57 protein-coding genes, 1 tRNA gene, 1 pseudogene and 1 riboswitch (1 of these 60 cut by a window edge) are annotated in these 54,303 nt (G+C 71.1%); of the genes and pseudogenes, 37 read left to right on the top strand and 22 right to left on the bottom strand.

The genetic code is table 11. The features are described 5' to 3' along the window. Positions 1–465, top strand: partial view of a putative Ig domain-containing protein gene (locus ABZ845_RS14195; protein ID WP_360978008.1) — the 3' end only. It extends 1,614 nt beyond the left edge of the window; the window shows 465 of its 2,079 coding nt (coding positions 1,615–2,079); its start codon lies off the left edge, out of view; its stop codon occupies positions 463–465. 258 nt (positions 466–723) lie between these two features. Next, positions 724–1,602 carry a DUF1963 domain-containing protein gene (locus ABZ845_RS14190; RefSeq protein WP_360978005.1) on the top strand — a complete coding sequence of 293 codons (879 nt, stop codon included), beginning with the start codon at positions 724–726 and terminating at the stop codon, positions 1,600–1,602. Positions 1,603–1,732: 130 nt separating this feature from the next. Here ABZ845_RS14190 and ABZ845_RS14185 read toward each other — a convergent pair whose 3' ends face one another. Continuing rightward, positions 1,733–2,584, bottom strand: coding sequence for a pirin family protein (locus ABZ845_RS14185; RefSeq protein WP_360978164.1), 852 nt, complete (start codon positions 2,582–2,584; stop codon positions 1,733–1,735). 207 nt (positions 2,585–2,791) lie between these two features. On the opposite strand from ABZ845_RS14185, the gene ABZ845_RS14180 reads away from it, so the two are divergent. Continuing rightward, positions 2,792–3,280 (top strand): carboxymuconolactone decarboxylase family protein, encoded by a 489-nt coding sequence (locus ABZ845_RS14180; protein WP_360978002.1) that lies wholly within the window; start codon positions 2,792–2,794, stop codon positions 3,278–3,280. Positions 3,281–3,498: 218 nt separating this feature from the next. Here ABZ845_RS14180 and ABZ845_RS14175 read toward each other — a convergent pair whose 3' ends face one another. Further along, on the bottom strand, positions 3,499–4,410 hold the full coding sequence (locus ABZ845_RS14175; RefSeq protein ID WP_360977999.1) for an SGNH/GDSL hydrolase family protein: 912 nt from the start codon (positions 4,408–4,410) through the stop codon (positions 3,499–3,501). Positions 4,411–4,733: 323 nt separating this feature from the next. Here ABZ845_RS14175 and ABZ845_RS14170 point away from each other — a divergent pair, with 323 nt between their 5' ends. Continuing rightward, on the top strand, positions 4,734–5,270 hold the full coding sequence (locus ABZ845_RS14170; RefSeq protein ID WP_360977996.1) for an NUDIX hydrolase family protein: 537 nt from the start codon (positions 4,734–4,736) through the stop codon (positions 5,268–5,270). Between the two features lie 351 nt (positions 5,271–5,621). Then, positions 5,622–6,233 carry a helix-turn-helix domain-containing protein gene (locus ABZ845_RS14165; protein WP_360977993.1) on the top strand — a complete coding sequence of 204 codons (612 nt, stop codon included), beginning with the start codon at positions 5,622–5,624 and terminating at the stop codon, positions 6,231–6,233. Between the two features lie 145 nt (positions 6,234–6,378). Here the strand turns inward: ABZ845_RS14165 and ABZ845_RS14160 are convergent. Continuing rightward, positions 6,379–6,452, bottom strand: a tRNA-Pro gene (locus tag ABZ845_RS14160). 218 nt (positions 6,453–6,670) lie between these two features. On the opposite strand from ABZ845_RS14160, the gene ABZ845_RS14155 reads away from it, so the two are divergent. The 3 genes from ABZ845_RS14155 to ABZ845_RS14145 all read left to right on the top strand — a co-directional run bounded on the left by ABZ845_RS14155 (position 6,671) and on the right by ABZ845_RS14145 (position 8,881). Then, complete coding sequence (locus ABZ845_RS14155) at positions 6,671–7,099, top strand: hypothetical protein (RefSeq protein WP_360977990.1); 429 nt, start codon at positions 6,671–6,673, stop codon at positions 7,097–7,099. Positions 7,100–7,216: 117 nt separating this feature from the next. After that, on the top strand, positions 7,217–8,596 hold the full coding sequence (locus tag ABZ845_RS14150) for a hypothetical protein (RefSeq protein WP_360977988.1): 1,380 nt from the start codon (positions 7,217–7,219) through the stop codon (positions 8,594–8,596). 87 nt (positions 8,597–8,683) lie between these two features. Next, positions 8,684–8,881, top strand: coding sequence for a hypothetical protein (locus ABZ845_RS14145; RefSeq protein WP_360977985.1), 198 nt, complete (start codon positions 8,684–8,686; stop codon positions 8,879–8,881). A 37-nt stretch (positions 8,882–8,918) separates the two neighbouring features. Here ABZ845_RS14145 and ABZ845_RS14140 read toward each other — a convergent pair whose 3' ends face one another. Beyond that, positions 8,919–11,612 (bottom strand): LuxR C-terminal-related transcriptional regulator, encoded by a 2,694-nt coding sequence (locus tag ABZ845_RS14140; RefSeq protein WP_360977982.1) that lies wholly within the window; start codon positions 11,610–11,612, stop codon positions 8,919–8,921. Positions 11,613–11,748: 136 nt separating this feature from the next. On the opposite strand from ABZ845_RS14140, the gene ABZ845_RS14135 reads away from it, so the two are divergent. Both ABZ845_RS14135 and ABZ845_RS14130 read left to right on the top strand, forming a co-directional pair. Then, positions 11,749–12,105 carry a DUF779 domain-containing protein gene (locus tag ABZ845_RS14135; protein ID WP_360977979.1) on the top strand — a complete coding sequence of 119 codons (357 nt, stop codon included), beginning with the start codon at positions 11,749–11,751 and terminating at the stop codon, positions 12,103–12,105. Between the two features lie 123 nt (positions 12,106–12,228). Beyond that, on the top strand, positions 12,229–13,410 hold the full coding sequence (locus ABZ845_RS14130; protein WP_360977976.1) for a phosphodiester glycosidase family protein: 1,182 nt from the start codon (positions 12,229–12,231) through the stop codon (positions 13,408–13,410). 6 nt (positions 13,411–13,416) lie between these two features. Here ABZ845_RS14130 and ABZ845_RS14125 read toward each other — a convergent pair whose 3' ends face one another. The 6 genes from ABZ845_RS14125 to ABZ845_RS14100 form a co-directional block, all read right to left on the bottom strand. Then, a complete protein-coding gene (locus ABZ845_RS14125) occupies positions 13,417–13,611 on the bottom strand; it encodes a hypothetical protein (RefSeq protein ID WP_360977974.1) in 195 nt (64 codons plus the stop codon). Positions 13,612–13,799: 188 nt separating this feature from the next. Further along, positions 13,800–14,900: an acyl-CoA dehydrogenase family protein gene (locus tag ABZ845_RS14120; RefSeq protein WP_360977971.1), complete on the bottom strand. Its 1,101-nt coding sequence runs from the start codon at positions 14,898–14,900 to the stop codon at positions 13,800–13,802. Continuing rightward, positions 14,897–16,081, bottom strand: coding sequence for an acyl-CoA dehydrogenase family protein (locus ABZ845_RS14115; RefSeq protein WP_360977968.1), 1,185 nt, complete (start codon positions 16,079–16,081; stop codon positions 14,897–14,899). Before ABZ845_RS14115 ends, ABZ845_RS14120 begins: the two co-directional genes overlap by 4 nt. Positions 16,082–16,083: 2 nt before the next feature. Continuing rightward, positions 16,084–17,049, bottom strand: a complete 966-nt coding sequence (locus ABZ845_RS14110) for an NADPH:quinone oxidoreductase family protein (RefSeq protein ID WP_360977965.1) — start codon at positions 17,047–17,049, stop codon at positions 16,084–16,086. Positions 17,050–17,209: 160 nt separating this feature from the next. Next, the gene (locus tag ABZ845_RS14105) at positions 17,210–17,824 is read right to left on the bottom strand and encodes an XRE family transcriptional regulator (protein ID WP_360977962.1); all 615 of its coding nucleotides are present in this window, start codon (positions 17,822–17,824) and stop codon (positions 17,210–17,212) included. A 109-nt stretch (positions 17,825–17,933) separates the two neighbouring features. After that, positions 17,934–18,395, bottom strand: a complete 462-nt coding sequence (locus ABZ845_RS14100) for a hypothetical protein (protein ID WP_360977959.1) — start codon at positions 18,393–18,395, stop codon at positions 17,934–17,936. A gap of 473 nt (positions 18,396–18,868) precedes the next feature. Between ABZ845_RS14100 and ABZ845_RS14095 the strand changes: the two genes are divergently transcribed. The 7 genes and pseudogenes from ABZ845_RS14095 to ABZ845_RS14065 all read left to right on the top strand — a co-directional run bounded on the left by ABZ845_RS14095 (position 18,869) and on the right by ABZ845_RS14065 (position 25,440). Then, positions 18,869–20,407 carry an ATP-dependent DNA ligase gene (locus tag ABZ845_RS14095; protein ID WP_360977956.1) on the top strand — a complete coding sequence of 513 codons (1,539 nt, stop codon included), beginning with the start codon at positions 18,869–18,871 and terminating at the stop codon, positions 20,405–20,407. Then, positions 20,404–20,892, top strand: coding sequence for an NUDIX domain-containing protein (locus ABZ845_RS14090; RefSeq protein ID WP_360977953.1), 489 nt, complete (start codon positions 20,404–20,406; stop codon positions 20,890–20,892). Before ABZ845_RS14095 ends, ABZ845_RS14090 begins: the two co-directional genes overlap by 4 nt. A 124-nt stretch (positions 20,893–21,016) precedes the next feature. Then, a complete protein-coding gene (locus ABZ845_RS14085) occupies positions 21,017–22,402 on the top strand; it encodes an NADP-dependent succinic semialdehyde dehydrogenase (RefSeq protein WP_360977951.1) in 1,386 nt (461 codons plus the stop codon). Between the two features lie 26 nt (positions 22,403–22,428). After that, the gene (locus ABZ845_RS14080) at positions 22,429–22,659 is read left to right on the top strand and encodes a DUF6213 family protein (protein WP_360977948.1); all 231 of its coding nucleotides are present in this window, start codon (positions 22,429–22,431) and stop codon (positions 22,657–22,659) included. Positions 22,660–22,936: 277 nt separating this feature from the next. After that, positions 22,937–24,010 (top strand): annotated as a pseudogene (locus ABZ845_RS14075) (type III polyketide synthase); the annotation flags it as partial. 1 nt (position 24,011) lies between these two features. Continuing rightward, complete coding sequence (locus tag ABZ845_RS14070) at positions 24,012–24,875, top strand: cytochrome P450 (protein WP_360977945.1); 864 nt, start codon at positions 24,012–24,014, stop codon at positions 24,873–24,875. Between the two features lie 7 nt (positions 24,876–24,882). Next, positions 24,883–25,440, top strand: a complete 558-nt coding sequence (locus ABZ845_RS14065; protein ID WP_360977942.1) for a cupin domain-containing protein — start codon at positions 24,883–24,885, stop codon at positions 25,438–25,440. 22 nt (positions 25,441–25,462) lie between these two features. Here the strand turns inward: ABZ845_RS14065 and ABZ845_RS14060 are convergent, their stop codons facing one another. After that, positions 25,463–26,689, bottom strand: a complete 1,227-nt coding sequence (locus ABZ845_RS14060; RefSeq protein ID WP_360977939.1) for an acyl-CoA dehydrogenase family protein — start codon at positions 26,687–26,689, stop codon at positions 25,463–25,465. A gap of 207 nt (positions 26,690–26,896) precedes the next feature. Here ABZ845_RS14060 and ABZ845_RS14055 point away from each other — a divergent pair, with 207 nt between their 5' ends. Then, complete coding sequence (locus ABZ845_RS14055) at positions 26,897–27,541, top strand: TetR family transcriptional regulator (RefSeq protein WP_360977936.1); 645 nt, start codon at positions 26,897–26,899, stop codon at positions 27,539–27,541. Between the two features lie 117 nt (positions 27,542–27,658). Here the strand turns inward: ABZ845_RS14055 and def are convergent, their stop codons facing one another. Further along, positions 27,659–28,198 carry a peptide deformylase gene (def, locus tag ABZ845_RS14050; RefSeq protein WP_360977933.1) on the bottom strand — a complete coding sequence of 180 codons (540 nt, stop codon included), beginning with the start codon at positions 28,196–28,198 and terminating at the stop codon, positions 27,659–27,661. 155 nt (positions 28,199–28,353) lie between these two features. Here def and ABZ845_RS14045 point away from each other — a divergent pair, with 155 nt between their 5' ends. From ABZ845_RS14045 to ABZ845_RS13990, 12 genes are all read left to right on the top strand, one after another. Further along, the gene (locus ABZ845_RS14045) at positions 28,354–29,592 is read left to right on the top strand and encodes a MurT ligase domain-containing protein (RefSeq protein ID WP_360977930.1); all 1,239 of its coding nucleotides are present in this window, start codon (positions 28,354–28,356) and stop codon (positions 29,590–29,592) included. A 26-nt stretch (positions 29,593–29,618) separates the two neighbouring features. Next, positions 29,619–30,347, top strand: coding sequence for a glutamine amidotransferase (locus tag ABZ845_RS14040; protein WP_360977927.1), 729 nt, complete (start codon positions 29,619–29,621; stop codon positions 30,345–30,347). Positions 30,348–30,773: 426 nt separating this feature from the next. Continuing rightward, positions 30,774–31,799, top strand: a complete 1,026-nt coding sequence (locus tag ABZ845_RS14035) for a 6-phosphofructokinase (RefSeq protein ID WP_360977924.1) — start codon at positions 30,774–30,776, stop codon at positions 31,797–31,799. Positions 31,800–31,917: 118 nt separating this feature from the next. Continuing rightward, positions 31,918–32,868, top strand: a complete 951-nt coding sequence (locus ABZ845_RS14030; RefSeq protein WP_360977921.1) for a cytochrome c oxidase assembly protein — start codon at positions 31,918–31,920, stop codon at positions 32,866–32,868. 136 nt (positions 32,869–33,004) lie between these two features. Then, the gene (locus tag ABZ845_RS14025; protein ID WP_360977918.1) at positions 33,005–34,522 is read left to right on the top strand and encodes a DUF6777 domain-containing protein; all 1,518 of its coding nucleotides are present in this window, start codon (positions 33,005–33,007) and stop codon (positions 34,520–34,522) included. Between the two features lie 4 nt (positions 34,523–34,526). Beyond that, positions 34,527–36,398 carry a protein kinase gene (locus tag ABZ845_RS14020; RefSeq protein WP_360977915.1) on the top strand — a complete coding sequence of 624 codons (1,872 nt, stop codon included), beginning with the start codon at positions 34,527–34,529 and terminating at the stop codon, positions 36,396–36,398. Between the two features lie 13 nt (positions 36,399–36,411). Next, complete coding sequence (locus ABZ845_RS14015; RefSeq protein WP_360977912.1) at positions 36,412–36,570, top strand: hypothetical protein; 159 nt, start codon at positions 36,412–36,414, stop codon at positions 36,568–36,570. 32 nt (positions 36,571–36,602) lie between these two features. Then, positions 36,603–37,106, top strand: a complete 504-nt coding sequence (locus tag ABZ845_RS14010; RefSeq protein ID WP_360977909.1) for an Lrp/AsnC family transcriptional regulator — start codon at positions 36,603–36,605, stop codon at positions 37,104–37,106. Between the two features lie 123 nt (positions 37,107–37,229). Continuing rightward, positions 37,230–38,042: a dimethylargininase gene (gene ddaH / locus ABZ845_RS14005; protein ID WP_360977906.1), complete on the top strand. Its 813-nt coding sequence runs from the start codon at positions 37,230–37,232 to the stop codon at positions 38,040–38,042. Next, positions 38,039–39,259: an ornithine--oxo-acid transaminase gene (gene rocD / locus ABZ845_RS14000; protein WP_360977904.1), complete on the top strand. Its 1,221-nt coding sequence runs from the start codon at positions 38,039–38,041 to the stop codon at positions 39,257–39,259. Before ddaH ends, rocD begins: the two co-directional genes overlap by 4 nt. A 220-nt stretch (positions 39,260–39,479) precedes the next feature. Then, positions 39,480–39,680 (top strand): hypothetical protein, encoded by a 201-nt coding sequence (locus ABZ845_RS13995; RefSeq protein WP_360977902.1) that lies wholly within the window; start codon positions 39,480–39,482, stop codon positions 39,678–39,680. Positions 39,681–39,917: 237 nt separating this feature from the next. Beyond that, positions 39,918–40,640 (top strand): lysophospholipid acyltransferase family protein, encoded by a 723-nt coding sequence (locus ABZ845_RS13990; RefSeq protein WP_360977900.1) that lies wholly within the window; start codon positions 39,918–39,920, stop codon positions 40,638–40,640. Between the two features lie 73 nt (positions 40,641–40,713). Here the strand turns inward: ABZ845_RS13990 and ABZ845_RS13985 are convergent, their stop codons facing one another. The 8 genes from ABZ845_RS13985 to ABZ845_RS13950 all read right to left on the bottom strand — a co-directional run bounded on the left by ABZ845_RS13985 (position 40,714) and on the right by ABZ845_RS13950 (position 47,735). Next, positions 40,714–42,315: an alpha/beta hydrolase gene (locus tag ABZ845_RS13985; protein ID WP_360977897.1), complete on the bottom strand. Its 1,602-nt coding sequence runs from the start codon at positions 42,313–42,315 to the stop codon at positions 40,714–40,716. A 135-nt stretch (positions 42,316–42,450) separates the two neighbouring features. Continuing rightward, positions 42,451–43,215 carry an urease accessory protein UreD gene (locus ABZ845_RS13980; protein ID WP_360977894.1) on the bottom strand — a complete coding sequence of 255 codons (765 nt, stop codon included), beginning with the start codon at positions 43,213–43,215 and terminating at the stop codon, positions 42,451–42,453. Further along, entirely contained in the window at positions 43,203–43,892 is a 690-nt protein-coding gene (gene ureG / locus ABZ845_RS13975; protein ID WP_360977891.1) for an urease accessory protein UreG, read from the bottom strand. The genes ABZ845_RS13980 and ureG overlap by 13 nt, the downstream gene beginning before the upstream one ends. Positions 43,893–43,955: 63 nt before the next feature. After that, positions 43,956–44,630 (bottom strand): urease accessory UreF family protein, encoded by a 675-nt coding sequence (locus ABZ845_RS13970; protein WP_360977888.1) that lies wholly within the window; start codon positions 44,628–44,630, stop codon positions 43,956–43,958. Then, on the bottom strand, positions 44,630–46,351 hold the full coding sequence (locus ABZ845_RS13965) for an urease subunit alpha (RefSeq protein WP_360977885.1): 1,722 nt from the start codon (positions 46,349–46,351) through the stop codon (positions 44,630–44,632). The genes ABZ845_RS13970 and ABZ845_RS13965 overlap by 1 nt, the downstream gene beginning before the upstream one ends. Next, positions 46,344–46,655, bottom strand: coding sequence for an urease subunit beta (locus ABZ845_RS13960; RefSeq protein ID WP_360977882.1), 312 nt, complete (start codon positions 46,653–46,655; stop codon positions 46,344–46,346). Before ABZ845_RS13960 ends, ABZ845_RS13965 begins: the two co-directional genes overlap by 8 nt. Before the next feature lie 15 nt (positions 46,656–46,670). Beyond that, a complete protein-coding gene (locus tag ABZ845_RS13955; RefSeq protein WP_360977879.1) occupies positions 46,671–46,973 on the bottom strand; it encodes an urease subunit gamma in 303 nt (100 codons plus the stop codon). A gap of 141 nt (positions 46,974–47,114) precedes the next feature. Then, positions 47,115–47,735: a TetR/AcrR family transcriptional regulator gene (locus tag ABZ845_RS13950; protein WP_360977876.1), complete on the bottom strand. Its 621-nt coding sequence runs from the start codon at positions 47,733–47,735 to the stop codon at positions 47,115–47,117. Between the two features lie 146 nt (positions 47,736–47,881). Here ABZ845_RS13950 and ABZ845_RS13945 point away from each other — a divergent pair, with 146 nt between their 5' ends. Beyond that, on the top strand, positions 47,882–48,922 hold the full coding sequence (locus tag ABZ845_RS13945) for an ABC transporter permease (RefSeq protein WP_360977873.1): 1,041 nt from the start codon (positions 47,882–47,884) through the stop codon (positions 48,920–48,922). Positions 48,923–49,034: 112 nt separating this feature from the next. Here the strand turns inward: ABZ845_RS13945 and ABZ845_RS13940 are convergent, their stop codons facing one another. Next, a complete protein-coding gene (locus ABZ845_RS13940) occupies positions 49,035–49,310 on the bottom strand; it encodes a type II toxin-antitoxin system Phd/YefM family antitoxin (RefSeq protein WP_360977870.1) in 276 nt (91 codons plus the stop codon). Between the two features lie 181 nt (positions 49,311–49,491). Here ABZ845_RS13940 and ABZ845_RS13935 point away from each other — a divergent pair, with 181 nt between their 5' ends. The 4 genes from ABZ845_RS13935 to ABZ845_RS13920 all read left to right on the top strand — a co-directional run bounded on the left by ABZ845_RS13935 (position 49,492) and on the right by ABZ845_RS13920 (position 52,091). Beyond that, entirely contained in the window at positions 49,492–50,127 is a 636-nt protein-coding gene (locus tag ABZ845_RS13935) for an ATP-dependent Clp protease proteolytic subunit (RefSeq protein ID WP_360977867.1), read from the top strand. Between the two features lie 7 nt (positions 50,128–50,134). After that, a complete protein-coding gene (locus tag ABZ845_RS13930) occupies positions 50,135–50,440 on the top strand; it encodes a hypothetical protein (protein WP_360977864.1) in 306 nt (101 codons plus the stop codon). 340 nt (positions 50,441–50,780) lie between these two features. Continuing rightward, positions 50,781–50,976: riboswitch (cyclic di-AMP (ydaO/yuaA leader) on the top strand. Between the two features lie 3 nt (positions 50,977–50,979). Beyond that, the gene (locus ABZ845_RS13925; protein ID WP_360977861.1) at positions 50,980–51,453 is read left to right on the top strand and encodes a C40 family peptidase; all 474 of its coding nucleotides are present in this window, start codon (positions 50,980–50,982) and stop codon (positions 51,451–51,453) included. Between the two features lie 101 nt (positions 51,454–51,554). Then, a complete protein-coding gene (locus ABZ845_RS13920; RefSeq protein WP_360977858.1) occupies positions 51,555–52,091 on the top strand; it encodes a DUF6328 family protein in 537 nt (178 codons plus the stop codon). Between the two features lie 399 nt (positions 52,092–52,490). Here the strand turns inward: ABZ845_RS13920 and ABZ845_RS13915 are convergent, their stop codons facing one another. Continuing rightward, positions 52,491–52,949: an ATP-binding protein gene (locus ABZ845_RS13915; protein WP_360977855.1), complete on the bottom strand. Its 459-nt coding sequence runs from the start codon at positions 52,947–52,949 to the stop codon at positions 52,491–52,493. A gap of 245 nt (positions 52,950–53,194) precedes the next feature. Here ABZ845_RS13915 and ABZ845_RS13910 point away from each other — a divergent pair, with 245 nt between their 5' ends. Together ABZ845_RS13910 and ABZ845_RS13905 are read left to right on the top strand one after the other, a co-directional pair. Next, positions 53,195–54,055: a helix-turn-helix transcriptional regulator gene (locus ABZ845_RS13910; RefSeq protein ID WP_360977852.1), complete on the top strand. Its 861-nt coding sequence runs from the start codon at positions 53,195–53,197 to the stop codon at positions 54,053–54,055. Positions 54,056–54,064: 9 nt separating this feature from the next. Next, the gene (locus ABZ845_RS13905; protein WP_360977849.1) at positions 54,065–54,289 is read left to right on the top strand and encodes a DUF397 domain-containing protein; all 225 of its coding nucleotides are present in this window, start codon (positions 54,065–54,067) and stop codon (positions 54,287–54,289) included. Positions 54,290–54,303: the final 14 nt, after the last annotated feature.

The raw sequence follows: 54,303 nt of genomic DNA, 5'->3' as shown, positions 1-54,303 counted from the left end.
GGTGGCGGCGGCTGCACGTCGTCCCAGCTCCTGGCCAACCCGGGCTTCGAGTCGGGCAGCACCGGCTGGACCGCGACCAGCGGTGTCATCACCAACGACAGCGGTGAGGCGGCGCACAGCGGCTCCTACTACGCCTGGCTCGACGGCTACGGCTCCTCGCACACCGACACGCTGTCCCAGTCGGTGACGATCCCGTCCGGCTGCAAGGCCACGCTCACCTTCTACCTGCACATCGACACGTCGGAGACCACCACGAGCACTCAGTACGACAAGCTCACGGTCACCGCCGGTTCGAAGACCCTGGCCACCTACTCGAACCTCAACAAGGCTTCCGGGTACAGCCAGAAGACCTTCGACCTGTCCTCGCTGGCGGGCCAGACGGTCACCCTGAAGTTCAACGGCGTGGAGGACTCCTCGCTGCAGACCAGCTTCGTCGTGGACGACACCGCCCTGACCACAAGCTGATCCGTACGACGTGAACACGTGTCCCGCACGCGGAAGCCGTCCGCGTGCGGGACACGCGCGTCCTGGACCGCGGATGAGAGCTGGCTCCACCGGCGTCGGGCGCCCTTCAGCGGTAGGTCCGCTGCCGCGCCGGCGACTCTGTTCACGGGACGTCAGGTCGCCTTGCAGACACAGGCAGACGCACCCGGCTCCCTGGCGTTCATGCCCATACAGCCGGGCCGATCCCGGGTTGTCAGACCTCGGGCCTACGTTGGTCCCATGACTCCTGAACTCCTCCGTCGTCTGGCGCCGTTCCGTGCGGAAGCGCTGAAGCGCGGCATTCCACCCGAGGACGTCGATCGGTGGATCGCCATCGCCCGCCCGTCAGGGACACTCGTCACGAGCGGGGACGGTCGGGTCGTCGGCCGGTTCGGCGGTCCGCTGATGCTGCCCGTCGACGCCCACGACCCGCGCTTTCCCCTGCTCGCCACCCTCGACTGCGCGTCCCTGCCCGCGGAGGTGACGGGCCTCCCGCTGCCGCCCGATGGCCATCTGCTGCTCTTCGGCTTCCCCGATCTGATGGACCCCGACAGCGCCGACAGCGCTGGTGAGGTCGTGTACATACCGGCAGGGACGCCCGTCGAGGAGCGAAAGACGAGGAACGCTGTCGTCCATGGCAAGGAGATCGACGAGGACGACGAATACCTGGCCCTCTACGAGCAGTTTCCCGACGACGAGCTGCGGCTGTCGGCCGATGTCTCCCTGCCGTACCACTACTTGAGCACGTCCCCGGAGGTTCCCCGCAGCGCTCAGCTCCCCGGGCACCCCCATTGGGAGGAACTGGCCGATGCGTGGAACGACATTTCCTACAGCATCGTCATCGACGGTCCGCTGAGGATCGGCGGCTACGCCTCCCACGAGTGCACGGAATCGGACCCTGTCACAGACGCCGCGAAGGACGCGGTGCGGGCGGTGAGGGCACAGGACCCGGGCGCCGCCGCGAAGCTGCCCGCCCCCGAGGAATGGGTACTGCTCGCCCAGTGGGACATCGATCTCGACGAACGGGAGGGGTCGACCCTGCACTGGGTGATCCCGCGACAGGACCTGGCCGAGCGGCGCTTCGACAGGGTGCACGTCTCGTTCTTCTGGAACCCGTGAATCGATTCGTCCCCGCCGTGCCGGTGCCGAGGCACCGGAAGGGCGAGTGCGAGCCGTCGAGCTCGGAGACCGTCGTCGGCGTGGCCGGCACAGCCTCAGCGGCGAAGGCGGCCGGTTCGTACGGCCGAGGTCAGCGGCTGCTCCCTCGTGGCTTCAACGGCACGTTCGGCAGCTCCGGTGCGGGCAGGGGGGCGCCGTCGTAGCCGTGGACCACGCCGAAGCGGGTGCCTTCCATCCAGTCCTTGCGGGCCTGTGCGATCTCCTCGCCGGTCCGGGCGATGAAGTTCCACCACATGACGATCTCCTCCTCGAAGGGCGTGCCGCCGAGAAGGACCGTCCTGGCCGTGTCCTGCGATTCGTTCGCCAGGGTCAATGTGCCGGTGCCCGTGGGTGAGTAGCCCAGCTCCGCCGGGCGCAGCGGAGTGCCGGCGAGGCGGACGTCACCGTGGTCGACGAGCAGACCGTGTTCGAAGGCCGGGTCGACTGCGAGGGTGAGCGATGCTCCCGGTTCGAGGAGGATCTCGGCGCCGAGCAGGGGCGTGAAGGTGCGCACCGGGGAGTCGCTTCCGGCCAGGGAGCCCAGGAAGACCCGCATCACGGCCCCGTCGGTACGCACGGGCTCGGGTACGTAGTGCTGGAAGTCCCGTGCGGTGTCGCGGTGTTCGCCGGGGAGGGCCACCCAGAGCTGGACCCCGTGCAGGACCGTGGTCCGCTCGGTCGAGACCTCGGAGTGGCTGATGCCGTACCCGCCCGTCATGAGGTTCAGCTCGCCGGGCCGCACGAAGGCATGGCTGCTCAGGCTGTCCCGGTGCTCGATCTCCCCGCTGAACAGCCAGCTCACCGTCTGCAGACCCATGTGCGGGTGCGGGGCGACCACCATGCCGCCGGTCTCTGCGACGTCGTCGGGACCGTAGTGGTCCGCGAAGCACCAGGCCCCGATCAGTGTCCGTGCCCGCTGCGGCAGGGTGCGGCGCACGGTCATCGCCCGGGGACCGCCCAGCGGAACATCGCGCGGGGAGAAGACCTCGATCTCCGACACCTTCACCTCCATAGTAGTTTTACATTCAACCACTATACAGTGATCCCGGGACGCCGATCGGGGCCCTGCCCGGCAGCGAGGCCGGGCCCGGGAATCACGCACGGCGGCACCACGTTGTGACCAGCGCCGAACCCCTTGAAGGAGCCCAGGTTGAGCACCAGCACGACGCAGTCCGCAGCCCAGCGGATCTTCATCGACAAGCAGAGCCCCAAGGCATATCACGCGCTGCTCCAGACGTCCGAGGCCGTGCGGACGGTCGCCGCCGAGGCGGACCTCGAGCGCACCCTGGTCGAACTGGTCAACCTCCGGGTGTCGCAGCTCAACGGCTGCGCATACTGTCTCGACGTCCATACCAGGGCCGCGCTGCGCGCTGGCGAGACCACGCAGCGACTGGGTGTTCTGGCGGCCTGGCGGGACACCGAGGTGTTCACACCCGCGGAACGCGCGGCCCTCGCCCTGGCGGAGGCGGTCACCGAGCCGTCCGACGCCGCCGCGCAGGAGTCCGCCTACGACGCGGCCCGCGCCGTGTTCTCCGACGACCAGATCTCCGCGGTGATCTGGGTCGCCCTCACGATCAACGCGTTCAACCGGGTCTCGATCATGAGCAAGCACCCGGTACGGGCGGCCGGACGGCCCTGACACGTCGCGCGGCACGGGGTGGGGCGCGGTCGGCGTTCTCGGCGCGGCCCTGCCCGCCCAGGCGTTTGCCTACTGGATCACCGAGCGCCGGAGGGCCACGGACCGCCCCTCAGGCGCCGTCGCACGCGGGCTGCCCGCCCCCGGGTGACGGCGGGCGGGCAGCCGTTCGAGCGGCGGCCCGGCTCAGGGCGCCGTCGGCGCCGTGCCGGGTGTTTCCGTCACCGGCGCGGCGGCCTGTGGCAGGCCAGGGCGCGCTCGACGGCCCTGGCCATGGCCTGCTCACCAAGTGCGTTGGGGTGGAACGGTGCGGCCGGCATGCTCGGGGCGAGCGACTCCATCCAGCGCGTGCCGGGGGCCTGGCAGAGGTCGTGCCCGACGGTCGGTCCATAGGTGTCGACGAAACGGGCGCCTCCCCGGTACGCCACCCGCGCCATCATCGCGTTGAGTTCCTTCTCGGTGTCCCGCAGATACGCGAAGTCCCCCGCGGCGAACGGCACCGAACTGCTCGTGCAGCCGACCCCGCTGTCCGGGAGCAGGTCCGGGTAGCCGACCACCAGGACCCGGGCGTGCGGGGAGCGCTGGTGGACACCGCGAACCACCCGGGCGACCTTCGCGGCCGTCTGCTCGATCGTGTCCTTGAGCCGGTCGTGGCCACCGCTGGTGAAGTACGCGCGGCACGGGGCCCCGGCCGGGTCGGAGGAGGTCAGCCGGGCACAGGTGCCGAGGACCGAGCTGAACCCGGCGTCGTTGCCGCCGATGCTGAGGGTGACCAGGTCGGTTCTCCGGCTCAGGGCGTCGAACTGGGCGGGGGCGGTGCCCTGAGGGGCGGTCATCTCGGCGGTGGTCGCTCCGGAGCAGGTGACGTCCGTCAGCCGCGCCCGCTGGTGGGCGGCCACCAGCGAGGGGTAGTTGTGATCGGACCTGCTGCAGTTGGCGTCCACCTGGTCGGGGACCCCCGGCGCGGATGCGTAGGAGTCGCCCAGGGCGACGTAGTCCAGGTGCCGTGCGCCGCCCGGGGAGGCGCTCGCCGGCACCGCGGCGGCGCCCGTCAGCGCGACCACCCCGCCGACCGCCGCGGCCCCCAGCGCCAGAACATGTCTCGCTCCGGTGCGTCGTATTCTCCTTGGCACAGTGGATCCTTCCTTTCGGAACGGTTCAACGACCTGTGCGGGGACGGCTGCAAGAGACTGAAGAGCCTTCAGAGATGCAGGAGGCTCTGGAGACTCTGGAGACCGAGGATTCCCCACCCAGCACATGAGTGTGCGATCTTCACGGCCCGAACGCTCCCCTCCGTTCGGGAAAATCCGCGTCGCGCGACGGAAAGCGCCCACACATGGCTGAATCCCCTCCGTCGCACCCTCCCGCGCGCACGGCCGGGCTGCCATCCGTGTGACTTGCGTCTGACCTGGAGTGACACGCGGACAACGCGAGGTGTTGACCGTACGATCAGGCAATGCCTGACACGACCGAAACCACGCCCGGCTGGCTGACTTCCGACGAACTGGAGATGGCGCGCGCCCGCATGCCGATCCTGTACGTGGAGGCCGTGCCCGTCCGAGTCGACGACAGCGGTGAAGTCACCAGCGTCGGACTGCTGTTGCGGATCGGGCCCGACGGGACCGTCAGCCGTACTCTCGTCGCCGGGCGGGTCCTGCACCACGAACGGGTCCGGGACGCCCTGCTGCGCCATCTGGAGAAGGACCTCGGGCCCGTGGCACTCCCCCGCGTCCCGCCCTCCCTCCAGCCCTTCACCGTCGCCGAGTACTTCCCGACGCAGGGGATCACACCGTTCCACGATCCCCGCCAGCATGCCGTCGCCCTCGCCTACATCGTTCCCGTCGCCGGTGACTGCCGTCCCCGTCAGGACGCTCTGGACCTGGTGTGGTTCAGCCCGCAGGAGGCCGCCTCCGAGGTGGTCCAGAGCGAGATGCCGGGCGGCCAGGGTGTGCTGCTCAAGCAGGCCCTGGCGCACGTCGGCTGCCTGTCCTGAACGTCATGCCCGGCCCGGCGCCTCGCTTCGGGGGCGTCGGGGCGGGCTGATGACGTCGACAACGCGGGCGAACTGCGCAACTGCGCCTACTGGAGCCGCCTTTGGGCGCCGAGGAGCGCGCGTCAGGCCCCCGGCAGGGTGCCGCTGCGACGGTCCGCGCCCTGACCCCGTCGGCCGCTCGGGCGGCCCGTCCGGTTGCCCGCCAGGCGAGCATGCGTACGGCGGTGGGCGGCGGGGCCCGGTCGAGGGCACCGTCACGGAAGCGGACCGACGGCGGCGTCGCGCATAATTGAGGTTATAGTTGACCTATTGAATAGCCAACCACGTGATCACGTTCATCAGGATGGCCTTATGCCCTCCCCACGCCCCTATGTCTCCCCCCTGCGCGAACGGGCAGCGGCCCGTACCCGCGCCCTGATCCTGCGGCGGGCCACGGAACTGTTCGCCGAGCGCGGGTACGCCCGGGTGACCGTCGCGGACATCGCGTCGTCGGCCGGTGTCGCCTCGAAGACCGTGTTCGCGAGCGTCGGGAGCAAGGGCGACATCCTGGACCGGATCGTGGAACAGGGCGAGGCCGACTCGGACTACGAGCGGTCCCTCGCCGAGCTGCTCACCCTGCACACTCCGCAGTCGGTGCTACGGCAGCTGGCCCGCGGCACCCGCTCCGGCAACGAGGGCCGGTTCACGGTCCACGAGGCGATCCACAAGGCGCTGCCCGTCCACGACAACGGCGAGGCACTGTGGGAGCGGTACACCGCCGCGTACCGTGACGCGCTCCTCACGGCCGCCCGCCACCTGCACGCCCTGACCCCGTCGCCCTCGTACACGGTCGAGCAGACGGCGGGCCTGCTGTGGTTCTGGTTCAGCCCTTCGGGCTGGCGCACACTCGTGGTCGAGAACGGCTTCACATGGGACGACGCGGAGGACCTCCTGTACCGCACTGCGGTCGCCACGTTGTGCTGAGGCTGAGTGCGGGGCCGGGCGCCGGGCGAGTGCGTGGCGCCCGCGGAACGGCACAGGCCGACCGTGCCGCGGGCACGGCCGCCACATGCAGCGAGGGTCCATGCCGGATGTTCCGGCATGGACCCTCGACCTGCGTCTTCACACGTCGGGACGACAGGATTTGAACCTGCGACCCCTTGACCCCCAGTCAAGTGCGCTACCAAGCTGCGCCACGTCCCGGTGCGCGTCCTGCGGCGTTCCGCCCGATCACGCAGGTCAACCCTACCGCACACCCCCGAGGGCACTCACCCGGGCATCACCCCGGAGGTAACAGTCGATCAGGCGTACGAGCGTCGCGTCCTCACCCGTCCCGGGTGAGGAACACCGCGCCCATGTGGCGCACGCTCACAGGTGAGCGGCTGTGAGCAGCAGCCGAGCAATGAACGGAGGTCCCCCCCATGGCCACCACCCCGACGCATCACCGCTCGGCCGGAACCATGGCGGCCGCGACCGGCCTGACCCTCTTCGCCGCGGTGATGCTCTTCATCTCCGGCGTGCTCGCCATCTTCCGGGGCATCATGGCCGTCGCCCGCGACAACGTGTTCGTCACCACCCCGAACTACGTCTTCAAGTTCGACCTGTCGGGCTGGGGCATCATCCACCTGGTCCTCGGGGCACTCGCCGTGGTCGTCAGCATCGGCCTGTTCACGGGGACCGCCTGGGCGCGGGTCCTCGGGGTGGCGATCGCGGCCCTGCTGATCATCTCGAACTTCCTCTCCATCCCGTACTCCCCGGTGTGGTCGCTCACCCTGATCGCGCTGTTCGGCTTCACCATCTGGGCGCTGTGCGTGGCCCCGAGGGACACCGCGGACACCTCCACCCGGTAGGCGGCCGGGGCCCTGGTTCGCCCGTACGGACCCCGTCGGCGTGCCGACCGTCCGGTGCGCGGCCGGAATGGGGAGAACGGCCCCCCAGGAGCCGGACCCCGATGAGCCGGAGGCCCCATGAGCACCGCGCACGACGCCAGCGCGCCCGAGCCCGGAGGAGAGGGCTCGGGTGAGGCCGTCGTCGGCACGCGACGGGGGCGCGGGCATGCTCGGGGACCGGTCCGGATCGCCCGGAGCGTGGTCTCGGCGGTCCTGACCGTGCTGGCCTGTGTGCTGGTGCCGGTCGCGCTGCTGACGGTGTGGGTGCACGACATCGTGCTCGACACCGACCGGTACGTGGCGACCGTCGCCCCGCTCGCCAGGGAGCCGGCGGTACGGGACGCGGCCGTCCACCGGGCGGCCGAGGCGGTGGACGTCCATGTGGACGGCCCTCGGACAGCCTCCGACATCGCCTCCTGGCTCCAGTCCCAGGGGCTTCCGCCACGGGCCGCCGACGTGTTGAAGCGGCTGGGCCCGCAGATCGACTCCGCCGTCAATGAGACGGTCACCAGGATCGCCACGAGGGTCGTGGACAGCGAGGTGTTCGCGAGGGCGTGGACGGAGGCCAACCGGGTGGCACACAACGCTGTCGTGCACGCGCTCACGGGCAAGGGGCGTGGCGCCGTGGAGGTGAGCGACGGCACCGTCACCCTCGATATCGGCACCGTCGTGGACAGGGTCAAGCAGGAACTGGTCGGTGCCGGGCTGGCCCCGGCCGCCAGGATCCCGGCGGTCGACCGGCAATTCGTGCTGTTCCAGTCCGATGAACTCGCAAAGTTCCGCAGGGGCGCGCGGCTGCTCGACGCGGCCGGGAACTGGCTTCCCGTCATCGTCGTGGCGATCGGGGCCCTGGGGGTGCTGCTGGCGCACCAGCGGCGGCGCGCCCTCGCGCGTACCGCGCTGGGTGCGGCGTTCGCCTGTCTCGTGGTGGCGATCGCGCTGGTGGTGGCGCGCCACTACTACCTGGACCACCTCCCGCCGCGAGTGCAGTCGAGACCCGCCGCCGCGGCCGTGTTCGACACGCTGGTGCGCTTTTTGCGGGTGAGCCTGCGCACGGCGATCGTCCTGGGCGTGGTGATCGCCCTGGGCGCCTATCTGATCGGCCCGGGACGGCTGCCCGTCGCGGTGCGGGGGGCTTCCGAGCGCACCGCGGACTCCGCGGCCGTCTGGGCGTACAAGCACCGGGTGCACGCCGGCCGGGCCGGGACCTGGACCCAGGAACACCGCCGCTGGATCACCCTGGCCGCGCTGCTGATCGTCGCCCTGGTCTTCGCGCTGTGGAACCACCCCACCGTGCTGACGGTCATCGTGCTGGTGCTCGTCCTGCTGGCCGTCCTCGCCCTGGTGGCGCTGTGCGCCGCGAGCGGCAGGGCCGCCCTGGGCGCACAGCGCCCGCCGTCCGGTCCGCGCCACCCGCCCGGGGACGACGGCACGGCGGGCCTCACCCGCGGCAGGTGATCCCGGTCCCCCGCGCCGGACGCACCGTGGAGTGCGGGGGGCCGCCGGGGGTACAGGGCACCGTACGACCGCGAGGGAAGCGTTCTCATGCGATACGAGATCCGCGTGGACGGCCAGATGTCCAGGACACTGACCAAGGCGTTCCCGGAACTGGAGAGCGTCGTCGTGCCCGATCAGACCGTGCTGTTCGGGCGGGTCGTGGACGCGGCCCACCTGTACGGCCTGCTGGCGCGCTGCCAGTCGCTCGGGCTGCATGTGGTGGAGATGCGGCGCCTTCCCGAGTGACGGGTCTCCCGGGTCGTGAAGCCTGGTGCCGCGGCCCTCACAGCAGGTGCAGTTCCCTCGCCCGGCGCACCGCCTCGCCCCGCCGGGTCGCGGAGAGCTTGCGGTAGAGGCTCTTCAGATGCGTCTTGACCGTGTTCACCGACAGATACAGGTCGGCGGCGATCTCCTCGGTCGACATCATCTGCGCGAGCCGTTCCAGCACTTCGTGCTCCCGCTGGCTGAGCGGTTCGGTCACCGGGGCGGGAGGGCATTCGTCCGGTTCGGCGGCCACGGTGGGCCCGACCAGCCACTCCGGCAGCCAGTCGTGCCCCTGCGCGACGTCGGGCCGACGGCGTGTCAGCCGCCGCAGCCAGGGGCCGGATTCCAGGAACGGCCTCCTCAGGTGCTCCGGCCGGCCCACCGCGAGGGCCCGTGCGACCAGGCGCTGGGCCTCGGTCGCGTCGCCCAGCGCGTCGGCGGTCTGGGCGCGGGCCAGCAGCGCCCGTACCGTGATGGCCGGTCCCTCGCCGTGCCCGGTGGGGAGCGCGGCGAGCAGGTCGTGTGCCGCCTTGCCGTCACCGGTGGCGAGCCGGGCACGGGCCGCGGCGATCACGTTCTCCACCCCGGGGGGCCCCTCCGCGTCATCCAGCACCTCGCGCGCGGCCCCCGGGCGGCCGTCGGCGAGATAGGCGCCGGCCATGGTGAGGGCGGTGCGGTCGTTCACCCAGGGCGAGGGCTCGCCGGGCGTCGGGCATCGCTGCTGCTCCTCCAGGAGCCGCAGTGCCGCACGGGGGTGGCCCCGGGCGAGCAGCAGACGGGACCGCAGGAGTGCCAGCCCCGCGCTGACGAGCGGGTCGCGAGGGAGCGTGGAGGAGGCCGCGTGGTCCAGATGGGTGCGTGCGACCTCCAGGTCGTCGTGGTCGATGGCGACCGCGGCCAGGACGAGCTGGGCGATGCCGGTACAGGCGTCGGGCGGCAGTCCCGAGCGTGCCGCCTCCGCGACCGCCTCACGGGCGTGCGACTCGGCGCGGGCCGGCCAGCCGCGCAGGAAGTCGATCAGGGCCAGACGGCTGAGGCACTCGTGCCGCGGCAGGGCGGTCTCCGGACCGCCGTCCGCCTTCACGGCGCCGGCCAGCGAGGACTGGGCGGCGTCGAACCGTCCCGCCCACAGCTGTGCGGAGCCGAGATCGGTGAGCACCAGGGCGGGCAGTTCCGGGTGCCGGGCCAGGCTCTCGGCGGGGATGCCGTGGCCGGCGGCTTCCACGTCGTCGGCCGCGGCTTCGGCACGGTCGGCGGAACCGGTCATCCGGGCGGCCAGCACCCTCAGCAGGGCGCAGCTCAGCCGGAGGGCGGGGGTGCCGGAGGCGTCGTCCTCGGGGACGTTCCGCTCGGCGCGGCTCAGATGGCCGAGGCCGCGGTCGATGTCGTGGTGTGCCAGTTCACGGGCGGCGCGCACCAGGTCCGCGGCGGGCCCCGAGGCGTCGGGGGGCATCCGGGAGAAGAGTGCGTCGAGGTGCTCCGAGTCGAGTCCGGTCAGCAGCCGGCCGATGGCCAGTCCGCCGATGAACCAGGTGGCGGCCTGCTCCCAGTCGCCCGCGTCCGCCGCGTGCGGGAGGGCCTCGGCGAGCAGCCCCGCCTCGCTCAGCCAGCGTGCCGCCCTGCGGTGGAGCTCGGCTTCGAGTCCTGGGTTCCTCACCCGCAGATGGACTCGGAGGATCTCGGCGAACAGGGGGTGCAGCCGGTACCAGGAGTGACCGATGGCCTCGACGAAGGCGTTCGCGCGCTGGAGCCCCGCGAGGATGGCCTCGGCGTCGTCGCCCTCCGTGAGGGCGTTCGCAAGGCCGGGGTGGATCTGTTCGAGGATGCTGGTGCGCAGCAGCAGGTCCTGCGTCTCGGCGGGCTGGGTGTCCAGCACCTCCGCGAGCAGGAAGTCGGCGAGTGTGCTCTGGCCCGCCTCGAAGTCCTTCAGGAAGATCTCGGGGTCGTCGCTGCCCTGCGCCGCCAGGGTGCACAGCCGCAGCCCGGCCGCCCAGCCCGCGGTGCGCTCCGTCAGGGCACGGATGCCGTCCTCGGACAGGTGCATGCCGTGCCGGTCGAGCAGCTCGGCCGTCTCCTCGGGGCGGAAGGACAGGTCGGCGCCTCGGATGTCGGTGACGTCGCCCGCGGCCCGGTAGCGGTGCAGCGGCAGCAGGGGCTCCGTACGGCTGATGATCAGCAGCCGCAGTCCGTCGCCCGCGTGGCGGAGCACGAACTGGAGTTCCTCGGCCACTTCCGCCGAGGTGCCGACCCGGTCGAACTCGTCCAGGACGAGGACCACGGGTTCGGCCCGTGTGCTCAGCTCCGCGGCGAGCCTGGTGAGCAGTGAGTGGTCCACCTCGCCGGGCTGGGCGGGGCTGCCGATGTCGTCCTCGGCCGCGAGTCCGTGCCGCCGCAGGGACTCCAGCACATAGGTCCAGAACACCCCGGGGCCGTTGTCCTCGGGCGCCACCGTGAGCCAGGCGGGCGGGCCCGGCGCGTGCCCTTCGGCGATCCAGTCGGCGACGAGCAGGGTCTTTCCCGCTCCCGCGGGACCGTTGACCAGCGTCAAGGGTCCCCGCACGCCCTGAGTGAGCCGCTCTGTCAGCCGTGGCCTGCGGACGAACGTCTTCGGCAGGACGGGCACGCTGAACCGTGCGGCCAGGACGGGGTCCCCGTTCGGGGAAAGGGTCCCGGAGGGTGGGTCCCGGTGGCCGCCGGTGGTCGGTCGAGGCATGGCACCTACCACTGCACCCAGATCACATATCCCGCATGTCACACATCTTGCACATCTCCTGCATTCGGCCAAATTCCTCTTTGATCGTACGCAACGTCGTTGCAACGTGCACCGCGCTGGAATGGGGAGCGTGACCATGGACCTGAATCCGCGCGTGGAGCTGACCCCCGCGGCCGCCGAGCTGGTGCGGCGGCTGCGGGAGACCCACGGGCCGCTGATGTTCCACCAGTCCGGCGGCTGCTGCGACGGCAGCGCGCCCATGTGCTACCCGGAGGGCGAGTTCCGTACCGGCGGCTCGGACGTGCTGCTCGAGGAGCTCACCGTGCCCGGGGTCGAGGAACCGGTCGGTTTCTGGATGTCCCGGAGCCAGTACGAAGCGTGGCGCCACACACGGCTGATCGTGGATGTGGTGCCCGGCCGTGGCAGCGGCTTCTCCCTGGAAGCACCCGAAGGAGTGCGATTTCTCATCCGTTCTCGCGTTGTCGACGGCTGAGACACCTCGAGGAGCATTCCGGTCTGCTGCACTTCCCCCTGAGTCCTGTTGAAATCTGACGAGACATCAGGGGGAACGGTGACACGTCGCGCCAGACGGTTCAGAACGGCACTGACGGTTCTCATGACTTGGGGCGCGCTGACCGGTGCGGCCCTCGGCGGGGCAGGGCCGGCCAGTTCCGTCGCAAGGGCGCGCGCGGTCGCGCCGGGGATCGAGTACAGCGAGTTCGACATCTCCGGGGCGCATGGAGTCACGCGCGCGCATCTGCTGACCGTCGATCTGCGCAACCCACACGTACGGGTCGGCCTGTTGCACGCCGGCGTCGTGGCGGCCCGCGCCACCGTCTCGCAACTCGCCGACGCCCAGCACGCGGTGGCGGGCGTCAACGGCGACTTCTTCGACATCTCCGAGGCCCAGCACCCGGGGGTCGAGGTCACCGGCTCCGCCGTGGGTCCGGCCGTCGCGGACGGGCACGCGCTCAAGGCCGCGGTGCCACGCGGGCAGCGCTTCGGTCCGCCGCTGCCGTCGGACGCGTCCACCGAGGACGTACTGGGAGTGGGCACCGACCGCACCGCCCGCCTCGACCGCCTGTCCCTCACCGGCTCCGTCTCCGCACCTCAGGTGCGGTTCCCGCTGCGCGGGCTCAACCAGTACGCGCTGCCGCAGAATTCGGTCGGGGCGTACACCTCGGCCTGGGGCAGCGTCTCGCGTCTGCGGGCCGTATGCGGCGCCGACGGTGACCGGGGCGCGCCGTGCAGCCGTAACACCTACGAGGTCACGGTCAGGGGCGGCCGTGTCGTCGCCACGTCCAGCACGCCCGGCAGGGGTTCCATCGCGCCCGGCACGACGGTCCTGCTCGGCCGTGAGGCAGGGGCACGGCAACTGAGGGGCCTGCTGCTCGGCAGGACGGTTCAGGTGCGGGAACGTCTGGTGGCCGAGTCGTCCGGCGTGCCGTACGTGTTCGCGATCGGGGGCTTCCCGGTGCTGCGCCACGGCGCGCCGGTGGGCGGGCTCGACGGGTCGGCGTCCGCGGTGCGCACCGCGGTGGGCATCGAGAAGGGCGGCCACCGACTGCTGATCCTCGCACTGGACGGTGCGCGCGCCTACCGGCGGGGACTCACGGTCGCCGAACTCGCCGTCGCGCTGCGGGGGCTGGGGGCCGTGGACGGGTTCAACCTCGACGGGGGCGGCTCCTCGACGATGGTCACACGGTCACCGGGGGCCGGTTCTGTGACCGTGCGCAATCACCCCAGCACGGGAGCGGAGCGCGCCGTGCCGGAGGGGATCGGGGTGTTCTCGCGGTGAGGGCCCTCAGGGGCGCAGGCCGCTGACGATCTGGGCCGTCGCCGCCAAGCCCTGATGGATGGTCGGGGCCATGCTCGAACTCGCCAGGAAGAAGCCGAGCATCATGCAGACGATGGCGTGCGAGACCTTCAACGCCCCGTTGCGCATGAAGATCACCGCAATGATCAGGAGCAACAGCACCACAGAGATGGAAACAGCCACCGTCATCCTCCTCCACCGCGCCCACTTCGCGGCTTTCGGCGGCAAGTGTGGCGTAGCGAAGGGTTCGTCCGGGCGGATGACGTGTCCGCCGAACGAGTGGTTCTACGACCGCTCGTGAGTTCGCCTCGCGGCGGCCTTCCGGGCGGCGCCCGTCATGCCCGGGCGCCGCCCTCGAACGCGCGCGAGTCCTACAGCGGCGGTTCCAGTCCGACCAGCGCGGCCAGTGCCTCGCGGTGGGCGCCGGCGGTCCCGTACGCGATCGAGTCGGCCTTCGCCCGCTTCAGATACAGATGGGCCGGGTGCTCCCAGGTCATGCCGATCCCTCCGTGCAGCTGGAGGGCCTCCTCGGCGGCGTGGACGGCGACGGGCGCCGCGTACGCCTCGGCCACGGCGACCGCGACGTCCGTGTCCTCGCTGCCCGTGGCGAGTGCGTCGGCGGCGTAGCGTGCGGCGGCCCGCAGGTTGACCACCTCAAGCCACAGCCCGGCCAGGCGGTGCTTGAGCGCCTGGAATCCTCCGACGGGCCGGTTGAACTGCTTGCGCTCCTTCAGATAGCGCACGGTCTCGGTCAGGCACCAGTCGGCCACGCCGAGTTGCTCGGAGGCCAGCAGCCCGGCTCCGGTGCGCAGGGCACGCCGTACGGCCGTGGGCGCGTCGTCCGTGAGGCGGTGCCCGGACGCCCCGTGGAACGCGACCTTGGCCAGGGGCCTGGTCAGATCGAGGGAGATCTGGGGGGTGACGGTCACGGTGGCCGTGTCCGAGGCGGGCACCGCGTACAGGCCGCCGTCCTGCGCGGGGACCAGCAGCACATCGGCGTGGGCCGCGTCCGCGACGGCTGTCAGCTCCCCGTGCAGGGCGCCGCCTTCCTGCCGCACGAGGCCGTGGGGACCGCCGGGCAGGGCGGACAGCCCGACCGCGAGCGCTGCCACGGTCCGCCCTGACGCCAGCTCCGTCAGCAGCTTCGCCGCGTCGTCGCCCTTGCAGGCGAGCAGGGCCTCGGTCGCCACCACGGCGCTCGTCAGATACGGCACCGGAGCGACCGCACGCCCCAACTCCTCCAGTACGACCGCCGCTTCACGGTGCGAGGCGCCCTGACCGCCCTGGGCCTCCGGCACGAGGAGACCGGCGAGTCCCATGTCCTGGGCCAGCGCCTTCCACAGCGAGCGGTCGTAGGGGGTGTCCGACTCGACGCGTGCGAGGACGTCCGCGGCGTCGCAGTGGTCGGCGAGGAGTTCGCGGACCGCCGAACGCAGCGCCTCTTCCTCCTCCGAGTACAGCAGATCGGTCATCGGGCGAGGTCCTTCCAGGCGACGTCCTTGTCGGTGCGCGGCTCGGCGGGCAGGCCGAGGACGCGCTCGGCGACGATGTTCAGCAGGATCTCGCTGGTCCCGCCCTCGATGCTGTTGCCCTTGGAGCGCAGATAGCGGTATCCGGCCTCGCGGCCCGTGAAGTCGACCAGTTGAGGCCGGCGCATGGTCCAGTCGTCGTACAACAGGCCCTCCTCACCGAGGAGTTCGACGCCAAGGCCGCTGATCTCCTGATTGAGGCGGGCGAAGGCGAGCTTCATGCCGGAGCCCTCCGGTCCCGGCTGGCCCGCGACGAGCTGCTGGCGCAGCCGCTCGCTGGTGAGCCTGGCGACCTCGGCCTCGACCCACAGCGTCAGCAGCCGCTGGTGAGCATAGTGCGTGCGCAGGTCGGGGCGCTCGCGCCAGGTCTTCACGACCGGGCCGATCATGCCGCCCTCACGCGGAATACGCATACCGCCGATGGACACGCGCTCGTTCATCAGGGTGGTCTGCGCGACGCGCCAGCCGTCGCCGATCCCGCCGAGGCGGCGGGAGTCGGGGATGCGGACATCGGTGAGGAACACCTCGTTGAACTCGGCCTCGCCCGTGATCTGCCGCAGTGGCCGGACCTCGACGCCGGGGTCGGTCATATCGCAGATGAAGTAGGTGATGCCCTGGTGCTTGGGCACATCCGGGTCGGTGCGGGCGATGAGGATGGCCCAGCGGGCGCTATGGGCGCTGGAGGTCCACACCTTCTGGCCGTTCACCACCCAGTCGCCCTTGTCGTCGCGCACGGCGCGGGTGGCGAGGGCCGCGAGGTCGGAGCCCGCGCCCGGTTCGCTGAACAGCTGGCACCACACCTCCTCACCCAGCCACAGGGGCCTGAGGTAGCGCTCCTTCTGCTCCTGGGTGCCGTACTGGAGGATCGTCGGCGCGGCCATGCCCAGGCCGATGCCGATGCGCCGCGGGTCGTTGCCCGGGGCCCCCGCGGCCTCCAGTTCGGTGTCCACGACGGTCTGAAGGGAGCGCGCAGCACCGAGGCCGCCGAGGCCCTCCGGGTAGTGCACCCAGGCGAGGCCCGCGTCGAAGCGTGCCCGCAGGAAGTCCATGCTGTCGGTGGTGGCGGGCGGATGTGCCGCCAGCAGTTCCCTTGCGCGGTCGCGCAGTTCGGCTGCGTCGGTCATGCTCAGGCTCCGTTCTCCGGGACGACCGCGATCCTGCCCGTGGTCACGCCGTCGGCGACGCGCTGGACGGCCGCGGCGGCGCCGCTCAGTGGCACGCGCTCGCTGACGAGGGGCTTGATGCCGCCGCGGGCGGCCAGGTCGGTGAGCTGCTCGTGGCAGTGCTGGATCAGCTTGGGGTTCTTGGTGTTGTACAGGCCCCAGTGCAGACCGAGGATCGAGTAGTTCTTGACGAGGGCGTGGTTGAGCCCCGGGCTGGGGACGGAGCCGCTGGCGAAGCCCACCACGACGATCCGCCCCTCGAAGGCGATGACCTTCGTGGACTGCGTGTACGCCTCGCCGCCGACCGGGTCGTACACGACATCCACGCCCCGGCCGCCGGTGGCTTCCTTCACGGTCGCAATGACGTCCTGCGCCCGCCGGTCGATCACGACGTCGCAGCCCAGCTCCCGCGCCACGGCGGCCTTGTCGGCGCCGCCCACGACACCGATGACCGTGGCACCCGCCGCCTTGCCGAGCTGCACGGCGGCGCTGCCGACACCTCCGGCAGCGGCATGGACGAGCAGCGTCTCCCCGGCCTCGAGACCGGCGCGCCGGTGCAGGCCGAACCAGCCCGTCTGATAGCCGATGTGCAGGGCGGCGGCCTCGGCGTCGTCAAGCGAGCCGGGCGCGGGCAGCACGGCCGCGGCGTCGGCGACGGCGTACTCCGCGAAACCGCCGTACGGCAGCGCGGGATTGGCGATCACCCGGCGTCCGTCCTCGGTCTCGCCGCAGATCTCCACACCGGGGGTGAACGGCAGCGGGGGCCTGACCTGGTATTGGCCCCGGCACATCAGGGCGTCCGGGAAGTTGATGTTCGCGGCGCGCACCTTGAGCAGGATCTGGCCGTCGCCGGGCGTGGGCCGGTCCACCTCCTCCAGCCGCATCACTTCGTTCGGCTCGCCGTTCTCGTGCACTTGCCATGCCTGCATGCGGGGCCCTCCAGGCGTCGTCTGACCGGGGTCGATCGCATACTAAGCGGTCGCTTGCCCATCAGGGAACAGTCAGGGGACGGTCATGCGGGTCACCTAAGCCCGACTCCGGCCGCCGATGGCGTTCAGGGCACGTCACGTCCTCAGCATCCTGCACGTCCTAGGCATCCGCGCCCCGGCGCCGGCCGGCGCCGGGGCGCGCTCGTACGTGCATCCGCTCGCCCTGGGGCCCGAACAGGCTGAGGAACTCCACCGGCCCCTCCCCCGTCGAGCCGAACCAGTGCGGAACGCGGGTGTCGAACTCGGCCGCCTCCCCCGCCCCCAGCACCACGTCGTGCTCGCCCAGCACCAGCCTCAGCCGCCCGGCCAGGACGTACAGCCATTCGTAGCCCTCGTGCGTCCGCGGATCCGGCTCGAGCCTGCGCTGCGGTTCGAGCACCTTGAAGGCCTGGAGTCCACCGGGCTGGCGGGTGAGCGGCCAGTGGGTGCGGCCATTGCGCACGACCGGCTCGGCACGCACCCGGGGGTCCCCCACTCGCGGGGCGCCGACCAGTTCGTCCAGCGGCACCTGGTGGGCCCGCGCGATCGGCAGCAGCAGTTCGAGGCTCGGCTTGCGCAGGCCTGACTCCAGACGCGAGAGCGTGCTGACGGAGATGCCGGTCGCCTCGGACAGCCCGGCGAGCGTCACCTCCCGCTCCTTCCGGATCCGCCGCAGCCTCGGGCCCACGCCCGTCAGCACCTCGTCCATGTCGGTGGACAGCTCTTCCGCACCCATGGATGTATTGCAATTCCGGCAAACGTGTTTGTCAATCCGGCACCGCGCCGGCCCACGCGCCCGGCCCCCGCCCAGCGAACTGTAGAAGGCGCGGCGCGCTCGATGGTTGTCATCGCGCCGTCCCCTGCATCCGCAGACTCGCGTCGATCACTGCATCGCCATGATCGCTCTCCGTCTCGACCTCGAGAACGGTGCAGACCCGCCCGAAGGACCAGTAGAACCCGGTCACTTGCATGATCTCGAGGATCTCGCGTGCAGTGAGGCGCTCCTCGACGGCGGAGAAGATCTCATCGGGAACGGTGGGAGCGGCGACGACCGCGGCCATGAAGCGGACGATCGCGCGGTCGTCGTCAGGGAGTTCCGGGGCGTCGAAGTCCCAGCGTTCGATCGCATCCCGTACGGCTTCCGGCACGCCGCAGGATGCCGAGACGGGCACGTGCTGGACGAACTCGTACTCGCAGTCCGTCGCGGCGGCGGCGGTCACGCGGCCGTGCGCTCCCTGGCCCGCTGCATGGGCACGCTTCTTCAGGACATGGGCCGGGGTCTGGGGGAAGGGCGGTCTTCCGGTCATGCGCACATCTGGCTGGAGAGGGGGCGGAATCTGGAGCGGCAACTCGCGGAAACGCGCGAGGAGGCGCAGAAGGCGGCCGAGAGTCTGCGCTGGAACGCCAAGGCCGCCGCGCGCCGACAGCGCATGTCCCCGGCCCACGGAGCGTCTCCTTGCCGACCTGGACGCCATCGAGCCGCCCCGAGCGGACGGACCGGACGAGACGGTCGGCCGATGGCGCCTTTCCCGTATGCCGCCACAGCCCTCGGAGATGTCGCCACAGCGCAACAGGTTCCTGCGACTGCCCTGATCGCCAGATCGGCCGGTCTCACGGGGCTCTGTCGGTATGCGGCTCCGCAGCCCTTGCGCGACCAGCCACGACGGACCAGCGGATGATGAGACGTTCGCCCGGGCGAGCGAGCGGCCGTGGCCGTCCTGGCCGGCCTGGACGCGATCGCGGGGGTGTAGTCCGCACGCCCTCGGTGCACCATGGCTGCATGCTGCTGAGCCGGCTCGCCCGTGTGTCCCGGGAGGTCTCCGCCACCTCGGCGCGGTCGAAGAAGATCGCGCTGCTCGGCGAGCTGTTCCGGGCCGCGGAAGCGGACGACGTGCCGGTCGTGATCCCGTATCTGGCCGGCCGGCTGCCGCAGGGGCGCCTCGGCATCGGGTGGAAGCTCCTCGGCCGGCGGGTCCCGCCCGCCGAGGAGCCCACGCTCACGGTGCGCGACGTCGACGCCCGGCTCACCCGGATAGGCGCTGTCACCGGGCCCGGATCCCAGGCCGAACGGGGGCGGCTGGTGGGTGCGCTCATGGCGGCGGCCACCGAGGACGAGCAGCGGTTCCTGACCGGGCTGCTCACCGGCGAGGTGCGGCAGGGCGCGCTCGATGCCCTCGCCTCCGAGGGGCTGGCCGAGGCGACGGGGGCCGATCCGGCGCACGTGCGGCGCGCCGTCATGCTCGCGGGCTCGCTCCAGACCGTGGCGCGGGCCCTGCTCGCCGACGGTCCCGCGGCCCTTGGCGAGTTCCGGCTCACGGTGGGCCGTCCCGTCCAGCCGATGCTCGCGCAGACCGCGTCGTCGGTCCCCGAGGCGGTCGGCAGACTGGGTGCCTGCGCCGTCGAGGAGAAACTCGACGGCATCCGCGTCCAGGTCCACCGGGACGACGAGGGCGTACACGTCCACACCCGCACCCTCGACGACATCACCGACCGGCTGCCCGAGGTGGCGGTGGCCGCCCTCGCTCTCCCGGGTGAACGGTTCATCCTGGACGGCGAGGTCATCGCCCTGGACGAGCGGGGGCGGCCACGGTCGTTCCAGGAGACCGCCGGGCGTGTCGGCTCCCGGCTCGACGTGACGACCGCCGCCGCTGCCGTGCCCGTCTCCCCCGTCTTCTTCGACGTCCTGTCCGTGGACGGCCGGGACCTGCTTGACCTTCCCTTCACGGACCGGCACGCCGAGCTGGCCCGGCTCGTACCGGAACCGATGCGGGTACGGCGGGTGGTCGTGGAGGGGCCGCAGCAGGTGGCCGAAGCGGAGGAGTTCCTGGCCGGCACCCTGGAGCGGGGCCACGAGGGCGTGGTGGTCAAGGCGCTCGACGCCCCTTACAGCGCGGGCCGGCGCGGGGCCGCCTGGCTCAAGGTGAAACCGGTGCACACCCTCGACCTGGTGGTGCTGGCCGCCGAGTGGGGTCATGGCCGCCGCACCGGCAAGCTGTCCAATCTGCACCTCGGGGCGCGCAACCCTGACGGCTCGTTCGCCATGCTCGGCAAGACGTTCAAGGGCATGACGGACGCGATGCTCACCTGGGGGACCGGCCGGCTCGGGCAACTGGCCGTGGACGACGACGGCCGGGTGGTGACCGTACGCCCCGAACTCGTGGTCGAGATCGCGTACGACGGCCTTCAGCGCTCGACCCGCTATCCGGCGGGTGTCACCCTGAGGTTCGCCCGGGTCGTGCGTTTCCGGGAGGACAAGGGCCCCGAGGAGGCCGACTCGGTGTCGACGCTGCTTGCCGCCCATCCGGAGGTCGCGCCATGAGCGGACGGGGCAGGCGCAGCGCCGGTCTGCTGCTGTTCCGGCACACGGGTACGAACCTGGAAGTCCTGCTCGGGCACATGGGCGGCCCGTTCTTCGCCCGTCGCGTCAGCGGGGCGTGGACCGTGCCCAAGGGCGAGTACGAGGACGGGGAATCTCCCTGGGATGCCGCGCGCCGCGAGTTCCGGGAGGAACTCGGGCTGCCGCCGCCGGACGGGGAGGCCGTCCCGCTCGGTGAGGTGCGGCAGTCGGGCGGCAAGACGGTCACGGTCTGGGCGATCGGGGCGGACCTCGACCCGGCGGCGATCGTGCCGGGCACGTTCACGATGGAGTGGCCCCCGAAGTCGGGAACCGTGCGGGAGTTCCCCGAACTGGACCGTGTCGACTGGTTCACCCTGGACCGGGCACGCGAGGTGATCGTGACGGCGCAGGCAGCGTTTCTCGACCGGCTGGCCGAGCACTCGAACCATGACGGACCCGCGAGCTGAGCGGCACCGGTCGCCGGTGACACCGCCCCCGCCACGGCGAACGGAGCAGTGCACGACGGTCGCGTTGCGGTGGCCGCCACCGCGCGGGAAGGTCGAAGCAGACCCAGTCCCCCGGAGGTCAGCCATGCCCATCGCCACCGTCGACCCGGCGACAGGCCAGACGCTCGAAACGTACGACCCGATGGGCGAGGAGGAGATCGAGCGCAGGCTCGCCGTCGCCGACGCCGCGTTCCGCGCCCACCGCACGACCACGTTCGCCGAACGGGCGCTGCGGATGCGCAGGGCGGCCGATCTGCTCAGCGAGGACGTGCGGGACATCGCCCGCGTGATGACCACCGAGATGGGCAAGCCCGTGAGGCAGGCCCGCGCCGAGGCGGAGAAGTGCGCCAAGGCGATGCGCTGGTACGCCGAGCACGCCGAGGAGCTGCTCGCCGACGAGGAGCCCGCCGAGCGGGATGTGAAGGACTCGGGGGCCGCCTGGGTGCTGGTGCGCTACCGGCCGCTCGGCCCGGTGCTCGCCGTGATGCCGTGGAACTTTCCGCTGTGGCAGGTGATCAGGTTCGCGGCGCCCGCGCTGATGGCGGGGAACGTGGGGCTGCTCAAGCACGCCTCGAACGTCCCGCGGACCGCGCTCTACCTGGAGGACCTGTTCCGCAACGCGGGCTTCGCCGAAGGGTGCTTCCAGACTCTGCTCATCGGCTCCGGCGCGGTCGAGCGGGTGCTGCGCGACCCGCGGGTCAGGGCGGCGACGCTCACCGGCAGCGAGCCCGCGGGCCGGGCGGTGGCCTCGGTCACCGGGGACGAGATCAAGAAGACCGTTCTCGAACTGGGCGGCAGCGACCCGTTCATCGTCATGCCGTCCGCGGACGTCGAACGGGCCGCCGAGGTCGCCGTGACCGCGCGAGTGCAGAACAACGGGCAGTCGTGCATCGCCGCCAAGCGGTTCATCGTGCACACGGACGTGTTCGACGCCTTCGCCCAACGGTTCACGGCGGGCATGAGGGCGCTGAAGTCGGGCGACCCGCTCGACGAGGACACGGACATCGGGCCGCTCTCCACCGAGAAGGGCCGCGCGGATCTGGAGGCACTCGTGGAGGACGCGGTGGCCGGCGGCGCGACGGTGCTGTGCGGCGGCGAGCGGCCCGAGGGGCCCGGCTGGTTCTACCCGCCGACGGTCCTCGCCGATGTCACCCCGCGGATGCGTATCCACCATGAGGAGGCGTTCGGGCCCGTCGCCACGCTCTACCGGGCCGCGGACCTGAACGAGGCGGTGACGATCGCGAACGACTCCCCGTTCGGGCTCAGCTCGAACGTGTGGACGCACAACGGGGTCGAGCTGGACCGTTTCGTCCGGGACCTCGATGCCGGGGGCGTGTACATCAACGGGATGACGGCGTCTCATCCCGCGTTCCCGTTCGGCGGGGTCAAACGCTCTGGGTACGGCCGCGAGCTTTCCGGACACGGAATCCGCGAGTTCTGCAACATCACCACGGTGTGGCACGGCGCGTGAGCGTTGCGCGATTACGATCCCTCGGTATGAACCGCGAAGTGACCCTGCCTCTGATCGTCGACCACCACGGCACGTTGCAGGTGTCGGCCGCGGACGTCAGCAAATTGCTGCGCACGCTGGGCGGACGATGGTTGCGGCTCGTGGAGGCCGGGGAGGACGGGCTCGACGAGGACACGGTGGCCGCGCTGACCATCGAGCTCGCGAAGCTGGCGGATCGGATCGATGTGGCCTGTATCGCGCACAGTTCGCTGCGGTGACGGTGCCTTGCCGGCCGCGGATGCCTCATGGCCTTTCGCGCCCGCGCGGCGGAGCCGCATACCGACAACGCCCCGGGCCCCGTTCAGGTCGAATCCCGTGCACCGCCATCTGCGACAATAACTTTCAGTGAGGTATTTTTCACTGTGCGTACATCGCTGGAGTGGAGTACGCCGACGAGATATCCCCGACCCGGCGGGTGATCGTGGACGGGCACCCCTGTGTGGGTGAGTTCCCCTTCCGCCGGGGGACGGTTGTTCCCCGGCAAGGCGAAAGAAGGACCGCTCCATGGCGACTCTGTGCAGACCCGCGGTCACCGTCCCGGAACACGTGATCACGATGGAGGACACGCTCGAGCTGGCGCGCTCCCGCCACCCGGACCACCCGCAACTCCCGCTGGCGTTGCGGCTGATCGAGAACACCGGGGTCAAGACCCGGCACATCGTGCAGCCCATCGAGGAGACCCTGAAGCACCCAGGCTTCGAGGAACGCAACAACCTCTACGAGGCCGAGGCGAAGGCCCGGGTCCCCGCTGTGGTGCGGCGGGCGCTGGACGACGCCGAGCTGCTCCCCACCGACATCGACGTGATCATCTATGTGTCGTGCACCGGGTTCATGATGCCCTCGCTGACCGCGTGGCTCATCAACTCGATGTCCTTCTGCACCGACACCCGGCAGATACCCATCGCCCAGCTGGGCTGTGCCGCGGGCGGCGCGGCCATCAACCGCGCGCACGACTTCTGTACGGCCTACCCGGACGCCAACGCGCTGATCGTGGCCTGCGAGTTCTGTTCGCTGTGCTACCAGCCCACCGACCTCGGCGTCGGCTCGCTGCTGTCCAACGGGCTGTTCGGCGACGGAGTGGCGGCGGCGGTCGTCAGGGGCAAGGGCGGCACCGGCATCAAGCTGGAGCGCAACGGCTCGTATCTGATCCCCAAGACCGAGGAGTGGATCGCGTACGACGTCCGGGCCACCGGTTTCCACTTCCTCCTGGACAAGAGGGTGCCGACCACCATGGAACCGCTCGCCCCCGCGCTCCAGGAGCTGGCGAGGCAGCACGGCTGGGACGCCTCCGATCTGGACTTCTACATCGTCCATGCGGGTGGCCCGCGGATCCTGGACGACCTGAGCAAGTTCCTGCGGGTGCCGTCGGAGGCGTTCCGGTTCAGCCGGGCCACGCTCACCGAGTACGGCAACATCGCGAGCGCCGTCGTCCTGGACGCTCTGCGCCGGCTGTTCGAGGCGGGCGGCGCCGAGCACACCGCGCGCGGGCTGCTGGCGGGGTTCGGGCCGGGCATCACCGCGGAGATGGCTCTGGGCCGCTGGCACATCTCCGGCAACGGAAGCAAGTGAGATGACGGAAGAGACGATCACCGAACCCGGTGTGGACTTCGAGCCGGTCCTGGCCGAGCTGATGCGCGAGGACGGGCCGGTCGCCCGGCTCGCCCCGTGCTTCGTACCGCGGGGCGGCTCGGACGGCCTTGCGGAGTCGTCCGGCGAGGCCCTGCGCCGCGCGGTCGCCCCCGCCTTCACGGCACAGGGCATCGAGCGGGTGCGTGAGCGGTCCGGCCGGATGCTCGGCGAACTCGTGGACGAGCTGCTCCAGGACGGGCCGCCCGCCGACCTGACCGCGACCGTGCTCGGCCCTTTCGCCCTCGCCGTGAGCTGCGAGCTGATGGGGGTGCCGGCCGCCGACCGGCAGAACATGCGCACCTGGACCCAGCTCGTGCTGGACTCCCCGCCGGGGGCGCGCGTCGGCGAGCGGGCGGCGGAAGAGATGAGCACGTACTTCGCCGCCCTGATCGGTCTGCGCGAGGGCGGCACCGGGCAGGACATCGGCTCCCTGCTCGGCTCGGCGGTGAGCCGGGGCGAGGTGACACCGGACGAGGCGGTGGGGCTCTCGATGCTCCTGCAGATCGGCGGCGAGGCGGTCGCGGAAGGGATCGGGCAGCTGTTCCATGTGCTGCTGACCCGTCCGGAGCTGGCAGAGCGGCTGCGGGCCGGCGAGCGGCAGAGCAGGTACCTGGCCGTCGAGGAGTTGCTGTGCCGCATCCTTCAACGCGATCCGGGCAGCCTCGCCGGCGTGACGGCCGGGCTCGTCGTGGATGCCCTGCTGGAGCGGGTGCCGGGGCTGCGGCTCGCGGTGCCGCCCGACCAGGTGCCTTTCCGCGAGGGCGCGTTCATGCGAGGGCCCGAGGCCCTGCCCGTGATGTGGTGAGCGTCCGATGACGGCGATGGAGGGAGTACCGGTGGGCAGGGGCGTGCGGGCGACCGAGGGGCTGCTGGTGCCGCCGGGACACGGACGGGTCGTGCGGACCCCGGCCCAGCACGTGACGTTCAAGGTGACGGGCTCGCACTCGCGTACGGCGTCCACGTTCGAGGTGATCGTGCCGCCGGGTTTCGACGTCGGCGCCCATGTGCACACCCGCAGCGAGGAGTTGTTCTATGTGCTCGAAGGCGAACTGGACGTGCTCGCCTTCGAGCCCCGAGTTCGGACTCCCGACAACTGGCAGGGGTGGGAGTCGAGTTCGGGCAGCCGGGTGGTACGGGCGACTCCGGGCACCGTCATCGTCGTACCGCCCGGGTGCCCGCACGCGTTCTCGAACCCGACCGAGGAACCGGCGAAGGTGTTCTTCCAGGCCTCCCCGCCGCCCGATCACGAACGGTATTTCGAGGAGCTTCTGGAGATCCTGGGCAGCGGGGGCCCGCCGGACCGCGTGGCGATCGAGGCGCTGCGCAGACGGTACGACATCGAGCAGCTCACGCCCCTGAAGCACCGGTGAGCCGCTCGCTCCCGCGACGACGTCAGCGCAGGGGCATCCCGGACAGCGTGCGCGCGATCACCAGCCGCTGGACCTCGCTCGTGCCTTCGAAGATCGTGTAGATGGCGCTGTCGCGGTGCATCCGCTCCACCGGGTACTCCCGCGTGTAGCCGTTGCCCCCGAGGATCTGGATGGCCTGGGCCGTGACCTTCTTCGCCGTCTCGCTGGCGAACAGCTTCGACATGGAGCCCTCGGCCGCCGTGAACTGCTTGCCGTTCACCGCCATCCACGAGGCCCGCCACACCAGCAGCCGCGCGGCGTCGATCTGGGTCCGCATGTCCGCGAGCTGGAAGGCGACGCCCTGGTTGTCGATGATCGGGCGCCCGAACTGCTCACGCGTCTTGGCGTAGTCGAGGGCCACCTCGTACGCGGCACGGGCCGTGCCCACCGCCATCGCGCCCACGGCCGGACGCGACGCCTCGAACGTGGCCATGGCCGCGTTCTTCACCCGCTCGCCGCCCGTCTTCGCACTCTCGCGCGCGCGGGCGAGCCGCTCGTCCAGCTTCTCCTTGCCCCCGAGCAGGCAGGAGCCGGGCACGCGAACGTTGTCGAGGATCACCTCGGCGGTGTGCGAGGCCCGGATTCCGTGCTTCTTGAACTTCTGGCCCTGGGCGAGGCCCGGGGTGTTCGGCGGGACGATGAAGGAGGCGTGGCCCTTGGAGCCCGCCTCCGGGTCCACGACCGCGACCACCACATGGACGTTGGCGATGCCGCCGTTGGTCGCCCAGGTCTTGGTGCCGTTGAGCACCCACTCGTCCTTGGCCTCGTCGTACACGGCGCGGGTCCGCATGGAGGCCACGTCGGAGCCGGCGTCGGGCTCGGAGGAGCAGAAGGCGGCCACCTTGACGTCATTGGCGTCGCCGTACATCTGGGGGACCCAGGTGCCGATCTGCTCCTCGGTGCCGTTGGCGAGGACGCCCACGGCGGCGAGACCGGTTCCGACGATGGACAGAGCGATGCCCGCGTCACCCCAGAACAGCTCCTCCAGGGCCATCGGGATGCCGAGTCCGGTGGGGTCGAAGTACTGCTGGGCGTAGAAGTCGAGGGAGTAGATGCCGACCTTCGCGGCCTCCTGGATGACCGGCCAGGGAGTCTCCTCACGCTCGTCCCATTCGGCGGCGGCGGGGCGGATCACATCGGCGGCGAAGCCGTGCAGCCAGTCCCGGACCTCCTTCTGTTCGTCGTTGAGCTCCATGGTGAACTCGGCCATGTCCCCTCCAGTACTCAAGCGCTGCGCTAACATGTTACTTGCGGTAACCGCAGTGTGTTACTCGCCAGTAGGAAAGTCAACTCCCGGGCTCGGGTGACGCCGGTACCCGGTGGCCCCGCCGGACGTCGGCAGCTCGTTCGATCCCAGCCTGCGTTTCAGTGTTAGTTTGCGCAGGCGTCACCGATACAGCACGGGTGGGGAGAGACCATGGACACCACGCAGCGGACCGATCAGCAGCGGTCCGCCGACCGCCGACGGCGAGAACTTCTGGAAGCCGCCGACCGAGTGGTGCTGCGCGACGGCCCCAAGGCCTCGATGAACGCCATCGCCGCCGAGGCGGGCATCACCAAGCCGATCCTCTACCGCCACTTCGGCGACAAGGGCGGCCTGTACGCCGCGCTCGCCAAGCGCCACACCGACGCGCTGCTCGACTCGCTGCGGGCGGCACTGGACGCCCCCTCCGACCGGCGGGAGCGGGTCGAGGCCACTCTGGACACCTATCTCGCGGCCATCGAGGCCCGCCCCCAGGTCTACCGCTTCCTGATGCATCCGGAGGAGGGCGGCTCACAGAACGACCAGGGCTTCGACACGGGCCGGCACTCCATCCCGGTGCTGCGGCGCATGGGCGAGGAGCTGGCCCAGGTCATCGAGGACCGGCTGGACCTCGGCCCGGGCACCCACCAGCTCGCCCGGGTGTGGGGACACGGCATCGTCGGCATGATGCACGCGGCCGGCGACTGGTGGCTCGGAGAACGGCCCTGCACCCGGACCGAGCTGGTACGCAGCCTCGCCGATCTGCTGTGGGGCCGGCTGGCCGCCGCCGGGGACCGGGTCGGCGGGCCCGGCTTCTGACCGCCGGTCCGCCGGGCCTGCGCACGCCCGGCGGACCGTACGGCGAACGCGCGCCCCGCGGACCGGCCGCCGGGCGCGATCAGATGAGGGCGCGGACCCGCCGTCCGGCCGTGAAGCTCACCTGCTCCACGGCGCCCGTGCCGCCTGCCGCATCACGCGGCGGTGGCGCCGGCCGCCGAGCCGGTCCACGTACAGCCGCCCCTCCAGGTGGTCGCACTCGTGCTGGAGGCACCGGGCGAACCATCCGGTGCCGTGCACCGTGACCGGCTCGCCCTGAACCGTGAAGCCCTCGACGACCGCGTGGTCGTACCGCTCCGTCCCCGCTTCGAGCCCCGGCAGGGACAGACAGCCCTCGGGCCCGCGCAGTACGATCCCGTCCGCCCGTACGAGCCGCGGGTTCACCACATGTCCCACATGGCGGACATCGTCGTCGTCCGGGCAGTCGTACACGAACACCCGCAACGGCTGCCCGATCTGGTTCGCCGCCAGGCCCACGCCCTGCGCGGCGTACATGGTGGCGAACATGTCCTCGACGAGCCCGGCCAGTTCGGGACCGAAGTCGGTGACGTCCGCGCAGGGTGTGCGCAGCACACCCTCGCCGAGCAGGGTGATGGGCCTCACGCGCCCTCGGGAGCCGGGGATGGAGCCGTTTCGCATGGCGGCAAGGGTACGGTCCTGGATGCCGCCCCCGATGCCACGTGGGCCGCAAGGTGGTGCCGCGGTTCGGGTGTGCGAATGGATCTCGATAGGCTGAGGTCCACACGTTGCCCGGGACAGCGCGCGGCGCCGTACGCAAGGAGGATCGAGAACTGATGACAGGCAACTCGGACCCGCTGACGCCGCGGGCCAAGCTGGCCGTGACCGCGGGCAAGGCGGTCGCCGCGGCATCGCGCGCCGCGGGGCGGGGCAGCGGATCGGTCATCGGCGGCAAGGTCGCGCTCAGGCTCGACCCCGACCTCCTCGCCCGGCTCGCCCAGAACCTGGACGTCGTCCTGGTCTCCGCGACCAACGGCAAGACCACGACCACCCGCCTCATCGCCGAGGCGCTGCGCGCGGCGGGCCCGGTCGTCTCCAACGCGCTCGGCGCCAACATGCCGGCCGGTATCACCTCGGCGCTGGCCGGCGGCTCGGACGCCCGGTACGCCGTCATAGAGGTCGACGAGAAGTACCTGGCCGGGGTCGCCCGTGACACCGACCCGAAGTGCATCGCGCTGCTCAACCTCTCCCGGGACCAGCTCGACCGCGCCGCCGAGACCCGTATGCTCGCCGAGAACTGGCGTGAGGGCCTGGCCGGTTCCAAGGCGGTCGTCGTCGCCAACGCGGACGACCCGCTGGTGGTGTGGGCCGCCTCGTCCTCTCCCAACGTGATCTGGGTCGCCGCCGGGCAGATGTGGAAGGACGACGCCTGGTCGTGCCCGTCCTGCGGCGGTGTCATGCAGCGCCCCGGCGACGACTGGTACTGCGGGGACTGCGGCTTCCGCCGGCCGACTCCCTCCTGGGCCCTGTCCGGGGACCACGTCCTCGACCCGCACGGTTCCGCCTGGCCGATCCACCTCCAGCTGCCGGGCCGCGCCAACAAGGCCAACGCCGCCTCCTCGGCCGCGGTCGCCGCCGTCTTCGGTGTGCCCCCGCAGGTCGCCCTTGAACGCATGTACCACGTGCAGGCGGTGGCCGGACGCTACGACGTCGTCCAGTTCCAGGGGCGCGATCTGCGTCTGCTCCTGGCCAAGAACCCGGCCGGCTGGCTGGAGACGTTCTCGCTCATCGACCCGCCGCCGACCCCGGTGATCCTGTCCGTGAACGCGCGCGGCGCGGACGGCACCGACACCTCCTGGCTGTGGGACGTGGACTACACGCGGCTGACCGGCCACCCGATCTTCGTCATCGGCGACCGGAAGCTGGACCTCGCCGTGCGCCTGGAGGTCGCGAACCAGACCTTCCAGGTCTGCGAGAACCTCGACCAGGCCGTCCAGCTCGCGCCGCAGGGCCGGATCGAGGTCATCGCGAACTACACCGCGTTCCAGGACCTGCGCCGCCGCGTCGGCAACTGACCACGAAGGACGAAGGACGATCATCGATGAGTGACAACAGCCTGCGTCTGGTGTGGATCTACCCGGACCTGCTGAGCACCTACGGCGACCAGGGCAACGCTCTCGTCGTCGAGCGGCGGGCCCGGCAGCGCGGCCTCGACGTGGCCCGCGTGGACGTACGCAGCGACCAGCCGATCCCCACCTCCGGGGACATCTATCTGATCGGCGGCGGCGAGGACCGTCCGCAGCGCCTCGCGGCCGAGCGGCTGCGGCGTGACGGCGGCCTGTACCGGGCCGTGGAGAACGGCGCGATCGTGTTCTCGGTCTGCGCCGGCTACCAGATCCTCGGCCACGAGTTCATCAACGACCTCGGCCAGCGCGAGCCGGGCCTCGGCCTGCTCGACGTGGTCTCGGTGCGCGGTGAGGGCGAGCGGTGCGTGGGCGACGTCCTCGGGGACATCGACCCGCGGCTCGGCCTGCCTTCGCTCACCGGGTTCGAGAACCACCAGGGCGTCACCCACCTGGGGCCCACCGCGCGGCCGTTCGCCCAGGTGCGGCTGGGCAAGGGGAACGGGACGGGTGACGGTACCGAGGGGGCGTACAACGACACCGTCTTCGGTACGTATATGCATGGCCCCGTGCTGGCCCGGAACCCGCTGATCGCCGATCTGCTGCTGAAGCTGGCGCTCGATGTCAACGCGCTGCCGCCGGTGGACGACCGGTGGTACGAGGCGTTGCGCAACGAGCGGATCGCCGCCGCGGAGCAGCCCGCGTAGCGCTCCGCGTGGCGCCACGTCGTTCCCTGCGGCGGCGTTGTGGTTTTTTTGCGCAGTTCCCCGCGCCCCTTGTCAGGTGCGTTTTCACCTGTGGGTGCGTCGTGGCTTGTCGCGCGGTTCCACGCGCCCCTGAAGAGCGCGCTTCGCGCGCGACGACAACCGCAGACGGCGACGCGCGGTGGGCCTCCCGACAGGGGCGCGGGGAACCGCGCGACACGCCACGGCGCGCTCGCGGACGAAGACGTACCGCGATCCGCGCGGAGCGCGGGCTGAGCCCGTCTGACGGGCGATGCGCGCAGGTGAGCGGGGGTGTCCAGTGGGCGGACGTGTGCTGCGAGGGCGGGGGCTGTCGCCGGTAGGGTGGCGGGAAACCAGCCGGACAGTGCGGTCCGGTCCCCGGCCCACGTTGAGAAGGTATTTCGGGCTATGCGCATTGGTGTCCTCACGTCCGGCGGCGACTGCCCCGGCCTGAACGCCGTCATCCGGTCCGTCGTGCACCGCGCCGTCGTCGACCACGGCGACGAGGTCATCGGCTTCCGGGACGGCTGGAAGGGTCTCCTGGAGTGCGACTACCTCAAGCTCGACCTCGACGCGGTGAGCGGCATCCTCGCTCGCGGCGGCACGATCCTAGGCTCCTCCCGGGTCCGTCCCGAGCATCTGCTGGACGGTGTGGAGCGGGCCAGGGGGCATGTCGAGGAACTCGGCCTCGACGCGATCATCCCGATCGGCGGTGAGGGCACGCTCAAGGCGGCCCGGCTGCTGTCGGACAACGGCCTGCCGATCGTCGGCGTGCCCAAGACCATCGACAACGACATCGCTGTCACGGACGTCACGTTCGGTTTCGACACGGCCGTGGGCGTGGCCACCGAGGCGCTCGACCGGCTGAAGACCACCGCCGAGTCCCACCAGCGGGTGCTGATCGTGGAGGTCATGGGCCGCCACACCGGCTGGATCGCACTGCACTCCGGCATGGCGGCCGGCGCCCACGCCATCGTCGTACCTGAACGCCCCTTCGACATCGAGGAGTTGGCGGCCCGGGTCGGCGCGCGTTTCGACGCGGGCAAGCGGTTCGCGATCGTCGTGGCCGCCGAGGGCGCCAAGCCCGAGCCGGGCACCATGGAGTTCGACGAGGGCGGCAAGGACGTCTACGGCCACGAGCGCTTCGCCGGCATCGCCCGCCAGCTCTCCCTCGAACTCGAGCACCGCCTCGGCAAGGAGGCCCGTCCGGTGATCCTCGGGCACGTCCAGCGCGGCGGCACGCCGACGGCGTACGACAGGGTGCTCGCCACCCGCTTCGGCTGGCACGCCGTGGAGGCCGTGCACCGCGGCGAGTTCGGCCGGATGACGGCGCTGCGCGGCACGGACATCGTGATGGTGTCGCTGGCGGAGGCGGTCGAGAGCCTGAAGACCGTGCCCGAGGAGCGCTACGCGGAAGCGGAGTGCGTCCTGTAGCACGGGACCGTCCCCCGCAGAAGCCAGGAGTCCGCCCCCGGTCGCAGCCGCGGCCGGGGGCGGTTCTACTCTGGTGCGGACAGACGGCACTCAACCCCCACGAACCAGGAGCCGGCGGATGGATCACAGCGGGCACGGCATGACGATGGATCTGCCGCCGTTCACGCTGGGACGAGGTCTCGAATGGTCCGCGGACCCCTTCTTCCTCGTCGCCTGCCTGGCCGGGCTCGCGCTGTACGGGTGGGGTGTCGCACGGCTCGTCCGCCGAGGCGACAAGTGGCCGGTGGGCCGCACCATCGCGTTCGTCGTCGGTGTGCTGACCGTACTGCTCGTCATGTGCACCAGGCTGAACGACTACGGCATGGTCATGTTCAGCGTGCACATGGTGCAGCACATGGTGATCAGCATGCTGTCGCCGATCCTGATCCTGCTCGGCGCGCCGGTCACGCTGGCCCTGCGCGCGCTGCCGACGGCGGGCCGCGGCCGGACGGGGCCGCGCGAGCTGCTGCTGAAGCTGCTGCACAGCCGTTACATGCGGATCATCACCCACCCGGCCTTCACGATCCCTCTGTTCATCGCGAGCCTGTACGGGCTCTACTTCAGCCCCCTCTTCGACACGCTGATGCAGTCCAGGGCCGGGCACATAGCGATGATGGTGCACTTCCTCGCCGTCGGCGTGGTGTTCTTCTGGCCGATCATGGGGGTCGACCCGGGCCCGCACCGTCCCGGCTATCTGATGCGGATGCTGGAGCTGTTCGCGGGCATGCCGTTCCACGCGTTCTTCGGGATCGCGCTGATGATGGCCTCCTCGCCGATGATCGCCACCTACCAGCACCCCTCGGCCTCGCTCGGCATCGACGCGCTGGCCGACCAGACCGCGGCGGGCGGCATCGCCTGGGCATTCAGCGAGATCCCCTCCGTGCTGGTGCTCCTGGCACTGCTCTTCCAGTGGTACGGCTCGGAGCAGCGGCAGGCCAGGCGGAAGGACCGGGCCGCCGACCGTGACGGCGACAAGGAGCTGGAGGCGTACAACGCCTATCTGGCATCACTCAACGCACGCGGCCGCTGAGTTTCGCGGCGCCGCGTAATTCCCTTTCATTTCACGCCATGACGAGCGGCATGAAATGCCCCCTTATTAGGTAGCCTGATGCGTGACGCCCTGCCTCCGCTCTGCAGGGCGCGGGGGACCACCGGGGGGAACGGTGATGACGTCTCACGCATTCCTGCGGCGTGCCGGGAATCCGGCGTTCCGGAGGATCGGACTTCTGCTGGCCACAGTGCTCGTTCTCGGGGGGTGCGGTACCCACGCGCAGTCGTTGGCGGTACGGGCCGTCGCCGCCGGAGTTCCGTCGCTCGCACCCTTCTTCGATGAGCGCAGCGGTCTGGGCCAGGACACCACGGTCCGGATACGGGAGGTGCCCGGCGGCCTGCAGGCCGGCAGCACCCCCGGGCTCTACGGCGGTTCCCGGAGGCCGACCGTCTGCGATGTCGAACGACTGAAGGAATTCCTCACCGACCCGCGCAATGACCGTAAGGCCAAGGCCTGGTCCCAGGTCGAGGGAATCACTCCGGCACAGATCCCGGGATATCTGGACGGGCTCACTCCCGTCCTTCTGCGCCACGACACTCTCGTACAGAACCACGAATACAGGAAAGGCAGGGCCATACCTTTCGACTCCGTGCTACAGGCCGGAATCGCGGTATTGGTGGACCAGCGGGGGCAACCCGTGGTCAAGTGCTCGTGCGGCAATCCACTGCGTCCCTTCCGAGGAGACACGACCCGGATCTCCGTCAAGTTCGGCGACGGCAACGGGAAATGGCCCGGGTACGACCGCGCTTCCGTCGTGACCATCAGGCCCGCGCCGGCGCGGCTGAAGCGGCTCGCACTGGTCGACGTCGACGACCCCGACCGCGGGATCGAACGGCCCGTGGGTACGGGGGGCGGACACGACAGCGCCTTCGACACCCGGGTGCGGCACACAGTGCCCGATGTGACCGGGACGGGGTTCGCCGGGGCCGTGCAACGGCTGACCGCGGCCGGGCTCGCGGTCGCCTACGCGGGCCAAGGGGCACCACCCGACGGGGCGGTGATCACGGGCATGGATCCCGCACCGGGGACCGAGCTCGGGTTCGGGCGGTATGTGACCCTTTCGGTGGCCACGGGAGACACGGACGGCCCGGGCGGGGCCGCCCCGGGCGGCACGAGCCCGGATCCGAAGGACAGCACCCCTTCGTCCCCGTCGGCCTCCTTCCCGTCGGCTTCCTCTCCGTCGGACGCCGTCCCGTCGACGGGCGGGACGGCATCCGGCGAAACCGGTATGCCGCCCCGCAGCTCGAATCCGGTCTCGCCGCCGGGCTCCGGCGTCGCGACCTCATCCTCCTCGGGCGACGGGACCCCCTCGGGCGGGCTCACCTCCCCGCGCGAGAGCGGCCGTCCCTCCTTGTCCGGCAGCGCCACTCCGGCGAGCAGCACGCCCGCCACGGGCCCTCCGGCCCGGTCGTCATCCGCCGACCCACCGGCCCGGTCGTCATCCACCGGCCCACCGGCCACCACCAGCGCGTCCCTGTCCGGCACATCCCCCACGCACACGCTCCGGGCCAGTACTCCCCCGACCCGCACGCCCCGGACCGGACAGCCCACCGCCGACCAGCCGATGACGGGGTCGCCTCCGGCGGGTGCCCCCTCGGCGGGAACGGCAACGACCTGGAACAACGGGGAGTGACCGGATGGCCTCAGGATCACCGCAGCAGGGAGTGGGCCGGGTCATCGCCGACCGCTACATGCTGCTGGGCCGGCTGGGCAGCGGCGCCATGGGCCATGTCTGGCTCGCCCATGACGAGCGGCTCGCCTGCGAGGTCGCCCTCAAGGAGATCGTGTTCCGCGACCAGGCGGAGGCGGTGCGGGAGCGGGCCGCGCGGGTCGCCCGGGCCCGCGCCGAGGCCCGGCACGCGGCCGGGCTGCGCGGTCACCCGCATGTGGTGACGGTGCATGACGTCCTGGAGCACGAGGGTCTGCCCTGGATCGTCATGGAGTACGTGGAAGGGGCTCTGGACCTGCGCGCCCGGGTCCTGCGCCGGGGTACCCCGGCCCCCGCCGAGTGCGCCCGGATCGGGCTCGCCGTGCTGGACGCGCTCACCGCCGGGCACGAGCGGGGCGTCATGCACCGCGATGTGAAGCCTGCGAACATCCTGCTGGCTCCCGACCGCACCGGCGCGCCGTACGCCCGAGTCCTGCTCACCGACTACGGCATCTCGGTACGGCCGGACACGGACGAGACCCGGTACACGCTGACGTCCGCCCTGGTCGGCACGCCCGGCTACCTGGCCCCGGAGCGAGCCATGGGCGGGCCCCCGACCGCCGCCGCCGATCTGTTCTCGCTGGGCTGCACGCTGTACTTCGCCGTGGAGGGGTGCGGGCCCTTCGAACGCGACACCCAGCTCGCCGAGGTCACGGCGGCGGTGCTGGACGAACCGCGTCCGCCGGTACGGGCGGAGGCGCTCGGACCGCTGATCGCCGCCATGCTGGTCAAGGATCCGGCACAGCGGATCACCGCCGCGGACGCCGCGACGGCCCTCGCGGCGATGCTCAACCCGCGGACGCGGCCGGGGAGTCGGGCCCGGCCGAAGCGGCAGCCACCGCCGGCGACGGAAACCTCGCCCCGCCGGACGGCCGGTGGCCGTCGTCCCTCGGCGACTTCCGGCCACCCCACGCCCCCGCGGGTGCGCACCCGCCCCGCCTGGGCGCGGCCCGGGCCGCCGCTCGCCCCCGGTGAGCGGCACCCCCGGCGGTCGCATGTGCTGCGCGCCCTCGGCGCCTGCGCTCTCGGGCTGGTCCTCGCCCTGGGCGGGGTCTGGTACGCCGTGGCCCAGCATGCACCCGGCGGCCCGGCGAAACCGTACGGGGACGCGGTCGCCCTGACCCGGCCGCTGCGGGAGGGGGACTGTGTCGTCGCCGACTGGCCGGGCAGGCCCTTCGAGGGCGGTGCGCCCCGGCTGACCGTGACCCCGGGCTGCGCCGGTACGTCCCCGGACGGTCAGGTCATCGCCCTCGTCGCGAACGCGTCCGCGGCCCAGGCGCGCGGACAGGGGGCCGCCGAGTGCGAGCGGCGCACCCAGGAGATCCGGAAGCGGCTCGCGGACGTCCGCGGTTATGCCGTGGTGCCGACCGGCACGGGTTTCGAGGCGGCCGGGCGGCGTACCGCCTGTCTGCTGCTGGGCGCGCACGGGCCGGTGTACGGGCCGCTCGGGGACTTCCGCCGGCCGGGTATGGCGTTCGCCGACACGGCCGACATGGAGAAGCGGGACTGCCTGGCCGCCCCCTCGCAACGGGCCGCCCGGCTCGTCTCCTGCTCGGAAGCGCACGACCAGCGGGTTCTCGGGTTCACTCGCCTCGATCCCGGTACCACGCTCGGCGAGGCCCGGAGCCTTTCGGACGCGGCCTGTGCGCGGGATGTGCCGCCGCGGGAGTACGGCTACGACCCTGCGCGCTACGAGGCGGCCTCCTGGACGGGGAAGGGAGCGTGGATGTCCGGAACTCATCTGGTCGTGTGCACCGTGCGCAGCCGGAACGGGGGCACCATGGGGAGGGACGAACCATGAGGAGGGTGTCGCGATGCCCGGTTCCACGAAGGCGATGGGGGCGCTCACCATAGGTGGGCTCGTGGTGGTGACGGCCTACACGGTGGCGTTCGGCAGCAGCGGCCTGCTGTGGTTCGGCTGGGTGATCCTCGGCTTGATCACGCTCGGCATGGTGGCCCTGCACAACGCCTGAGACATGCGTACGGCTGTGGGTACAGTGCCGGCATGAACAGCAGGCCAGCGGCGTTCGACGAGCTCGACCGCAAGATCATCACGGCTCTGATGGCGAACGCCAGGACGAGCTTCGCCGAGATCGGTTCGGCCGTCGGCCTGTCGGCGACCGCTGTCAAGCGCCGGGTGGACCGGCTGCGCGAGACGGGTGTGATCACCGGGTTCACGGCCACCGTGGAGCCGTGGGCCCTCGGCTGGCGCACGGAGGCGTATGTCGAGGTGTACTGCGAGGGCGCGGCCCCGCCGAGGCGGCTGGCGGAGGTCGTGCGCAACCATCCGGAGATCACGGCTGCGATGACGGTGACGGGCGGCGCGGACGCGCTGCTGCACGTACGGGCCCGGGATGTCGAGCACTTCGAGGAGGTGCTGGAGCGCATCCGTACGGAGCCGTTCATCCGCAAGACGATCAGCGTGATGGTGCTGTCCCACCTTCTCCCGGAGAGTCCGGAGGCGGGGGCGAGCCACCCTGCCCCGAATGGCGCAGCAGACATGCGCTGACCAGCCGCAAGACGCAGTATTGCTGCGTGAACGCGCAATCATCCTTTCTTGTCGCGCGTCCGCGTCACTTCCTACCTTGGTGTCAACCCACACGACACCCTCAGGAAGCGGAGGTACCCCTCTGTGCCCGACAGCCGTGTGCCGCGCCGGCGGCGCTTTCTCGTCTGCGAACCCAGACATTTCGCCGTGCAGTACGCGATCAACCCGTGGATGCATCCTGATACCGCAGTGGACGTGGACCTGGCACAGGAGCAGTGGGAGGGCCTGATCAGCGCCTACCGTTCCCACGGCCACACCGTCGACACCGTGGATCCGGTCCCCGGCCTTCCGGACATGGTGTTCGCCGCCAACTCGGCGGTCGTGGTCGGCGGCCGTGTCTTCGGTTCCCTGTTCCACGCGCCCGAGCGGCGCCCCGAGTCCGTCCACTACGAGACATGGTTCAAGAACGCCGGCTACACCGTCTACCGCCCCGAGTCGGTCTGCGAGGGTGAGGGCGACCTGGTCTGGACGGGACGCTACGTCCTGGCGGGGACCGGCTTCCGTACGACCCGCGAGGCACACCGCGAGGTGCAGGAGTTCTTCGGGCACCCGGTGATCAGCCTGACGCTGGTGGACCCGTACTTCTACCACCTGGACACGGCGCTGTTCGTCCTGGACGACGACAACATCGTGTACTACCCGGAGGCGTTCTCGCCCGGCAGCCGGGAGGTGCTCATGCGGCTGTTCCCGGACGCCGTGCTCGCCACCCGGGACGACGCGGTGTCCTTCGGTCTGAACTCCGTCTCCGACGGGCGCCATGTCTTCATCGCGCCGAAGGCGGAGGCCCTCGCCTCACGGCTCGCCGACCACGGCTACGACCCCGTCCCCGTCGACCTTTCCGAGTTCCACAAGGCAGGCGGAGGCATCAAGTGCTGCACCCAGGAGATCCGTTCATGACCGCACCCGCCCGTACGCGTTCGTCCGCCGAGCTGATCAGCGCCGAGGAACCGGTCGTCGCGCACAACTACCATCCGCTGCCTGTGGTCGTCGCGGGCGCCGAGGGTGCCTGGGTGCAGGACGTCGAGGGCCGTCGCTACCTCGACATGCTCGCCGGTTATTCGGCCCTCAACTTCGGGCACCGCAACCCGGTCCTGATCGAGGCGGCCCACCGCCAGCTCGACCGGCTCACGCTCACCTCCCGCGCCTTCTACAACGACCAGCTGGCCGGCTTCGCCGAGTCGCTGGCCGCCCTGACGGGCATGGACATGGTGCTGCCGATGAACACCGGCGCGGAGGCCGTGGAGAGCGCGGTGAAGGTGGCCCGCAAGTGGGCCTACGAGGTCAAGGGTGTCCCCGCCGACCGGGCGACGATCGTGGTGGCGGCGGGCAACTTCCACGGCCGTACGACGACCATCGTCAGCTTCTCCACGGACGAGACGGCACGGACCGGCTTCGGGCCGTTCACGCCGGGCTTCAAGATCGTCCCGTACAACGACATCGCCGCGCTGGAGGCGGCCGTCGACGACACGACGGCGGCGGTGCTGATCGAGCCCATCCAGGGCGAGGCGGGCGTGATCATCCCGGACGACGGCTATCTCGCGGGTGTCCGCGAGCTGACCCGGCGCGCCGGGTGCCTGTTCATCGCCGACGAGATCCAGTCGGGTCTCGGCCGCACCGGCCGCACGCTGGCCGTCGAGCACGAGAACGTGGTCCCGGACGTCGTCCTGCTCGGCAAGGCGCTCGGCGGCGGCATCGTGCCGGTGTCCGCGGTGGTCGCGCGCCGGGATGTGCTCGGGGTGCTGCACCCGGGAGAGCACGGCTCCACGTTCGGCGGCAACCCGCTGGCCGCCGCGGTCGGCTCGGCGGTGGTCGGGCTGCTGGAGACGGGCGAGTTCCAGCGCAGGGCGGCCGAGCTGGGCGTGGTGCTGCGGGACGGGCTGACGGCGCTGGTCGGCAAGGGCGTCGTGGGCTTCCGCTCCCGGGGGCTGTGGGCGGGCGTCGACGTCGATCCGGCGATCGGCACGGGCCGCGAGATCAGCGAGGGTCTGATGCGGGAGGGGATCCTGGTCAAGGACACCCACGGCTCCACGATCCGGCTGGCCCCGCCGCTGACGATCACCGACGAGGAGCTGCGGTCGGCGCTGGGTTCCCTGGAGAAGGTGCTGGGGGCCTGAGACGCGCGGCACCCGGTGCCCCGGATTCCCTCCGGAGTACCGGGTGCCATGCCCGCTCCGCCGCCTCGGGCCCGCATGCCCCCGTCGACTGGGAGCACCGTTCCGGTGACATGTATTGCGCCCGATGTGCGGGGGATGGCCGCCCGTGCCACGCTGAGCAGGGGCGCAGCCACGCCTCTCCCTCACCCTGACCGGGCATCTGAGCGAGGAGTGAGCCGACATGGCCGACCGGGAACGTGACCGGCAGACGGATGCGTCGGGCCACCTCAAGGACATGACGGAGGAAACCCTCGGCGCCCAGGAGCAGGAGCTCCAGGCACGCCAGCACCGGCGGGAGCGCCGACAGGAGCGGCAGCAGCGCGGCCGTGGCGGGGACGACGCGTCCTCCCGTCGCGAGCAGGGCGACAACGACCATCCGTGACCGGCCATCTGCGCACTGTCACCGAATGCTCCGTACGGACGCCCTCACGGACCTCACGAGGCGCTTTCCGGCACAGGGGTTGCTGCCGGTCCGTCAGAAACGTCTGCTTCCGGCCGACTCCGCTCGCGCGCGGTTCCGGCCGACCCTGCCTGAGCCTAGACTGGCGCCTCATCACAGGCCGGTTGAGCTGCCAGAACGCAGCGGTCGAGCCGATCCGCCGGAGCGAGGAGCGACCCATTGTTCTACCAACTTCTCAAGTACCTCATTGTCGGACCGCTGCTGAGACTTCTCTTCCGGCCGCAGATCGAGGGCCTTGAGAACGTGCCGGAGGACGGCCCGGCGATCGTGGCGGGCAACCATCTCTCGTTCTCGGACCACTTCTTGATGCCCGTGATACTCAGACGCCGGATCACCTTCCTGGCGAAGGCGGAGTATTTCACGGGTCCGGGTATCAAGGGCCGGCTGACCGCCTCGTTCTTCCGCGCTGTGGGGCAGATCCCGGTGGACCGCTCCGGGAAGGACGCGGCACAGGCCGCGATCCGCGAGGGTGTCGGTGTGCTGAGCAAGGGCGAGCTGCTCGGCATCTATCCCGAGGGCACCCGCTCCCACGACGGCCGCCTGTACAAGGGCAAGGTGGGCGTCGCCGTGATGGCCCTGAAGGCCGGAGTCCCGGTCATCCCCTGCGCGATGATCGGCACGTTCGAAGCCCAGCCGCCCGGCCAGCGGCTTCCCAGCCTGCACCCGATCGCGATCCGCTTCGGTAAGCCCCTGGACTTCTCCCGGTACGCCGGGATGGAGGACGAGAGGGCCATTCTGCGCGCGGTCACGGACGAGATCATGTACGCCATCCTGACGCTGTCCGAGCAGGAGTACGTCGACAAGTACGCGACGGTCGCGAAGGCGGAGGACGCGGATCAAGGGGAGAAGTCCTCCAGGCGCCTGCGGCTGCCCTTGAGCTGATGTACGCCGTACGCACGAAGGGAGGGGCGGCCGGGATCGGCCGCCCCTCCCTCGTTTCACGCGCTCTTGCCGGTTACGGAGTGGGCGTGGCGTGCGGCGTGCAGGTCACGTCGGCGCTGTCCGTCCTGCCGGTCAGCAGGTAGGTGTCCACCCGGCTGTTGATGCACGGGTTGACCAGGCCTGTCACACCGTGGGAGCCCGCGCCGTTCTCGATGATCAGACGGGAGCCCTTGAAGCGCTTGTGCAGTTCCACCGCGCCTTCGAACGGCGTCGCGGCATCACGCGTGGACTGCACGATCATGACGGTCGGCAGGCCCTTGCCGGTCTTCACGTTCACCGGTGTCTGCTGCTGGACCGGCCAGGTGGCGCACGGCAGGTTCATCCAGGCGTTCGCCCAGGTCATGAACGGGTAGTCCTTGTTGAGCCGGGTGTTGTCCCGGTTCCACTTGCTCCAGCTGGTCGGCCACTTGGCGTCGGTGCACTCGACGGCCGTGTAGACGGCGTTGCCGTTCTCGGCGGTGATGTTGCCCGCCGTGTTCGACATGTCGGGTGCCGCCGCGTCCACGAGCGCCTGGGTGTCCCCGGCGACGTACTTGCTGAAGACGCTCGCCGTCGGCGCCCACGAGGAGTCGTAGTACGGAGCGCTCTGGAAGAAGGAGATCAGCTCCGCGGGGCCGACGACGCCGCCGATGGGGCTCTTCTTCGCGGTGGCGCGCAGCTGGAGCCACTTCGCCTGGACGGCGTCGCGGGTGGTGCCCAGGTGGTAGGTGGCGTCGTTCTTCGCGACCCAGTCCTCCCAGTCCTTCCAGCGGCCCTCGAAGGCGACGTCCTGGCCGAGGTTGGCCTCGTACCAGATGTTCGACTGCGCCGGGTTGACCACGCTGTCCACGATCATGCGGCGGACGTGGCCCGGGAAGAGCGTGCCGTAGACGGCGCCGAGGTACGTGCCGTACGAGACGCCCAGGTAGTTGAGTTTCTTCTCACCGAGCGCGGCGCGGATGACGTCCAGGTCACGCGCCGTGTTGGCCGTGGTCATCTGCTGGAGCACAGTGCGGCCGGAGCGCTCCAGGCAGCCCTCGGCGTACTGCCGTGCGAGCTTGCGCTGGGCCTGCTTGTCCGCGTTGGTGTCCGGCACCGGGTCGGCCTTGGGCGCCTTCACGAACTCCTGCGGGTCCTCGCAGGAGATGGGCGCCGAGTGGCCGACACCACGCGGGTCGAAGCCGACGAAGTCGTACGCCTTCGAGACGTTGGTCCACAGGGCGCTCTTGGTGGTGACCCGGCGTGGGAAGCGCAGTCCGGAGCCGCCCGGTCCACCCGGGTTGTAGACGAGGGCGCCCTGGCGCTCCTCCTTGGTGCCCGTGTTCCCGATGCGGTCGACGGCGAGCTTGATCTGCTTGCCGAACGGGTGGGCGTAGTCGACCGGCACGGTGACCCATCCGCACTGGATGGGCTTCTCGAAACCCCAGTCGGCCGGGCAGTCCTGCCAGTCGATCCCGGCGTGGGCCGCCCGCGCGGCGGCGATGGCGGCGCCGATGGCCTCCCGGTCCTGGCCGTTGTGGCGCGTCTCGGCGGTGGCCGACGGCGCCGCCACGGCGCCGGCTATCAGCGTCGCGGTGACCAGCGCCCCCGCGGAGCCGAGCGCGGTCAGCCGTCTGGTCGGTCGGATTCCCCTCAAGTGGGACCTCCCCGTACATCGTTGCGATTGGTACGGGGATCCTTTCGGTTGTCAGGTACCTGGGAATAGAGGGGACTTGACTTTCTTTACCAATCCGATAACCGTGCATCACTCTCCGTTGAGCGCGACGGCCGGTTACCCCAGGTCGCGCAACGCTACGTCGAGTAGACGGCGCACCTGCCGCGCGTCGGGTGCCAGCGCGGTCACGAGCACCGCGGGGCCCGCCAGCGGAACGAGTGAGGCGTACTCCCCCAGCATCCGGGCCCCCACCGGGGACGGCCCGAATTCCGGCCGGATCACGAGGAGTTGCCCGAGTGCCCGGCATCCGGCCAGCACGGCGGGGCCGTCCCATCCCCCGGGGGCACCCGGCCCGCAGGCGACCTCCTGGTCGAGCAGTTGCTGTCCGTCCAGCCGCACGGTGAGGCGGCTGCCGAGCAGGCCGGGCTCCTCGCCGAAGCGCCCGAGAACCTGCTCCTCACGGAACACCAGCCGGGCTCCCGGCGCGAGATCGACGCGCGAGGTGACATACAGTTCGCTGCCCCGGACGGAGATCAACTGCTCGGGCAACCAGTGCAGTTCGGCCCCGTCTTCCACGCGCAGCCTCAGGTCGTAGCGGGCCCCGCCCGCGGCCTGTCCCGGCAGGGCGATGGTGGCGGCGGCCGAACGTACCTGGAGCCGGGCGCCGGTTGCCGCCTCCGCCTCCACGGTGAAGTGGTCCCCGCCGAGCGGTCCGCTCATCGCGCCGACGAGCACGACCCGCGCCTCGTCCCCGCTCGACCGGGTGCGGCGCGGCGAGAGCGGCCCCTCACCCGTCAGCACGGGCAGGGACGTACCGCCCCGTCCGTCGTCCCGGGCCACGATCCGCGCGATGGCCCGAACCCCGGTGGTCACGCCGTCCATGCGGCCAGCTGCGCGCGCACCCAGTCGGCTACGGCCGTGACTCCGGCCTCGGTGCGCAACGACTGCAGGACCACGGGGAGTTCGCCCCGCTGTGTCTTCGCGTCGGCGGCCATCCGGGCCAGATCCGAACCCACATACGGTGCCAGGTCGGTCTTGTTGATCACGAGCAGATCTGCCGTGGTGACCCCGGGTCCGCCCTTGCGCGGAATGTCGTCGCCTCCCGCCACATCGATGACGAAGGCCTGCGCGTCGACGAGCCCTTTGGAGAAGGTCGCCGTCAGGTTGTCGCCCCCGGACTCGACGAGGACGAGGTCGAGCGGTCCGACCTCGTCCTCCAGTTCCTCGACGGCTTCGAGGTTGGCGGATATGTCGTCCCGGATCGCGGTGTGCGGGCAGGCGCCCGTCTCGACCGCGCTGATCCGCTCGGGCGGCAGCACCGCCTCCCGCAGCAGGAACTCGGCGTCCTCGCGGGTGTAGATGTCGTTGGTGACCACGGCCAGGGACAGCTCGTCGCGCAGGGCCCGGCACAGCGCGGCGACGGTGGCGGTCTTGCCGGAACCGACCGGGCCGCCGAGCCCGATCCGCAGGGCTCGCCGGGAACCGTCGGGCCGGTGCGCGTCGGCGCCGAGGGCGGTGGGACCCTCGTGCGAGTGGGAGCGGGAGTGGTCGAGGTGCATCGGGCGGCTCCAAGGCGGGGGATGAAGGGGACGGTGACTGCTGGTGCCCCGGCAGGCGGGGCACTAGGAGGCGAACAGGCGGGCGGGCAGTGCGGCGTGCGCCTGCGCGCCGATCTCCAGGAGCGGAGCCGAGGCGGCGGGCAGGGCGTCGGGCCCCTCCTCGAGCGCGCGCCGTGCCGCCTCGCTCGCCCGCTCGGCCACCAGGTCCAGCTCCGGCGCCAGACGCGCCAGCACCGCCGACGCGTCGAACGGATCGAGACTGAGCAGCCGGACGACCGCGACCGCCGGGCCGCTCACGCTCTCGTAGGCGGAGCAGTGAGCGGCGTCCTCGGCCCCCAGCCCGGCGGCCCGCGCCGTCAGGCCCAGGACGACCGGCTGATGCGCGCCCTTGGGGAACCGCCGTGCCAGTGCCTCGAGTTCGTTCGAGGGCCAGGTGGCTCTGGCCGCGCGGAGCAACTGCCGTCCGAGCTTGCGTGCCGCGCCGCGCAGTGCGGGTGACGGCGTACGGGCGTCGGCGGCGGTGTCCAGCATGACGGGGTCGGCGCCGAGCGCCGCCGCGGCGGCGAGCGCGGCGCACACCAGTCCCGTCGTGTGCAGCCGCCCCCGGCAGAACTCCTCCAGGCTCGCGGCCCCGGTGACGCGCCCGGCACGCACGGCCGCTTCGGCCCCGCCGGAGTGGGCGTGCCCTCCGGCGGGGAAGCGGCCGTCGGCCAGTACGAGAAGCGCGGCGCGGGACATCAGAAGAGGAAGTAGCGCTGGGCCATGGGCAGTTCGGCTGCGGGTGTCGCCTCGACCAGTTCCCCGTCGATATGGACGGCGAAGCTGTCGGGGTCGATGCGCACCTGCGGGCGGGCGTCGTTCTCCCGCATGTCCGCCTTGGTGATCTGGCGGGTCGACTCGATGGCCACGAACTCCTTGCCCAGCGAAAGCCGTTGCGGCAGCCCGTCCTCGATCGCGAGCGGTGCCACGAAGTTGACGGAGGTGGCGGCCGGAGCACGTCCGATGGCCCCGAACATCGGCCGCGGCAGGATCGGCTGCGGTGTCGGGATGGACGCGTTGGCGTCGCCCATCTGCGCGTAGGCGATCTGTCCGCCCTTGATGACGAGGTGCGGCTTGACCCCGAAGAAGGCGGGATCCCACAGGACGAGGTCCGCCAGTTTGCCGGTCTCGACCGAGCCGATCTCATGGGCGAGGCCCTGGGCCAGCGCGGGGTTGATGGTGTATTTGGCGACATAGCGACGCACCCGGTGGTTGTCCGCGCGGCCGTCGCCCGGCAGCGCGCCCCGCCGTCGCTTCATCACATGAGCCGTCTGCCAGGTCCGCATGACGACCTCGCCGACCCGGCCCATGGCCTGGGAGTCGGAGGAGATGATCGAGATCGCACCGAGGTCGTGCAGGATGTCCTCGGCGCCGATCGTGGAGGGGCGGATCCTCGACTCCGCGAACGCCAGGTCCTCCTGCACCGCCGGATTGAGGTGATGGCACACCATCAGCATGTCGAGGTGTTCCTCGGCGGTGTTGACGGTGAACGGCCGGGTCGGGTTGGTCGAGCTGGGCAGGACGTGCGGCTCGGAGACCACGGTCATGATGTCCGGCGCGTGCCCGCCGCCCGCGCCCTCGGTGTGGTACGCGTGGATGCCGCGGCCGTTGATGGCGGCCAGGGTGTCCGCCACGAAACCGGCCTCGTTCAGGGTGTCCGTGTGGACGGCGATCTGGACGCCCGTGCGGTCGGCGACGGTGAGGGCGGCGTCGATGACGGCGGGCGTGGAGCCCCAGTCCTCGTGCAGTTTCAGGCCGAGCGCGCCGCCGCGGATCTGGGAGAGCAGCGCGTCGTGCGAGACGGTGTTGCCCTTGCCCAGGAAGCCGATGTTGAGCGGGTACTGCTCCATCGCCTCCAGCATGCGCGCCAGATGCCAGGGGCCGGGGGTGACGGTGGTCGCCTTCGAGCCCTCGGCGGGTCCTGTGCCGCCTCCGACCAGGGTGGTGATGCCCGAGGCGAGCGCCTCGTCGGCGATCCCCGGGCAGATGAAGTGGACGTGCGCGTCGATGGCACCGGCGGTGACGATCCTGCCGTTGCCCGCGATGATCTCCGTCTCCGGGCCGATCACCAGGCCGGGATGCACACCGTCCATGGTGTCGGGGTTGCCCGCCTTGCCGAGGGCGCTGATCCGTCCGTCGCGGATCCCGATGTCCGCCTTGACGATCCCCCAGTGGTCGATGACGACGGCACCGGTGATGACGGTGTCGGGGGTGCCGTCCGCGCGCGTGGCACGTGACTGGCCCATGGACTCCCGGATGACCTTGCCGCCGCCGAACACGGCCTCGTCACCGGCCAGGCGGGGACCGCCGGAGCGGTCCTCCTCTATCTCCACGAGCAGATCGGTGTCGGCGAGCCGGATCCGGTCGCCGGTGGTGGGCCCGAACAGGTCCGCGTACGCGGCACGGGAGATCTCAGGCATCGAGGGCACCTCCGGTCTCGCCTCGCAGTCCGGGCACCACGCGGGCGCCGGCGAGCGGTACGAGTTCGACGTCCACGGGGATGCCGGGCTCGAAGCGCACCGCGGTGCCGGCGGCGATGTTCAGCCGCTTGCCGCGCGCGGCGGCCCGGTCGAAGTCCAGGCCGGGGTTGGCCTCGGCGAAGTGGTAGTGGGAGCCGACCTGCACGGGCCGGTCGGCGGCGTTGAGCACGGTGAGCGTGGTGACCTCGCGGCCCTCGTTGAAGACGACCGGCTCGTCCGCGAACAGGATCTCTCCGGGAATCAAGGCGCCCGCCCCCGGTCAGACGATCGGGTCGTGGACGGTGACGAGCTTGGTGCCGTCCGGGAAGGTCGCCTCGACCTGGACGTCGTGGATCATCTCGGGGATGCCGTCCATGACGTCGTCGCGGGTGAGCAACTCGCGTCCTGAGGCCATGAGTTCAGCGACGGTACGGCCGTCACGGGCGCCTTCGAGGATGTGCGAGGTGATGAGCGCGACCGCTTCGGGGTGGTTCAGCTTGAGACCGCGGGCCCGTCGCTTCCCGGCCACGTCGGCGGCCACATGGATCAGCAGCCTCTCTTGCTCGTGCGGGGTCAGTTGCACGTCCCACCTCACAGTCCTCGCTCCGGACCGTGCGGGCCCGGTTGCCGCGGCCACGGGCAAAGTCGCGGGTGGCTGGGTGGGCAGGCTAGTTGGGCCGCGTTTCCGGGACGTTAACCAAGCTGTGATCCATCCGGAGGTCCCTCAGCGCGGGTACCGCATGCTCATCAACGCCCGCAGGCCGTCGCGCAGGGAGTCCATGGGAACCTCGCCGAAGACGGCCAGCTGCGCGGCGAACCCCTGTGCGAGGGCGATCATCACCCGGGCCATGGCGTCGGCGTCGGCGTCCTCGGGGATCAGGCGCGCGGTCTTGTAGCTCTCCACCACCCGCTGCCAGGCGACCCGGATGCGCTCGTAGCCCGTGTGCACCACGTCCCCGAGATCCTCGTTGCGCAGGATCTCGGTCCAGACCTGGATCAGAAGGCGCGGAAACACCCAGTCGCCGTTGTCCAGCACCCCCGGCCTGATCTCCTTCAGGCGCTCCAGAGCCCGGGAGACCAGTACGTCGGGCAGCGGCGGCGGAGTCTCCACCGCGGCTCCCTCGTAGGTTTCGGTCAGCACGTCGAGCACCTCGCCCACGACCGCGGCGATGAGTTCGTCCTTGCTGCTGAAGTAGCGGTACACGGCGCCCGCGGAGAGGCCGGCCTCCTTGAGCACGTCCTGCATGGAGGTGGCGTGAAAGCCGTTGCGGGCAAAGCAGAGCACCGCGCCTTCGAGGATCTGCCGTCGTCGTGCGTCGAGGTGTTCCTGGGATACGCGGGCCATGGCCCCAACGTAAAACGAACATTCCTTCTTGACAAGCGGGGCCAGATTCAGGACGGTGGTGGCAGATCTAAAACGAACGATCCTTCTTTTTTACGCCGCCGCCGTCCCGCGGCCTCCACCACCCGAACCCGAGGGGGACATCCGTCATGTCAGCCGTCACCGCCGCACCCACGAGGTCACCCGCACCGGCCGTCCGGTACGGCCGCCGTATGGCCGCCCTCGTCGTACTGATACCCGCACTCGTGGGCCTGGCCCTGTGGGCCTTCGCCTGGCCCGCCGCCCGTACGGCACCGCACGACCTGCCGCTCGGAGTGGCCGGGCCCGGCGCGGCCGTCGCGAAGGTGGAGGGGCAGCTGACCCGGCACGAAGGCGCGTTCGAGATCCATCGCTACGCCGACGAGGCCGCCGCCCGGGACGCGATCGAGAACCGGACCGTATACGGCGCGGTGGTCGTCACCCCCCGGGGGCCCGAACTGCTCACGGCGTCGGCCGCGAGCCCGCTCGTCGCCCAGGTGCTCCAGCAGGCCGTGGCGCATCAGGCGCCCGGCGGCACCACGGCGCGGGTCCGCACGGTGGACGTGGTGGCCGCGCCCCGGACCGACCCGCGCGGCTCCGCCCTCGGGGCGAGCGTGCTGCCGATGGCGATGGTCGGCATCGGCGCGGGCGTGGCGGTGACCCTGCTCGGACTGCGGGGCATCCGCGCCGTCACGGCGCTCGTCGGCGCCACGGCCCTGGTCGGGATGGTCGCCGCCGGGATCGCGGACAGCTGGCTGGGGGTCATCACGGGCGACTGGTGGGCCGAGGCGGGAGCGCTCGGGCTGTCGGCGCTGGCGGTGAGCGGGGCGGTCGCCGGTATGGCTGCGCTGATCGGTCAGCGTGGGATCGCCGTGGTGTCGCTCGTCGTCATGCTGCTGGGCAACCCCTTCTCCGGGGCGTCGTCGGCCCCGCAGATGCTGCCCGAGCCGGTCGGGGTGATCGGTCAGTGGCTGCCTCCGGGCGCGGGCGCGTCCCTGCTCAGGTCGGTGGCGTTCTTCGACGGCGCGGCGGCGACCGGCCCCGCCCTGACGCTGGTCTGGTGGGCGGCCATCGGCCTGGGCCTGGTCCTGCTGGGAGGCATGCTGTCCAGGCGCCGCGGGGCGAGCACCCTACCGGCCGCCGAGGAGCCGGTACCCGCCTTCGCCGGCTGACCGCCGTACGGCTGGTGCTGTGGCCGGACAGGTTTCCGGTCGCAGCACCAGGCCCACGCGCCCGTCCCGCAGCGGCCACGGGCGCATGGAGGAACTCCCCCACGCCCCGCCGTCAGGACGCGCCCGGCCCCCGGTGCTCGGCCGTGATCCCGAAGCGGCTCCGGTCACGCTGCGCCGAGGAGACGTCGCGGATGCCGGAGACTGTGCTGACCACCTGTTCCTCGGCGGCGTCCAGCTCGGCGAGCCGCTCCAGGTCCGCGGCGGAGACCAGGGCCACGAGAGGCTTTCCATGCCGCGTCACGACGACGCGCTCGCCGCCGTAGACCACGCGGTTGATCAGATCGGCGAGCTCAGCCCTGGCTTGCGTCACCGGAATCTCGTAGGCCATGCCGTCCAGCTTAGACCGAGGGTGCGACGGGCCCATCCGGAAGATTCCGCCCCCGTGTCGGGGACACGCCCGAAGCGCGAGCACTTTCGCTCTCAGCATGCCGCCCACCCAGGCAAGCGTACGTCCTGTACATTTTTTACAGAGCGATCCGATCCGAGAGTGCTCCAAGGAGGCGCCTGCCATGACCCGACCGTCCGCCCGCCATGTCCTGCCCGAGTTCACGGAACGCACCGGCTACGGACAGCGGACCCTCGACCCGTACGCGAAGCTGCTGGAGGAGCGCATCGTGTTCCTCGGGACACCGGTCGACGACACATCGGCGAACGATGTGATGGCGCAGTTCATGCACCTCGAATATCTGGATCCGGACCGGGACATCTCGCTGTACATCAACTCCCCCGGCGGTTCGTTCACGGCCATGACGGCCATCTACGACACGATGCAGTACGTCGCCTGCGACGTGGAAACGGTCTGCCTCGGCCAGGCGGCGTCGGCCGCGGCGGTGCTGCTCGCCGGGGGCACGCCTGGCAAGCGGTTCGCTCTTCCCGGCGCACGCGTGCTGATCCATCAGCCCTCCCTGCCGGAGCCGGTGGAGGGGCAGACCAGCGACCTGGTCATCCAGGCCGAGGAGTTGGTGCGCAGCCGGGAGCAACTGGAGGACATACTCGTCCGGCACACGGGGCAGAGCCCCGAGCGGATCGCCGCCGACATCGAACGGGACACGATCCTCGACGCACCGGCCGCGGTGGCGTACGGACTGGTGGACGCCGTCATCCCGAGCCGCAGGGCCGGGCGTACTGCGCCCGGCACGAAGTGAGCCCCGTATGCTGCCGCCCGAACTTCCCCCGCTGCCCGCGCTGACCCGCGCCGAAGGTGAACTGATCGACCGCTACCTCGACGTGGTCGACCTCCTCGGCCGCATCAACCCCGCCCGCTCCGACGGCACCTACAGTGGACTGCGAGCCGCACAGGCCCTGGTGGGCAAGGCGACAGCCCTGCGCGATGCGCTGGCGCTGATGCACCAGCGCGGTGAGAGCGAACTCCACGGTCCCACCCTGGCCCGCGCGTTGCGCGTGCTCGACGGTGAACGCCGCGCGGCCCGGGTGACGGTGCCTCCGGGGGCCGACTGAGGGACCGACATACGATCATCCGCCCTTCTCCCGCCGGGTGTTGACGCGTCCATCGCGACACGAGCGGACCGAATGGTGGACCGTCGCGCGGAGTAGGGGCTTGCGCCGTCCGGGGTCCCGGGCCGGTCGCCCAACGCGTCTGATTCCAGGGCGGGATGAGGCGCTGCGGCGCAGGTCGGAGCCTCGGACGGTCCATCAGCATCCCTCGAACACAGCAGTGTCAGCCCGAACGGGTGAGTGGTGAGTAACGCCACAAACCCCCGATTTCGCTGTGATTTTTCCATACCCGTGGGTGAAGATCCCTTCCTGACGACAAGCCCCCGCCACCGCGGCGGGGCGGTCCGGGCGGACGCCGAGTCCTGCCGCCGCCCGGATGACCGGTCGACAGGAGTGGATCGGCAGGAGTGGAGGACCCAGCAAGGCGGGCCGCCGGAGAGATCCGGGCGGTCCTTGGGGTGAAGCCGCGCGAGCGGCCGGGCTACTTCGCCAGTCCGAATCCGACAGGTCATCCTTCACAGGCGGCTGACGAAGGGTTGCGCATGACTGCGCTCAATCGTGTCCCGTCGCTGCTCACCCGGGCCGGCACCGCCTCGGCCCTCACCCTCGCCGCCGTCGGCGGAAGCATCGTGGTCCCGGGCCTGTCCGGTGACGCCTCCGCCGCGACCGTGGCGTACAAGGCACTCCAGGTCGCGGCGGCCAAGAAGGGGTCCCCCTACCAGTACGGCGCCACCGGGCCGCGTCGCTTCGACTGCTCGGGGCTCACGCTCTACGCGTACAAGAAGGCGGGCAAGAGCCTGCCCCGTACGGCCGCGGCCCAGTACAACCGGACGCACCACGTCTCCGCCTCGCAGCGCAGGGCGGGAGACCTGGTGTTCTTCCATTCGGGCAGGTACGTCTACCACGTCGGCATCTACGCCGGGAAGGGGAAGATCTGGCACTCGCCGAAGACCGGGTCCGTGGTCAGGCTGGAGAAGATCTGGACGAAGAGCGTGTGGTACGGCAGGGTCGGCTGACCCGTCCGGCAGGGTCGGCTGACCCGTCCGGCGGGGTGGCGCGCGCCACGCCGTCACCCCGCCGGAGCGTGAGGCCGGGCGGAAACGGTTACTTGTTCTCCATGGCCGACCGAGCACCCGACCAGACGCGGAACGAGACGCCGCTGGAGCGCGCCGACCGCAACTTCACCGAACTGCTCCAGGAGCTGCGCGTCTCCCAGACCGGGGTGCAGATCCTCTTCGCCTTTCTGCTCACCCTGGCCTTCACGCAGCGCTTCCCGTCCCTGGACACGGTGCAGCGCGCCACGTACGTCAGCACGCTGCTGCTGTCCGTGCTGGCCGCCGCCCTGTTCACCGCGCCCGCCGCGTTGCACCGCACGCTCTTCCAGCAGCACGCCAAGCCGACGATCGTGCGGGTCTCCTCCCGCCTGGCCGCGTTCGGGATGGCGGTACTGACCCTGGCGTTCACGGGGTCCGTGCTGCTGGTGGTGGATGTGTCGCTCGGCCGCGCGGCCGGTCTCGCCGCGGGCGCGGGCACCTTCCTGGTCTGCGTCGGGCTGTGGCTGCTCCTGCCCCGGCTGGTGCGGCGGGCCGTCGTCACACCGCCGGCGGCTCCAGGAGAAGCAGAAGGCCATGAGCCGTCAGGGCACTCCCGGTGACACCTTCCAGGGACCGCGCGATACGGGGCGGTGCGGCCACCGTCCTGGCCGGTCCGTCCAGCAGCGGACCACGACGCGCCGACCGGGGCCACGCGGTGGCGGCGGGCGACACCGACCTGGCGCTGACCCATATGGTCGATGCCGGCCGAGACGCCGGGTCACGCCCTGGTCTGCGCCGTGGTGAGCGCGGGCCCCGGGGGCGCGGTGGTGCCTGGGACGGTGGCCAGGACCGCGGCGACACCCAGCGCGTCACGTCCCCTGGAGCCGGGCGCCCTGCGTCCTGCGATCCCGGTCGCGCACGGCGGCGACGAGGCGTCGCCCGCCGCGGGCGCCTGCCGCGCCCGTCCGCGCCCTGTTGCGCGGCGCCTTCGGCCGGGCGGCACGGCACAGCTCAGGAGTTCAGGGCTCCTGCTGTCCGCCCGCCGTGGCCGAGGGCACCGGAGAGGTCCACGGAAGCTCGATGGAGACGGTTTTGCCGCCCTCCGGTGTGGGCCGCACGTTCAGCGTGCCACCGCGTTCCGCGGTGAGCCAGCGGATGATCACCATGCCGCGGCCGTTGTCCTGCTGCACGGCCGCGGGCAGGCGCTTGGGAAAGCGGGGGTGGCTGTCGGTGACGCCGATGTGCAGTAACTCGTCGCGGTCCAGCGCGATGTCGACCGTGAAGGTGGGCGACTGCCCGAGGGTGTGCTGCACGGCGTTGGTGGCGAGCTCGGAGACGATCAGGCGTACGGTGTCGGCGACTTCGGCATCGCCCGGCAGGCCCCACTCGGTGAGGACGTCGGACACGTACCGCCGGGCTGCTGCGACCGAGGCGGGATCGCTCGGCAGAGTGACGGAGGCTTCCTGGTGGTCTGCCATGGCGACGTCGTCCCTTTCCACGGGACCGGGGTCCGACACGGAGCGGCTGGTGCGCGTAACGGTCCCGGACTGGTGCTGGCGTCAGCCTGCCACCACCGGGGCCCGACTGGGTGCGATCCCTCAAGATATGCATATATCTGTCGCCCGAAGCGGTGAACTCTCCGACGACCGACCGTATTTGCCCGCCTCCCAGGAGCATCCTCTACCGTCGCCGTGACACCGCGCGCCGGGCCGAAGGAGTCGCCATGCAGTACGGACCAGCGGTGCGCCGCCGCAAACTCGGCGCCGAGTTACGGGCTCTGCGCACCCGGGCGGGCCTCACCAGCGGTGAGGCCGCGAGCCTCGTCGGCTGGCACCAGTCGAAGGTGAGCCGGATCGAGACCGGCGCCAGCAAGGTCAAACCGACCGACGTACGGCTGCTGCTCGACGCGTACGGCACACAGGACCTCGAGCTGCGGGAGCTGCTCCTGGTGCTGGCGGGCTCGGAGGACGGGGGCGGTCGGCAGAACTGGTGGCACGCCTACCGGGGGGTGCTGCCGCCGACCTACCGCGACTTCATCAGCCTGGAGTCCCAGGCGAGCACCATCCGGACACTGGAGACCTCTGTGGTGCCGGGGCTGCTCCAGACGCCCGATTACGCCCGGGCCGTGACCCGGGCCGCGACCGGCCCGCTGGAGGACGCCCGGCTGGACGCCCTGGTGGAGGTGCGGCTGGCCCGGCAGGACGTGCTGCGCGCGGATCCCCCGCTGGAAGTCAGCGCGGTCCTGGACGAGGCGGTGCTGCACCGGCAGATCGGCGGACCGGGCGTCATGGCGCGCCAGCTGGGACGGCTCCTGGAGGCGGCCGAGCTGCCGCATGTGCGGCTTCAGGTTCTGCCCTTCGCCGACGGAGAACACATCGGGGTGACCGGGCCTTTCGTCATCTTCTCATTTCCGAGCAGATCTGATCTGGATGTGGTCGTTCTCGACCATTTGACGAGTAGCCTCTATCTGGAACGGAAAGAAGACCTCCAGGCCTATACCGAGGCCTTCAACGCCCTTCGGGTGCACGCCCTTTCGCCCGAGGAGTCGTTGGATTACATCGCCGCGTTGGCCGGCGACACATAAGGAGGCGCCATGCCAGCACTGCCTCGGCACATACCGTCCAGCACCCGGCTGCACGGAGTGCGATGGGTGCGCAGCAGCCGCAGCACGGGAATGAACAACTGCGTCGAGACCGCCCGTCCTGGCCCGGGCCCGTTCTCCGGACTGGTCGCCGTGCGCGACTCCAAGAACGTGACCGGACCCGCCCTGCTGTTCCGTCCCGCCGCCTGGGAGGAGTTCCTGACCGGACTGAACTGACCAGCCCCGGACGA

The sequence above is a fragment of the Streptomyces sp. NPDC047022 genome (assembly GCF_040644155.1).
Lineage (GTDB): Bacteria > Actinomycetota > Actinomycetes > Streptomycetales > Streptomycetaceae > Streptomyces.
Note: the sequence above shows the minus strand (reverse complement) of the source record. Positions and strands in the feature narration are given on the sequence as shown.

Excerpts from the sequence above, each read along its gene's own strand:
- ABZ845_RS13970 (WP_360977888.1), bottom strand. The coding sequence starts at position 44,630 with ATGTCCCGCGCCGCGCTTCTCGTACTGGCCGACGGCCGCTTCCCCGCC.
- ABZ845_RS14035 (WP_360977924.1), top strand. The coding sequence starts at position 30,774 with ATGCGCATTGGTGTCCTCACGTCCGGCGGCGACTGCCCCGGCCTGAAC.
- ABZ845_RS14145 (WP_360977985.1), top strand. The coding sequence starts at position 8,684 with ATGCGATACGAGATCCGCGTGGACGGCCAGATGTCCAGGACACTGACC.
- ABZ845_RS14095 (WP_360977956.1), top strand. The coding sequence starts at position 18,869 with ATGCTGCTGAGCCGGCTCGCCCGTGTGTCCCGGGAGGTCTCCGCCACC.
- ABZ845_RS14090 (WP_360977953.1), top strand. The coding sequence starts at position 20,404 with ATGAGCGGACGGGGCAGGCGCAGCGCCGGTCTGCTGCTGTTCCGGCAC.
- ABZ845_RS14130 (WP_360977976.1), top strand. The coding sequence starts at position 12,229 with ATGACTTGGGGCGCGCTGACCGGTGCGGCCCTCGGCGGGGCAGGGCCG.
- ABZ845_RS14170 (WP_360977996.1), top strand. The coding sequence starts at position 4,734 with ATGCCTGACACGACCGAAACCACGCCCGGCTGGCTGACTTCCGACGAA.
- ABZ845_RS14025 (WP_360977918.1), top strand. The coding sequence starts at position 33,005 with ATGACGTCTCACGCATTCCTGCGGCGTGCCGGGAATCCGGCGTTCCGG.
- ABZ845_RS13965 (WP_360977885.1), bottom strand. The coding sequence starts at position 46,351 with ATGCCTGAGATCTCCCGTGCCGCGTACGCGGACCTGTTCGGGCCCACC.
- ABZ845_RS13950 (WP_360977876.1), bottom strand. The coding sequence starts at position 47,735 with ATGGCCCGCGTATCCCAGGAACACCTCGACGCACGACGACGGCAGATC.
- ureG (WP_360977891.1), bottom strand. The coding sequence starts at position 43,892 with ATGCACCTCGACCACTCCCGCTCCCACTCGCACGAGGGTCCCACCGCC.
- ABZ845_RS14150 (WP_360977988.1), top strand. The coding sequence starts at position 7,217 with ATGAGCACCGCGCACGACGCCAGCGCGCCCGAGCCCGGAGGAGAGGGC.
- ABZ845_RS14135 (WP_360977979.1), top strand. The coding sequence starts at position 11,749 with ATGGACCTGAATCCGCGCGTGGAGCTGACCCCCGCGGCCGCCGAGCTG.
- ABZ845_RS14055 (WP_360977936.1), top strand. The coding sequence starts at position 26,897 with ATGGACACCACGCAGCGGACCGATCAGCAGCGGTCCGCCGACCGCCGA.
- ABZ845_RS14080 (WP_360977948.1), top strand. The coding sequence starts at position 22,429 with ATGAACCGCGAAGTGACCCTGCCTCTGATCGTCGACCACCACGGCACG.
- def (WP_360977933.1), bottom strand. The coding sequence starts at position 28,198 with ATGCGAAACGGCTCCATCCCCGGCTCCCGAGGGCGCGTGAGGCCCATC.
- ABZ845_RS14010 (WP_360977909.1), top strand. The coding sequence starts at position 36,603 with ATGAACAGCAGGCCAGCGGCGTTCGACGAGCTCGACCGCAAGATCATC.
- ABZ845_RS14065 (WP_360977942.1), top strand. The coding sequence starts at position 24,883 with ATGACGGCGATGGAGGGAGTACCGGTGGGCAGGGGCGTGCGGGCGACC.
- ABZ845_RS14085 (WP_360977951.1), top strand. The coding sequence starts at position 21,017 with ATGCCCATCGCCACCGTCGACCCGGCGACAGGCCAGACGCTCGAAACG.
- rocD (WP_360977904.1), top strand. The coding sequence starts at position 38,039 with ATGACCGCACCCGCCCGTACGCGTTCGTCCGCCGAGCTGATCAGCGCC.
- ABZ845_RS14070 (WP_360977945.1), top strand. The coding sequence starts at position 24,012 with ATGACGGAAGAGACGATCACCGAACCCGGTGTGGACTTCGAGCCGGTC.
- ABZ845_RS14105 (WP_360977962.1), bottom strand. The coding sequence starts at position 17,824 with ATGGGTGCGGAAGAGCTGTCCACCGACATGGACGAGGTGCTGACGGGC.
- ABZ845_RS14040 (WP_360977927.1), top strand. The coding sequence starts at position 29,619 with ATGAGTGACAACAGCCTGCGTCTGGTGTGGATCTACCCGGACCTGCTG.
- ABZ845_RS14190 (WP_360978005.1), top strand. The coding sequence starts at position 724 with ATGACTCCTGAACTCCTCCGTCGTCTGGCGCCGTTCCGTGCGGAAGCG.
- ABZ845_RS14015 (WP_360977912.1), top strand. The coding sequence starts at position 36,412 with ATGCCCGGTTCCACGAAGGCGATGGGGGCGCTCACCATAGGTGGGCTC.
- ABZ845_RS14100 (WP_360977959.1), bottom strand. The coding sequence starts at position 18,395 with ATGACCGGAAGACCGCCCTTCCCCCAGACCCCGGCCCATGTCCTGAAG.
- ABZ845_RS14030 (WP_360977921.1), top strand. The coding sequence starts at position 31,918 with ATGGATCACAGCGGGCACGGCATGACGATGGATCTGCCGCCGTTCACG.
- ABZ845_RS13980 (WP_360977894.1), bottom strand. The coding sequence starts at position 43,215 with ATGGACGGCGTGACCACCGGGGTTCGGGCCATCGCGCGGATCGTGGCC.
- ABZ845_RS14185 (WP_360978164.1), bottom strand. The coding sequence starts at position 2,584 with ATGACCGTGCGCCGCACCCTGCCGCAGCGGGCACGGACACTGATCGGG.
- ABZ845_RS13940 (WP_360977870.1), bottom strand. The coding sequence starts at position 49,310 with ATGGCCTACGAGATTCCGGTGACGCAAGCCAGGGCTGAGCTCGCCGAT.
- ABZ845_RS14140 (WP_360977982.1), bottom strand. The coding sequence starts at position 11,612 with ATGCCTCGACCGACCACCGGCGGCCACCGGGACCCACCCTCCGGGACC.
- ABZ845_RS14120 (WP_360977971.1), bottom strand. The coding sequence starts at position 14,900 with ATGACCGATCTGCTGTACTCGGAGGAGGAAGAGGCGCTGCGTTCGGCG.
- ABZ845_RS14115 (WP_360977968.1), bottom strand. The coding sequence starts at position 16,081 with ATGACCGACGCAGCCGAACTGCGCGACCGCGCAAGGGAACTGCTGGCG.
- ABZ845_RS14045 (WP_360977930.1), top strand. The coding sequence starts at position 28,354 with ATGACAGGCAACTCGGACCCGCTGACGCCGCGGGCCAAGCTGGCCGTG.
- ABZ845_RS14155 (WP_360977990.1), top strand. The coding sequence starts at position 6,671 with ATGGCCACCACCCCGACGCATCACCGCTCGGCCGGAACCATGGCGGCC.
- ABZ845_RS13930 (WP_360977864.1), top strand. The coding sequence starts at position 50,135 with ATGCTGCCGCCCGAACTTCCCCCGCTGCCCGCGCTGACCCGCGCCGAA.
- ABZ845_RS13935 (WP_360977867.1), top strand. The coding sequence starts at position 49,492 with ATGACCCGACCGTCCGCCCGCCATGTCCTGCCCGAGTTCACGGAACGC.
- ABZ845_RS13945 (WP_360977873.1), top strand. The coding sequence starts at position 47,882 with ATGTCAGCCGTCACCGCCGCACCCACGAGGTCACCCGCACCGGCCGTC.
- ABZ845_RS13925 (WP_360977861.1), top strand. The coding sequence starts at position 50,980 with ATGACTGCGCTCAATCGTGTCCCGTCGCTGCTCACCCGGGCCGGCACC.
- ABZ845_RS14020 (WP_360977915.1), top strand. The coding sequence starts at position 34,527 with ATGGCCTCAGGATCACCGCAGCAGGGAGTGGGCCGGGTCATCGCCGAC.
- ABZ845_RS13995 (WP_360977902.1), top strand. The coding sequence starts at position 39,480 with ATGGCCGACCGGGAACGTGACCGGCAGACGGATGCGTCGGGCCACCTC.
- ABZ845_RS13915 (WP_360977855.1), bottom strand. The coding sequence starts at position 52,949 with ATGGCAGACCACCAGGAAGCCTCCGTCACTCTGCCGAGCGATCCCGCC.
- ABZ845_RS14165 (WP_360977993.1), top strand. The coding sequence starts at position 5,622 with ATGCCCTCCCCACGCCCCTATGTCTCCCCCCTGCGCGAACGGGCAGCG.
- ABZ845_RS13905 (WP_360977849.1), top strand. The coding sequence starts at position 54,065 with ATGCCAGCACTGCCTCGGCACATACCGTCCAGCACCCGGCTGCACGGA.
- ABZ845_RS13920 (WP_360977858.1), top strand. The coding sequence starts at position 51,555 with ATGGCCGACCGAGCACCCGACCAGACGCGGAACGAGACGCCGCTGGAG.
- ABZ845_RS14060 (WP_360977939.1), bottom strand. The coding sequence starts at position 26,689 with ATGGCCGAGTTCACCATGGAGCTCAACGACGAACAGAAGGAGGTCCGG.
- ABZ845_RS14110 (WP_360977965.1), bottom strand. The coding sequence starts at position 17,049 with ATGCAGGCATGGCAAGTGCACGAGAACGGCGAGCCGAACGAAGTGATG.
- ABZ845_RS13910 (WP_360977852.1), top strand. The coding sequence starts at position 53,195 with ATGCAGTACGGACCAGCGGTGCGCCGCCGCAAACTCGGCGCCGAGTTA.